The sequence below is a fragment of the Pseudomonas sp. E6002 genome, assembly GCF_013385565.1.
Classification (GTDB): Bacteria; Pseudomonadota; Gammaproteobacteria; order Pseudomonadales; family Pseudomonadaceae; genus Aquipseudomonas.
On record NZ_JACAPT010000009.1, the window covers coordinates 407924 to 464053 of the forward strand.

At 61.8% G+C, this 56130-nt stretch carries 56 protein-coding genes (1 of these 56 running past the window's edge); 23 read left to right on the forward strand and 33 right to left on the reverse strand.

What is annotated here, in order from left to right:
* Window positions 1-32: 32 nt before the first annotated feature.
* The 3 genes from HX815_RS08190 to HX815_RS08200 all read right to left on the reverse strand — a co-directional run bounded on the left by HX815_RS08190 (window position 33) and on the right by HX815_RS08200 (window position 3342).
* On the reverse strand, window positions 33-665 hold the full coding sequence (locus tag HX815_RS08190) for a LysE family transporter (RefSeq protein ID WP_003208844.1): 633 nt from the start codon (window positions 663-665) through the stop codon (window positions 33-35).
* Window positions 666-868: 203 nt separating this feature from the next.
* A complete protein-coding gene (locus tag HX815_RS08195) occupies window positions 869-1432 on the reverse strand; it encodes a mechanosensitive ion channel family protein (RefSeq protein WP_008439307.1) in 564 nt (187 codons plus the stop codon).
* Window positions 1432-3342 (reverse strand): ATP-binding cassette domain-containing protein, encoded by a 1911-nt coding sequence (locus HX815_RS08200; protein ID WP_003208841.1) that lies wholly within the window; start codon window positions 3340-3342, stop codon window positions 1432-1434. The genes HX815_RS08195 and HX815_RS08200 overlap by 1 nt, the downstream gene beginning before the upstream one ends.
* A 50-nt stretch (window positions 3343-3392) precedes the next feature.
* On the opposite strand from HX815_RS08200, the gene HX815_RS08205 reads away from it, so the two are divergent.
* On the forward strand, window positions 3393-3854 hold the full coding sequence (locus tag HX815_RS08205; RefSeq protein WP_177028049.1) for a TIGR02444 family protein: 462 nt from the start codon (window positions 3393-3395) through the stop codon (window positions 3852-3854).
* On the opposite strand, the gene HX815_RS08210 is transcribed toward HX815_RS08205, so the two are convergent.
* A complete protein-coding gene (locus HX815_RS08210; protein ID WP_177028050.1) occupies window positions 3851-5026 on the reverse strand; it encodes an AlgP family protein in 1176 nt (391 codons plus the stop codon). The two genes, HX815_RS08205 and HX815_RS08210, sit on opposite strands and share 4 nt — an antisense overlap.
* A gap of 192 nt (window positions 5027-5218) precedes the next feature.
* Here HX815_RS08210 and HX815_RS08215 point away from each other — a divergent pair, with 192 nt between their 5' ends.
* Window positions 5219-5884, forward strand: coding sequence for an FKBP-type peptidyl-prolyl cis-trans isomerase (locus HX815_RS08215; RefSeq protein ID WP_003208833.1), 666 nt, complete (start codon window positions 5219-5221; stop codon window positions 5882-5884).
* 53 nt (window positions 5885-5937) lie between these two features.
* On the opposite strand, the gene HX815_RS08220 is transcribed toward HX815_RS08215, so the two are convergent.
* The 7 genes from HX815_RS08220 to HX815_RS08245 form a co-directional block, all read right to left on the reverse strand.
* Window positions 5938-6396: an Rsd/AlgQ family anti-sigma factor gene (locus HX815_RS08220; RefSeq protein ID WP_003208832.1), complete on the reverse strand. Its 459-nt coding sequence runs from the start codon at window positions 6394-6396 to the stop codon at window positions 5938-5940.
* 206 nt (window positions 6397-6602) lie between these two features.
* Window positions 6603-7124: a disulfide bond formation protein B gene (locus tag HX815_RS08225; RefSeq protein ID WP_102604071.1), complete on the reverse strand. Its 522-nt coding sequence runs from the start codon at window positions 7122-7124 to the stop codon at window positions 6603-6605.
* A 236-nt stretch (window positions 7125-7360) separates the two neighbouring features.
* Complete coding sequence (locus tag HX815_RS08230; protein ID WP_177028051.1) at window positions 7361-8602, reverse strand: heme biosynthesis protein HemY; 1242 nt, start codon at window positions 8600-8602, stop codon at window positions 7361-7363.
* 5 nt (window positions 8603-8607) lie between these two features.
* A complete protein-coding gene (locus tag HX815_RS31565; protein WP_371135985.1) occupies window positions 8608-9726 on the reverse strand; it encodes a uroporphyrinogen-III C-methyltransferase in 1119 nt (372 codons plus the stop codon).
* An 18-nt stretch (window positions 9727-9744) separates the two neighbouring features.
* A complete protein-coding gene (locus HX815_RS31570) occupies window positions 9745-10512 on the reverse strand; it encodes a uroporphyrinogen-III synthase (RefSeq protein WP_371135986.1) in 768 nt (255 codons plus the stop codon).
* A complete protein-coding gene (gene hemC, locus HX815_RS08240; protein WP_008439333.1) occupies window positions 10509-11450 on the reverse strand; it encodes a hydroxymethylbilane synthase in 942 nt (313 codons plus the stop codon). Before hemC ends, HX815_RS31570 begins: the two co-directional genes overlap by 4 nt.
* Before the next feature lie 138 nt (window positions 11451-11588).
* On the reverse strand, window positions 11589-12335 hold the full coding sequence (locus HX815_RS08245; protein WP_003208820.1) for a LytTR family DNA-binding domain-containing protein: 747 nt from the start codon (window positions 12333-12335) through the stop codon (window positions 11589-11591).
* A 562-nt stretch (window positions 12336-12897) separates the two neighbouring features.
* On the opposite strand from HX815_RS08245, the gene argH reads away from it, so the two are divergent.
* The gene (gene argH, locus HX815_RS08250; RefSeq protein WP_008439335.1) at window positions 12898-14292 is read left to right on the forward strand and encodes an argininosuccinate lyase; all 1395 of its coding nucleotides are present in this window, start codon (window positions 12898-12900) and stop codon (window positions 14290-14292) included.
* Between the two features lie 144 nt (window positions 14293-14436).
* Here argH and HX815_RS08255 read toward each other — a convergent pair whose 3' ends face one another.
* Window positions 14437-15096: a glutathione S-transferase family protein gene (locus tag HX815_RS08255; RefSeq protein ID WP_177028052.1), complete on the reverse strand. Its 660-nt coding sequence runs from the start codon at window positions 15094-15096 to the stop codon at window positions 14437-14439.
* A 125-nt stretch (window positions 15097-15221) separates the two neighbouring features.
* Here HX815_RS08255 and HX815_RS08260 point away from each other — a divergent pair, with 125 nt between their 5' ends.
* The 3 genes from HX815_RS08260 to HX815_RS08270 all read left to right on the forward strand — a co-directional run bounded on the left by HX815_RS08260 (window position 15222) and on the right by HX815_RS08270 (window position 18909).
* Window positions 15222-15506: a hypothetical protein gene (locus tag HX815_RS08260; RefSeq protein ID WP_003208814.1), complete on the forward strand. Its 285-nt coding sequence runs from the start codon at window positions 15222-15224 to the stop codon at window positions 15504-15506.
* A 148-nt stretch (window positions 15507-15654) separates the two neighbouring features.
* Window positions 15655-15903, forward strand: coding sequence for a TIGR02647 family protein (locus tag HX815_RS08265; RefSeq protein WP_003208812.1), 249 nt, complete (start codon window positions 15655-15657; stop codon window positions 15901-15903).
* A gap of 168 nt (window positions 15904-16071) precedes the next feature.
* Window positions 16072-18909, forward strand: coding sequence for a class I adenylate cyclase (locus HX815_RS08270; RefSeq protein ID WP_102370150.1), 2838 nt, complete (start codon window positions 16072-16074; stop codon window positions 18907-18909).
* Here the strand turns inward: HX815_RS08270 and rnk are convergent.
* From rnk to cyaY, 3 genes are all read right to left on the reverse strand, one after another.
* A complete protein-coding gene (rnk, locus tag HX815_RS08275; protein ID WP_003208808.1) occupies window positions 18906-19316 on the reverse strand; it encodes a nucleoside diphosphate kinase regulator in 411 nt (136 codons plus the stop codon). The two genes, HX815_RS08270 and rnk, sit on opposite strands and share 4 nt — an antisense overlap.
* Before the next feature lie 131 nt (window positions 19317-19447).
* The gene (locus HX815_RS08280; protein ID WP_177028053.1) at window positions 19448-19660 is read right to left on the reverse strand and encodes a DUF1289 domain-containing protein; all 213 of its coding nucleotides are present in this window, start codon (window positions 19658-19660) and stop codon (window positions 19448-19450) included.
* Window positions 19661-19662: 2 nt separating this feature from the next.
* On the reverse strand, window positions 19663-19995 hold the full coding sequence (gene cyaY, locus HX815_RS08285; protein ID WP_003208803.1) for an iron donor protein CyaY: 333 nt from the start codon (window positions 19993-19995) through the stop codon (window positions 19663-19665).
* 239 nt (window positions 19996-20234) lie between these two features.
* Between cyaY and HX815_RS08290 the strand changes: the two genes are divergently transcribed.
* Genes HX815_RS08290 through HX815_RS08315 form a run of 6 tightly spaced genes read left to right on the forward strand, consistent with a single transcriptional unit; the run spans window position 20235 to window position 24815 of the window.
* Window positions 20235-20396, forward strand: a complete 162-nt coding sequence (locus tag HX815_RS08290; protein ID WP_003208801.1) for a lipoprotein — start codon at window positions 20235-20237, stop codon at window positions 20394-20396.
* A gap of 9 nt (window positions 20397-20405) precedes the next feature.
* The gene (gene lysA, locus HX815_RS08295; RefSeq protein ID WP_008439346.1) at window positions 20406-21653 is read left to right on the forward strand and encodes a diaminopimelate decarboxylase; all 1248 of its coding nucleotides are present in this window, start codon (window positions 20406-20408) and stop codon (window positions 21651-21653) included.
* Window positions 21654-21657: 4 nt separating this feature from the next.
* The gene (gene dapF / locus HX815_RS08300) at window positions 21658-22488 is read left to right on the forward strand and encodes a diaminopimelate epimerase (RefSeq protein ID WP_008439347.1); all 831 of its coding nucleotides are present in this window, start codon (window positions 21658-21660) and stop codon (window positions 22486-22488) included.
* 13 nt (window positions 22489-22501) lie between these two features.
* Complete coding sequence (locus HX815_RS08305; protein WP_003208796.1) at window positions 22502-23218, forward strand: DUF484 family protein; 717 nt, start codon at window positions 22502-22504, stop codon at window positions 23216-23218.
* Window positions 23219-23220: 2 nt separating this feature from the next.
* Window positions 23221-24120, forward strand: coding sequence for a tyrosine recombinase XerC (gene xerC, locus HX815_RS08310; RefSeq protein WP_008439350.1), 900 nt, complete (start codon window positions 23221-23223; stop codon window positions 24118-24120).
* Complete coding sequence (locus tag HX815_RS08315) at window positions 24117-24815, forward strand: HAD family hydrolase (RefSeq protein WP_008439351.1); 699 nt, start codon at window positions 24117-24119, stop codon at window positions 24813-24815. The genes xerC and HX815_RS08315 overlap by 4 nt, the downstream gene beginning before the upstream one ends.
* A gap of 255 nt (window positions 24816-25070) precedes the next feature.
* Here the strand turns inward: HX815_RS08315 and sutA are convergent, their stop codons facing one another.
* From sutA to glnK, 4 genes are all read right to left on the reverse strand, one after another.
* Entirely contained in the window at window positions 25071-25397 is a 327-nt protein-coding gene (sutA, locus tag HX815_RS08320) for a transcriptional regulator SutA (RefSeq protein WP_003208791.1), read from the reverse strand.
* Between the two features lie 103 nt (window positions 25398-25500).
* On the reverse strand, window positions 25501-25926 hold the full coding sequence (locus HX815_RS08325) for a secondary thiamine-phosphate synthase enzyme YjbQ (RefSeq protein ID WP_003208787.1): 426 nt from the start codon (window positions 25924-25926) through the stop codon (window positions 25501-25503).
* A 209-nt stretch (window positions 25927-26135) separates the two neighbouring features.
* A complete protein-coding gene (locus tag HX815_RS08330) occupies window positions 26136-27476 on the reverse strand; it encodes an ammonium transporter (protein ID WP_008439352.1) in 1341 nt (446 codons plus the stop codon).
* A 34-nt stretch (window positions 27477-27510) separates the two neighbouring features.
* Complete coding sequence (gene glnK, locus HX815_RS08335; RefSeq protein WP_002555808.1) at window positions 27511-27849, reverse strand: P-II family nitrogen regulator; 339 nt, start codon at window positions 27847-27849, stop codon at window positions 27511-27513.
* Window positions 27850-28322: 473 nt separating this feature from the next.
* Here glnK and HX815_RS08340 point away from each other — a divergent pair, with 473 nt between their 5' ends.
* Complete coding sequence (locus HX815_RS08340; RefSeq protein ID WP_371103568.1) at window positions 28323-28532, forward strand: accessory factor UbiK family protein; 210 nt, start codon at window positions 28323-28325, stop codon at window positions 28530-28532.
* 52 nt (window positions 28533-28584) lie between these two features.
* Here HX815_RS08340 and cfa read toward each other — a convergent pair whose 3' ends face one another.
* Window positions 28585-29667, reverse strand: coding sequence for a cyclopropane fatty acyl phospholipid synthase (gene cfa / locus HX815_RS08345; RefSeq protein WP_003208781.1), 1083 nt, complete (start codon window positions 29665-29667; stop codon window positions 28585-28587).
* A 263-nt stretch (window positions 29668-29930) separates the two neighbouring features.
* Between cfa and HX815_RS08350 the strand changes: the two genes are divergently transcribed.
* Together HX815_RS08350 and HX815_RS08355 are read left to right on the forward strand one after the other, a co-directional pair.
* The gene (locus tag HX815_RS08350; RefSeq protein ID WP_003208779.1) at window positions 29931-30839 is read left to right on the forward strand and encodes a LysR family transcriptional regulator; all 909 of its coding nucleotides are present in this window, start codon (window positions 29931-29933) and stop codon (window positions 30837-30839) included.
* Between the two features lie 97 nt (window positions 30840-30936).
* Window positions 30937-32433 (forward strand): YifB family Mg chelatase-like AAA ATPase, encoded by a 1497-nt coding sequence (locus HX815_RS08355; protein ID WP_003208777.1) that lies wholly within the window; start codon window positions 30937-30939, stop codon window positions 32431-32433.
* On the opposite strand, the gene HX815_RS08360 is transcribed toward HX815_RS08355, so the two are convergent.
* The gene (locus tag HX815_RS08360; protein ID WP_177028054.1) at window positions 32420-33004 is read right to left on the reverse strand and encodes a TetR/AcrR family transcriptional regulator; all 585 of its coding nucleotides are present in this window, start codon (window positions 33002-33004) and stop codon (window positions 32420-32422) included. The genes HX815_RS08355 and HX815_RS08360 overlap by 14 nt on opposite strands.
* Before the next feature lie 114 nt (window positions 33005-33118).
* Here HX815_RS08360 and HX815_RS08365 point away from each other — a divergent pair, with 114 nt between their 5' ends.
* Entirely contained in the window at window positions 33119-34042 is a 924-nt protein-coding gene (locus HX815_RS08365; RefSeq protein ID WP_177028055.1) for an ABC transporter six-transmembrane domain-containing protein, read from the forward strand.
* A gap of 117 nt (window positions 34043-34159) precedes the next feature.
* Here the strand turns inward: HX815_RS08365 and HX815_RS08370 are convergent, their stop codons facing one another.
* A complete protein-coding gene (locus HX815_RS08370; RefSeq protein ID WP_008439409.1) occupies window positions 34160-36136 on the reverse strand; it encodes a methyl-accepting chemotaxis protein in 1977 nt (658 codons plus the stop codon).
* Between the two features lie 178 nt (window positions 36137-36314).
* The gene (locus HX815_RS08375) at window positions 36315-37235 is read right to left on the reverse strand and encodes a LysR substrate-binding domain-containing protein (protein ID WP_003208769.1); all 921 of its coding nucleotides are present in this window, start codon (window positions 37233-37235) and stop codon (window positions 36315-36317) included.
* A 152-nt stretch (window positions 37236-37387) separates the two neighbouring features.
* Between HX815_RS08375 and HX815_RS08380 the strand changes: the two genes are divergently transcribed.
* Window positions 37388-38791, forward strand: coding sequence for a NorM family multidrug efflux MATE transporter (locus HX815_RS08380; protein ID WP_008439410.1), 1404 nt, complete (start codon window positions 37388-37390; stop codon window positions 38789-38791).
* A gap of 128 nt (window positions 38792-38919) precedes the next feature.
* On the opposite strand, the gene HX815_RS08385 is transcribed toward HX815_RS08380, so the two are convergent.
* Window positions 38920-40590: a bifunctional diguanylate cyclase/phosphodiesterase gene (locus tag HX815_RS08385; RefSeq protein WP_008439412.1), complete on the reverse strand. Its 1671-nt coding sequence runs from the start codon at window positions 40588-40590 to the stop codon at window positions 38920-38922.
* Window positions 40591-40857: 267 nt separating this feature from the next.
* On the opposite strand from HX815_RS08385, the gene rep reads away from it, so the two are divergent.
* Both rep and HX815_RS08395 read left to right on the forward strand, forming a co-directional pair.
* Window positions 40858-42867, forward strand: coding sequence for a DNA helicase Rep (rep, locus tag HX815_RS08390; RefSeq protein WP_008439414.1), 2010 nt, complete (start codon window positions 40858-40860; stop codon window positions 42865-42867).
* A gap of 57 nt (window positions 42868-42924) precedes the next feature.
* A complete protein-coding gene (locus tag HX815_RS08395; RefSeq protein WP_008439415.1) occupies window positions 42925-43497 on the forward strand; it encodes a xanthine phosphoribosyltransferase in 573 nt (190 codons plus the stop codon).
* Window positions 43498-43627: 130 nt separating this feature from the next.
* Here HX815_RS08395 and HX815_RS08400 read toward each other — a convergent pair whose 3' ends face one another.
* The 6 genes from HX815_RS08400 to dadA all read right to left on the reverse strand — a co-directional run bounded on the left by HX815_RS08400 (window position 43628) and on the right by dadA (window position 49733).
* Entirely contained in the window at window positions 43628-45550 is a 1923-nt protein-coding gene (locus tag HX815_RS08400; protein WP_177028056.1) for an acetyl-CoA hydrolase/transferase family protein, read from the reverse strand.
* A 135-nt stretch (window positions 45551-45685) separates the two neighbouring features.
* Complete coding sequence (locus tag HX815_RS08405) at window positions 45686-46102, reverse strand: cytochrome c5 family protein (RefSeq protein ID WP_008439417.1); 417 nt, start codon at window positions 46100-46102, stop codon at window positions 45686-45688.
* Between the two features lie 182 nt (window positions 46103-46284).
* The gene (locus HX815_RS08410) at window positions 46285-46833 is read right to left on the reverse strand and encodes a cupin domain-containing protein (RefSeq protein ID WP_003208755.1); all 549 of its coding nucleotides are present in this window, start codon (window positions 46831-46833) and stop codon (window positions 46285-46287) included.
* 116 nt (window positions 46834-46949) lie between these two features.
* Window positions 46950-48026, reverse strand: coding sequence for an alanine racemase (gene alr, locus HX815_RS08415; RefSeq protein ID WP_003208753.1), 1077 nt, complete (start codon window positions 48024-48026; stop codon window positions 46950-46952).
* 80 nt (window positions 48027-48106) lie between these two features.
* The gene (locus tag HX815_RS08420) at window positions 48107-48460 is read right to left on the reverse strand and encodes a RidA family protein (RefSeq protein WP_003208752.1); all 354 of its coding nucleotides are present in this window, start codon (window positions 48458-48460) and stop codon (window positions 48107-48109) included.
* Window positions 48432-49733, reverse strand: coding sequence for a D-amino acid dehydrogenase (gene dadA / locus HX815_RS08425; RefSeq protein WP_003208750.1), 1302 nt, complete (start codon window positions 49731-49733; stop codon window positions 48432-48434). Before dadA ends, HX815_RS08420 begins: the two co-directional genes overlap by 29 nt.
* A 156-nt stretch (window positions 49734-49889) precedes the next feature.
* Here dadA and HX815_RS08430 point away from each other — a divergent pair, with 156 nt between their 5' ends.
* A complete protein-coding gene (locus tag HX815_RS08430; protein WP_003206849.1) occupies window positions 49890-50378 on the forward strand; it encodes an Lrp/AsnC ligand binding domain-containing protein in 489 nt (162 codons plus the stop codon).
* 46 nt (window positions 50379-50424) lie between these two features.
* On the opposite strand, the gene HX815_RS08435 is transcribed toward HX815_RS08430, so the two are convergent.
* Window positions 50425-50778 carry a YkgJ family cysteine cluster protein gene (locus tag HX815_RS08435; RefSeq protein ID WP_177028057.1) on the reverse strand — a complete coding sequence of 118 codons (354 nt, stop codon included), beginning with the start codon at window positions 50776-50778 and terminating at the stop codon, window positions 50425-50427.
* A 115-nt stretch (window positions 50779-50893) separates the two neighbouring features.
* Between HX815_RS08435 and HX815_RS08440 the strand changes: the two genes are divergently transcribed.
* Complete coding sequence (locus HX815_RS08440) at window positions 50894-52186, forward strand: FAD-binding oxidoreductase (RefSeq protein WP_177028058.1); 1293 nt, start codon at window positions 50894-50896, stop codon at window positions 52184-52186.
* A 1-nt stretch (window position 52187) separates the two neighbouring features.
* Here HX815_RS08440 and HX815_RS08445 read toward each other — a convergent pair whose 3' ends face one another.
* On the reverse strand, window positions 52188-52424 hold the full coding sequence (locus HX815_RS08445; RefSeq protein ID WP_023659297.1) for a DUF1127 domain-containing protein: 237 nt from the start codon (window positions 52422-52424) through the stop codon (window positions 52188-52190).
* Between the two features lie 165 nt (window positions 52425-52589).
* Between HX815_RS08445 and HX815_RS08450 the strand changes: the two genes are divergently transcribed.
* Together HX815_RS08450 and HX815_RS08455 are read left to right on the forward strand one after the other, a co-directional pair.
* Window positions 52590-54014, forward strand: coding sequence for a PLP-dependent aminotransferase family protein (locus HX815_RS08450; RefSeq protein ID WP_008439421.1), 1425 nt, complete (start codon window positions 52590-52592; stop codon window positions 54012-54014).
* Window positions 54015-54076: 62 nt separating this feature from the next.
* A complete protein-coding gene (locus tag HX815_RS08455; RefSeq protein WP_003208738.1) occupies window positions 54077-55639 on the forward strand; it encodes a phospholipase D family protein in 1563 nt (520 codons plus the stop codon).
* A 124-nt stretch (window positions 55640-55763) separates the two neighbouring features.
* Here HX815_RS08455 and HX815_RS08460 read toward each other — a convergent pair whose 3' ends face one another.
* On the reverse strand, window positions 55764-56130 hold the 3' end of the coding sequence (locus HX815_RS08460) for an MFS transporter (protein ID WP_177028059.1). 776 nt of this gene lie beyond the right edge of the window; only the last 367 of its 1143 coding nucleotides appear in the window; the start codon falls outside the window, past its right edge — the gene reads right to left on this strand; its stop codon occupies window positions 55764-55766.

A 56130-nucleotide genomic window follows, 5' to 3' on the forward strand; every position in this document is an offset into this window, starting at 1 on the left:
CCGCTCCCACATTTTTGATCCGGTTTCGTCAGTTAAGCCGTTGCGCGATGCAAGCTGGCCAGGAACCCCGCCGCCCCAACGAACAAGCCAGCAAACGTACGGTTCATGCGTTTCTGCTGCTTTGGTGTGCGCAACAGGCGCAACACTTTCGACGCCAGCCCGGTGTAGCCGGCCATCACGATCATGTCCACGCAGATCATTGTCGCACCCAGGATCAGGTATTGGTTCAGCAGCGGCGCCTGCGGGTTCACGAACTGCGGCAGCACCGCCAGCATGAACACCAGGGCCTTGGGGTTGCTGGCGTTGACCAGGAACCCGCGGAACATCATCGCCATCGGCTTGCCGATCGGGCGAATCGCCGCGTCATCGCTCAGGTCGGTTGGCAGCGCGCGCCATTGCTTGATGGCCAGGTACACCAGGTACGCTACGCCAAACCATTTGATCGCATAAAACGCGGTGGAGGATGCGGCAAGAATCGCCCCCAGGCCACCGGCGACCACGGCAATCTGCATCGCCAGGCCCAATTGCAGGCCCAGGGCGTTCCAGTAACCGCGCAGGAAACCGTATTGCAGGCCGCTGGACATCGACGCAATGGCACCGGCGCCAGGGGAAAGACTGATGATCCAACTGGCCAGGAAAAAGGCCAGCCATGTGTCGAGCGCCATTACACACCTCAGAGCTTAGTTTGCTGAATGTTTCTAAACTAACGCTGCCGGCTGAGAAATGGCTAGAAAAATTTTGGGGTGCGCCTTTGTGGCGAGGGGGCTTGCTGTGGCGAGGGAGCTTGCTCCCGCTGGAGTGCGTAGCGCTCCCGGCTTTTTTTGGGGCTGCTACGCAGCACAGCGGGAGCAAGCTCCCTCGCCACAGGTTAAGGCAGCACGTCGCTGCCGCGCCAACGGCGCACCGAGCGCTGGAAGAACAGGCTGTTGGGCACTTGCACCATGACACTGCCGGTTCCGGCCTCTTCCACTTCGATCAGCGTGGTGTAGAGCAGGTTGATCGCCACCACCCGGCCTTTGACGCCGGGCTTGTCGACGGTGTCCACCAACTCGACCACATCGCCCAGGCGGAACGGCCCGACGGTGAAGATCAGGATGGCGCACAGCAGGTTGGACAACACCGACCACATGGCGAAGAACGCGACCGCAGCCACCGCCACAAAACCCGACAACGCCGTCCACAACACCGTGGCAGAGACGCCCAGGCGCTCCAGCACGAAGATCAGCGCGCTGCCCATGATCAGCCAGCGCAGGCCGCCGCGCAGCGGCATCAGCAACTGCGGCGGGAACGGATAACGTTCCCCCAGGCGGTTCAGGCATTTGGCGACGAAACGCTGGGCGAGATAGCCGGCCAGCAGGATCAGCAGAATCTGTACGGCCACCCAGATCGGCGCGATCCATTGGGCCGGCAGCGGCAGTTGCAGCGCTTCCATCAGGACAGCGCCTCCAGCTCCGCTTGCAAGGATTCCAGCAGTTCGAGGGCTTCCATCCAGGTCTCTTCCAACTGCGCTTCACGTACCTTGAGCTTGGCCTGTTCGGCCAGCAGGTCGCGCAATTCATCCTTGCGGGCCGGCTCGTAGACGGCGCTGTCACCCAGGCTGGTTTCGATCTTCGCCAGCTTCTCGTGGATCTTGCCCAATTCGGCTTCCAGCTTGTCCGCTTCACGCTTGTGCGGGGCCAGTTGCTGACGCAATGCAGCCGCGGCCTGGCGCTGGGCCTTCTTGTCGGTCTTGTCCGGGTTGACCGGCGTGTTGCTGACCGGCGCGTTGCGCAGGCGGTAGTCCGACAGCCAACGGGCATAGTCTTCCAGGTCGCCGTCGAATTCCTCGACCTTGCCGTCAGCCACCAGCAGGAAGTTATCCGTGGTGCTCTTGAGCAGGTGGCGATCGTGAGACACCACCAGTACCGCGCCGCTGAATTCCTGCAGGGCCATGGTCAACGCCAGGCGCATTTCCAGGTCGAGGTGGTTGGTCGGTTCGTCGAGCAGCAACAGGTTTGGCCGGTCCCAGGCGATCAGGGCCAGGGCCAGGCGGGCCTTTTCGCCACCGGAGAAATTCAGCACCGGCTCGTCGATGCGCGCACCACGGAAGTCGAAACCACCGAGGAAGTCCCGCAGGGTCTGTTCGCGTTCGGTCGGCGCCAGGCGCTGCAGGTGCAGCAGCGGGCTGGCCTTGGCGTCGAGGGAGTCCAGTTGGTGCTGGGCGAAGTAGCCCACCACCAGGTTCTCACCGCGCACCAGGCGGCCGGCCAAAGGCTGCAATTCGCCCGAGAGGTTTTTGATCAAGGTCGACTTGCCCGCGCCATTGGGGCCGAGCAGGCCGATCCGCGCGCCAGGGGTGAGCTGCAACTTGACCTTCTCGAGGATGGTCTTGTCGCCATAGCCCAGGCGGGCATCGGAAAGGTCCAGCAGCGGGCTGGAGATTTTCACCGATTCGCGGAACACAAAGTCGAACGGTGAATCGACGTGGGCCGCCGACAGTTCTTCCATGCGCTCCAGGGCCTTGATCCGGCTCTGGGCCTGACGGGCCTTGGTGGCCTGGGCCTTGAACCGGGCAATATAGCTTTCCATGTGCGCGCGCTGCGCCTGCTGCTTCTCGTAGGCCTGCTGTTGCTGGGCCAGGCGTTCGGCACGGGCGCGTTCGAAGGCGCTGTAGCCGCCGCGGTACAGGGTGATTTTCTTCTGGTCGACGTGGGCAATGTTGTCCACCACGGCGTCGAGGAAATCCCGGTCGTGGGAAATCAGCAGCAAGGTGCCCGGGTAGCTTTTCAGGAAGTCTTCCAGCCACAGGATCGCATCGAGGTCCAGGTGGTTGGTCGGTTCATCGAGCAGCAACAGGTCCGAGGGGCACATCAGCGCCTGGGCCAGGTTCAGGCGCATGCGCCAGCCACCGGAGAAGTCGGCGACCGGGCGGTCCATCTGTTCGTTGGTAAAGCCAAGGCCGGCAAGCATCTTGCGCGCACGCGCGTCGGCGGTGTAGCCGTCGGCGCTGTCCAGTTCCGAGTGCAGGCGGGCCTGTGCGGCGCCGTCCTGGGCTTTCTCGGCCTCGGCGAGGTCGTGTTGCACCTGGCGCAGGCGCAGGTCGCCATCGAGCACGTAGTCGATCGCAATGCGGTCGAGGGTGTCGATCTCCTGGCGCATATGGGCGATGCGCCAGTCGGCCGGCAGCAGACAATCCCCGGAGTCGGGAGTCAGCTCACCCAGCAGCAAGGCGAACAACGTGGATTTGCCGGCGCCGTTGGCACCGATCAGGCCGGCTTTGTGACCGGCGTGCAGGGTCAGCTCGGCGTCTTCGAGAAGACGTTGCGGGCCACGCTGTAATGTTAGGCTTTGAAGTCGGATCATAATGGCGGCGGAGTCTACCAGCTTCGTTGGCCGCTGGCTTGGGTGTGAATATGTGCGCTGACCTGTGGAGCTTTGCCCTCTCGACCTACGCCCGCCCGGGCGTCGAGGACGCGTGCCTGCGCTTGCAGGCGCAAGGGGCTGATGTGTGCCTGGTGTTGTGCGGGTTGTGGCTGGAGCAGCGGGGTGTGGCGCCGGAAACGTCGCGCTTGCAGGCACTGCGGCAGATCGCCGGGCCGTGGCAGGCGGAGGTGGTTGAACCGCTGCGGCAAGTACGCACGCGATGGCGGGCCATGGCGCAGCAGGATGCTGAGCTGGGAGCGTTACGGGAGCGGGTCAAGGCTTTGGAATTGGATGCAGAAAGGCTGCTGCTATCACGCCTGGAAGGTGTGGCGCAGCGTTGGCCGATGGCCGAGGTGAATCATCAAGCATGGGTTGAAGGACTGGCGGCCGAAGCCGCCAACCTTGACCACGACACGCTGCATCAGCTGCGCGCCGCGGTTACCGGCACTTAGGAAGCGCTGGTTGGGGTGACGCTTGGCGCTGCCGGTGCAGGCGTGCTGCTGGCCGGAGCGGTTGGCGCTGTGGTGCTGGCAGCAGGTGCAGCCGGGGTCGCAGGCTTTGCAGCTGGAGTAGCTGGTTTGGCTGGTGCTGGCTTGGCAGCAGCAGGTTTGGCGGCCGGCTTGGCAGCTGGTTTCGCAGCAGCAGGTTTGGCGGCCGGCTTGGCAGCTGGTTTCGCAGTAGCAGGTTTAGCGGCCGGCTTCGCGGCTGGTTTTGCAGCAGCAGGTTTAGCGGCTGGCTTGGCAGCTGGTTTTGCAGCAGCAGGTTTAGCGGCTGGCTTCGCGGCAGCGGGTTTAGCGGCTGGCTTCGCAGCTGGTTTCGCAGCAGCGGTTTTAGCAGCTGGCTTCGCGGCTGGCTTCGCGGCTGGTTTCGCAGCAGCAGTTTTAGCAGCAGTTTTAGCAGCTGGCTTGGCAGCTGGTTTCGCAGCAGCAGTTTTAGCGGCTGGCTTGGCAGCTGGTTTCGCAGCAGCAGTTTTAGCAGCTGGCTTGGCAGCTGGTTTTGCAGCAGCGGTTTTAGCGGCTGGTTTGGCAGCTGGTTTTGCAGCAGCGGTTTTAGCAGCTGGTTTTGCAGCTGGTTTTGCAGCAGCAGTTTTAGCCGCTGGTTTGGCAGCCGATTTAGCCGGTGCTTTTGCCGCAGGCTTGGCCGCAGCTTTCGCAGGTGCCTTGGCGGCGACTGCTTTGCTGGCTGGCTTCTTCGCTGCGCTGGCTGCAACGGCCTTAGCCGGAGCACGGGTGCTCAGCACTTTGCCTACAGCTTCCTTCACACGACCAACACCCTGGGCCAATTTCAGGCTCTCGGAAGCATCACGCTTGAGTTGGGAAATGTAGGTGCGGGTTTCGGATTGACGATCCTTGAGGGCGTCGAGCAAGTCCTCAAGTTCTTTGACGGCGTCCTTGGCCTTGGCTTGTGCCTTGGCTTTGCCAGCGGTCGCTGCGCCTTGCAGTTTGGTGCGGGATTTGTGCAGTTTTTCCTGAGCTTTGCCGCGTTGTTTTTCAAGCTTGGCGAGCAACTTCTCAGCATCAGCCAAGGCTTGTGAACAGGCGCTTTCCAAATGTTCGAGCAGGCTGCCCGAAAGTTGTTGGAGCAAATGCAACGGGGTATTTACAGGCTTCTGTTTGGCCGACATGGTTTACCTCCTGGCTGACGTGGGTGCGGCTCATACTAGCCCTCTGCTCTTACCGCCGCTAGGGCATGTTGACAGTATCGATTGGCTTGCGTTGCACCGCACGAAAATTCTTATTGATATAACGAAAATCCACGCCACTTTTTAAGCATTCACACTGGCATAATCCATCGCACTTTCGGCTGGAGAACGCCCATGTCGCGTTACCTTTTTTTAGTGTTGAGCGTGGTGCTTTGCGTGGCCAACGCAAGCGAGAAATCCCCCTCCAAAGATGACCACGACCTGGCCTACAGCCTGGGCGCGAGCCTGGGTGAGCGCCTGCGCCAGGAGATGCCTGGGTTGCAGGTAGAGGCGCTGATCGACGGACTCAAACAGGCCTATCAAGGTAAGCCACTGGCCCTGGACGACACACGCATCGAACAGATCCTTGCCCAGCACGAAGCACAAAACGCGCCGGACAATCGAGCACCACAAAGTGAAAAGGCACTCGCTGCCGAGCAACAATTTTTAGCCAGTGAAAAATCCAAAAGTGGTGTGCGTGAATTGGCAGACGGCATCCTGCTGACCGAACTGACCCCTGGCAGCGGGAAGAAACCGGCGGCCGATGATCGCGTGCAAGTGAATTATGTTGGGCGGTTACCCGACGGGACCGTCTTCGACAAGAGCACACAACCTCAGTGGTTTCGCCTGGACAGTGTGATCAATGGCTGGCGCAGTGCGTTGCAACAGATGCCGGTGGGCGCGAAGTGGCGCCTGGTGATTCCATCCGACCAAGCCTATGGCGCTGATGGCGCAGGCGAACTGATCCCGCCTTATACGCCGCTGGTATTCGAGATCGAATTGCTCAAGGCGGGCGCCTGAGCCCAAACGAAAAACGGTGCGCAATGCGCACCGTTTTCTTGTGTCGGGGGGAGTCAGGCCTTAGCCGTCAACTCTTCCTTGTGAGCGTTGTGCAGCACTTCGATCAGGCAATCTTCCAGCTCGAAACGCTCGTGAAGCAAACCACCCAGCTCTTTGAATTTTTCTGCAACGCACTGGCCGGCATCACACAGGTCGTTGAACGCCAGCAGCTTCTCGGTGATGACATCGATGCGCGGGTAAATCGTCTCCGCCAAATCGAGGCCACGTTGATCGTCGAAAGCCTCGGCCTCTCTGGTCAACTGCTCGTAGATACCGAAGTGCCCCGCCGATACGTAGTCCACCAATACGCCGCAGAATTCCTGCAACGGCTTGCGGTTCTCGCTGAGCGCTTCGGGCTTGGCACCGAGAGCATCAAAGGCCCGAACCAGTTCGTGACGCGCTTTCAACCAACCATCGATCAGTTTGTGCACCCCACCCCAGCGTTCCTGAGCATTCTGACAACGTTCCAGCATGATGATCTCTCTTCCCTATAGGGGCGCCGCACGCTGCCCGCGCAACACTTCAAGGTTAAAGCGGCAACCGGGCAAAGGTGCATCGAACAGTCTGTTTCAATAACGCGTGCGGGCCAGATTATGCCCGCACGACTATGTCATCAAGGTACGCAGGAGAGAAAGTTCATACAAGTGTTTAATCCCTTCCTACAACCTGCGGTTACCTGTCAGTGCCGTGCAAGGCCAAAACGCTGGCTCAGCAGCAACCGCGAGAACTGCGCGATGCCAAGGATCAGCATCGCCACGAAGAACAGCAGGCTCCACTCGGGAATACTCAAGTCGAACAGCGTCCAGTTGATTTCCACGCAGTCAACGGTGCCCTTGAAGATCAAGGCCAACGTCTCTCTCAGCGACAGGTTCTCGATCATGGACTGAAGGCCGGGCCAACAGGCAGGCAACTGTTCCGGCGGCGTATTTTGCAGCAGCACCTGGCGTACGGCGGTAATGGCGCCCAGCACTGCACACCCCATGCTCGCCGCCCAATACAGGTAGATCCCGGACCGCTTCGGCCCATGAATCGCCGCCACGAGATTGATCAGCGTGAAGGCAGCCACAAGAATTCGTTGCACCTGGCACAGGAAACAAGGCCGCAAAAACGCGGCGTATTCCAGGTAAAAGGACGCGCCCAGCGTCAGCGCACCAGCCAGGAACGCCAGGAGGAACAGGGAGCGTGAGGGGGCCAAAGACATTGTTTATCCGCAACGCAAGAGATAGGTAGTTACGGTAGAGGAAAGACCTTACCCCTTTCAATACGCGCCAGAGCAGACGATTCCGCGAGAGCGTAGGGATATCCCGTCAGAAGGCGAGCGATTAAACGCGCGTCTACGTAGGAGTTTACTACAAGCCGTATTGACTACAGCTATTGGCGTTATTGAAGGGTTGGCCACCAGACAATTCTGAGGCAACCCTTACTCTGTTTCCTACTTCAAACCCGTGCCGGTACCGGCAGCGGTGACGCCAGCAAACGCTTGTCCAGCAAGCCCAGGCCTTCCTGGAACAACTGGTTGCTGCGCTCGGTGTCGCCCAACTGTGCCAGCAGGCGTGCCAGCTCGGCGCAGGCCTCAGGGTTGCGCTGCACCTGAAGGCTGCTTTCAAGGTAATCCCGCGCCTTGCCCCACAAGCTGTTTTGCAGGCACAGGCGCCCCAGGGTCAGCAGCAGGCTGGCATCGCCTGGATGGTCCTTGAGCCAGCCTTCGGCGAACTTCAACTGCTTCGCCGGATCGCTGCCACGCAGCAGCCCGTAGAGCCGGATCAGATGACTGTCGTACTCGCGCTTGAGGGCACCGCGCAGCACTTCTTCGGCCTTGGCGTCCGCGCCCAACTGGCGCAGTTGTTCGGCGTACGCCAGCACCAGTTGCGGCTCCTGGCGCTGGGCCGAAGTCAGTTGTTGCCAGGCCAGCTCCAGGGATTGCTGCCCGGCCTCGCCCTGCTCTTCGCGCTGGGCAGCCAGGGTCAGGTTCTCGCCCCAGGCGCGTCGCTCCAGGTCGGCCAACTCGGCAGGCGGCAACACCTTGTCCTTGCGCAACTCCGGCAACAGCCGGATTACCGAAGACCAATCGCCACGCTGTTGATACAGCCGCTGCAGTTGGCGCAATACCTGGACGTTATGCGGATGACGCTCATGCATGGCCTGCAGGGTGACCAGGGCGCCATCGGTGTCACCGCGGTCCATCTGCAACTGCGCATGACTCAAGGCTACCGCGAGTTCGGCCTGGGGCTGGCGCTCAAGCGCGCGTTCCAGCAGGCCATCCGCTTCCTCATAACGGCCCTGTTCGTTGGCCGCACGGGCCGCGCCGAGGTAGTAGAGCAATGGCTGGCGTTCGGCTTCGGCCGCACGGTGCAAGTGGCGCTCGGCACTGGCCCAGCGCCCTTCGGCGAGGTCCATCTGGCCCTGCTCGATGGCAACCTGGACCCGACGGCTGCGGTTGCGCCGCGACCACGGATTGACCACGCCACCCGAGGTCAGCACCAGGCCCAGCAGCACCCTGGCCAAATAGATCACCAGGCCGATGGCAAACAACGCCACCAGCGTCGACCACAGCCCGGACTCGTAATGCAGCACATGGGGATAGGTAATCAGCACGTAGCCGGTATGTTTCGAAATGCCCACGGCCAGTGCCAGGCCGATCGCAATCGCCAGCACCAGGATCACATAGAAGCGCTTCATCGGCTTTACTCCTGGGTCGCCGGCTTGCCAGCGGAAGCCTTGGCTTCCTCGGCAGACAGGTGGCGACGGTCAAGGTAAGCCTGCACGGCAGCCAGGCTAGCGGCCAGGTCCGGCGTGACCACTGAGACGGCCTTGGGCTCAAGCTCGGCAATACGGGCCAGCATGGCTTTGCTTTGCGGGTTGTCTTGATTGAAGTTGTCCTGCAACACGCTGCGAGCCTCGCCCAGGGATCGGCTGTACACCGCCGGCTCGCCGTTGAGCGCCGCCCATTGCGCCTGCTCAAGTGCAAGGCTCAGGGCCAGGCGCACCTGGTTCAGGCCTTGCCCTGCCAAGAGCGGACGAATGTTGTCATCAGGATTGAAGTCGATGCGGAAATACCGCGAGATCTGCGCCCACCACTGACTCCAACGGCTGTCCGTGTCGGTGGTCGGACGCCCATCATTGGCCGCTTCAGGGAGTTGGTATTCCGGCGCGATGGCCGCCAACTGCACGACCTGATCGCGCAATGCCGCCAGTTGCAGGTACAGCCCGGTACGGTCCGGCTGTTCGATATTGCGCAACGCGGCGAGACTCTTGGCCAACTGCTCACGGGCGGCGTAGGAGCCAGGGTCACTTTGTTCGCGGAGGATTTCGTCAGCGCCCTGGACCAGTGCCTGGGCACTGTTGATGTCCTGCAAGGCGGAAAGACGCAGGCTGGCCAGGCGGATCAAGTGCTCGGCCTCGGCCAGGCGCCAGTCCTGGCGGCTGGCCCCCAGCACGGTTTCCAGGCGCTGGCTCAGGCGTTGTTGATCACCCTGCAATTGCGCCACCAGCCGGCGACGCTCTTCCAGCTCATCGGCGCCGGGCAGTTGCCCCAGACGGGCCGACAGCTGCTGCTGGCTCTGCTTGAGGCTCTGGGATTGGTCGTCCAGGGTTTGCACTTGGCCCAGCTGTTGCTGGCTGCTCGCCTGCAGTGCGCGGACCTGCCAGATCCCCCAGCCACCGGCGGCAACGCCGGCGGCGCCGAGCAACAAGGCCACGATGGCCAGGCCGTTGCCACGGCGCGGGGCGCTGGTGACCGGTGTCTCAACCGGCGCATCAAGCGCGGGCTGAGCTTCATCTTTAGGCAAGGCTGTTTCGCTCACGTATCCATCCTTTGCGTATTAGAGAGTGGGAACGGAAACACTCCGTAACGCCACTAACAAAGCCGCGGCACTGGCGCCACGACAATCCACAACTTCTTGCGCGCCAGCGGCACGCGCCATCTCGGCGACTCGCGGGCTGGGCACGAACAACGGCAGCTGTGCCACCTGGGGCCAATCTGTACCGGCCAGCGCCTGCAGGTGTAAAAAACCCTGCCCACTGCTGACCACCACGCCGTTCAAGCGTTCCACGTTTATGCGCTGGGTCAGCGTTGCACGGTCGTAGTCCGGCAGGAAACGGCGATACAACTCCAGATAGTCGACACTAGCACCTTGCTCGCGTAAACGCTCAGCCAGCAGCTCCCGCCCGCCCTCGCCCCGCAGGATCAGCACCCGGGCGCCGGGCTTCGAGATAGCCTCGCGCAAGGCGACCAGTTCAAGCAAGGCTTCACTGTCGTCGCCGTCGTGGGGATAACTGACATCAAGGCCATGCTCGGCCAACACCTGCGCCGTAGCAGCGCCGACACTGAACCACGGTAACGCCGGCGGTTGCGGCCAGTGTTGAGCCAACAACTGCAAGCCCAGGCGCGCGGCCGGCTTGCTCACCACGATCACCGCGCAATAGCGGTCCAGCTCGCGAAAAACAGTCTGTTGTTCAGGCGTGACAGGCAGCGCTTCAATCTCCAGCAACGGCAGGCTGCTGCTGAAAACACCTTCTTCGGATAACGTCGCCGCCAGGGCCGCCGACTCCTCGGCAGGCCGCGTCAGCAGCACACGCCATTGCATCACTGCGGCCCGGCCTCGCCGTACACCGCTTGCAGAATGGCACCGGCGCCTTTTTCCAGCAGCTCCTCGGCGACCTTGATACCCAGGCTGGTGGCCTCGCTTTGCGGCCCGCGAATCTCTGCGGTGAGCAACAACCCACCACTCGGGTCGCCCACCAGGCCACGCAGCCAGAGGTTTTCGCCCTCAAGCACGGCGTAACAGGCGATCGGCACCTGGCAGCCACCGTTGAGGTGCTTGTTCAGGGCACGTTCGGCGGTGACGCGAATTTCGGTGTCCTGGTGATCCAGCGGCTTGAGCAGCGCATGAATTTCGCTGTCGGCGGTGCGGCATTCAATGCCCACAGCGCCCTGCCCGCCGGCCGGCAAGCTGTCTTCGACGCTGATGGCCGAGGTGATGCGGTCTTCAAAGCCCAAGCGGATCAAGCCGGCTGCCGCGAGAATGATCGCGTCATATTCACCGGCGTCGAGCTTGGCCAGGCGAGTATTGACGTTGCCCCGCAGGAAGCGGATTTGCAAGTCCGGGCGGCGGGTCAGCAACTGCGCCTGGCGACGCAGGCTGGAGGTGCCGACGACGCTGCCCAGCGGCAGCTCATCCAGGGAGGCATAGGTATTGGAAACGAAGGCATCGCGGGGGTCTTCGCGCTCGCAGATGCAAAAAAGGCCCAGGCCTTCGGGGAAGTCCATGGGCACATCTTTCATAGAATGCACGGCGATGTCGGCTTCGTTCTCCAGCAGCGCGGTTTCCAGCTCCTTGACGAACAGGCCCTTGCCGCCGATTTTCGACAATGGCGAATCAAGCAGCTTGTCGCCGCGACTGACCATGGGCACCAGGGACACCTTCAGGCCAGGATGAGCCTGCTCAAGGCGTGCTTTGACGTATTCGGCCTGCCATAAGGCCAGGGCGCTTTTACGGGTGGCGATGCGGATTTCGCGAGAGGACATGGATCAATCCGTACTGAATAGATACGGCAGATAATAACAGCTCAGGCAAATGCGCTTTGATTTGAATCAGCAAGTGCGGGGCCTCCCTGGCCGCGTCGCACCGGGATATGGGCGGTGAAGCTCGCGTCAGCCCTCGGGCTAAAGCTGCTGCATCATCTTGCGCACACCGGCGACATGGCGCCGGCTGACGATCAGGGCGTCACCGTTGAGGCCCTTCAGGAACAGCTGAAAGTGCCCAAGCGGCGTGCGCTGCAGGCGCTCGATGCGCTCCCGTGCCACCAGCGCATTGCGGTGGATGCGCACAAAGCGGTCGCCAAATTCATCTTCCAACGCCTTGAGTGGCTCATCGAGCAGCACTTCACCGGCCTCGTGACGCAAGGTCACGTACTTGTGATCGGCGATGAAGTAGACCACCTGGTCCAGGGGAATCAACTCGATGCCCTTGCGGGTACGGGCGCTGATATGGCTGCGTGGCCCATTGCCGCCCTGGGCTGCGGGCTGGGTCAAGGCTGCCAGTTGGACACGATTGGGACGCTCGGCCTTTTTCAAGGCGCGAAGCAACGCATCGGCATTGATCGGCTTGACCAGGAAACTGGCGCCGCTGGCATCCAGGGCCTCGGAAGAGAACTCATCCTGGGAGGCGCACAGCACCACCGAAGGCGGCGATTCTCGCTCGCTCAGGCGGGCAGCCACCTGCAAGCCATCAAGGCCCGGCATGCGGATGTCGAGCAACACGACGTCCGGCTTGAGGCTGTCAATAAGGGCCAAGGCTTCCTCGCCACTGGTGGCGCTCGGCTCAAGGACATTGTAACCCTCGAGTTCACTGACCAAACGGCTCAGTCGCTCGCGGGCTTGGGGTTCGTCATCAACGATCAGGACATTCATATTGCGCTGGATTCCTGCGTGAGTCTCGCACAAGGATAGCGTAGACAGGTGCGGTGACTTCCGTCACGGCGATCCACGCTAAGACTAGCGCGAGCGGCAAAAAGTGCCCCGAGAGTGGCACCAATATTTACCCGGACCTGTTCAATCGCGCCCAAAGCCTGCTGCCTTCGGGCATCGTCGTAGGGTTTGCTGATACACAATACGAACACCCCCTCTCTAATGGATAGCCTGGAGTTCGACCTCATCGCCCGGCATTGGTGCAGTGCACCTTCTGTCAGCGCGAAGCTCTATCAGTGCAACTGTAGACGCTGGCGAAGACGATATTGCTCAATCGTCAAATATCGTTTCAATAAACACGCTTTGTTTGACCAAGGACCGCAAGTTTCCCCCCCGATCGGTCCTGGCTCCAGTCTCGTCCTGCGCGAGTCCGGGGGCAAGGCACTTAGCCATCTTGGAAACAAATAAAAATGCCCCGCCCCGGCATCGTCGCCTCCGGGGGCAACCCTGTTATTATCGGCGCCACACTTTCATGCCCTCTTTCCAGCAGATCACGAGCGAATCCATGAGCACCGACAAGACCAACCAGTCCTGGGGCGGCCGCTTCAGTGAACCCGTCGACGCCTTCGTCGCGCGCTTCACCGCCTCCGTCACTTTCGACCAGCGCCTCTACCGCCACGACATCATGGGCTCGATCGCCCACGCCACGATGCTGGCCAAGGTCGGCGTGCTGACCGACGCCGAGCGCGACAGCATCATCGACGGCCTGACCACCATCCGTGGCGAGATCGAAGCCGGCACCTTCGACTGGCGCGTCGACCTGGAAGACGTGCACATGAACATCGAGGCCCGCCTCACCGACCGCATCGGTGTGACCGGCAAGAAACTGCACACCGGTCGCAGCCGTAACGACCAGGTGGCTACCGATATCCGCCTGTGGCTGCGGGACGAGATCGACCTGATCCTGGCAGAAATCACCCGCCTGCAAAAAGGCCTGCTGGAGCAGGCAGAGCGTGAATCCGGCACCATCATGCCCGGCTTCACCCACCTGCAGACCGCACAGCCTGTGACCTTCGGCCACCACCTGCTGGCCTGGTTCGAAATGCTCAGCCGAGACTACGAGCGCCTGGTGGACTGCCGCAAGCGCGCCAACCGCATGCCTCTGGGCAGCGCTGCACTGGCTGGCACCACCTACCCGATCGACCGCGAATACACCGCGCAGCTGCTGGGTTTCGACGCTGTGGGCGGCAACTCCCTGGACGGCGTGTCGGACCGTGACTTCGCCATCGAATTCTGCGCCGCGGCCAGCATTGCGATGATGCACTTGTCGCGCTTCTCCGAAGAGCTGGTGCTGTGGACCAGCGCGCAATTCCAGTTCATTGACCTGCCGGACCGCTTCTGCACCGGCAGCTCGATCATGCCGCAAAAGAAAAACCCCGACGTGCCGGAGCTGGTACGCGGCAAGAGCGGCCGTGTATTCGGTGCGCTGATGGGCCTGTTGACCCTGATGAAAGGCCAACCGCTGGCCTACAACAAGGACAACCAGGAAGACAAGGAACCGCTATTCGACGCCGCCGATACCCTGCGCGACTCGCTGCGAGCCTTTGCCGACATGATCCCGGCGATCAAGCCCAAGCACGCCATCATGCGTGAAGCGGCCCTGCGCGGTTTCTCCACCGCCACAGACCTGGCGGACTACCTGGTACGCCGTGGCCTGCCGTTCCGCGACTGCCACGAGATCGTCGGGCATGCCGTGAAGTACGGCGTGGACACCGGCAAGGACCTGGCGGAAATGAGCCTGGAAGAACTGCGCCAGTTCAGCGACCAGATCGAGCAGGACGTGTTTGCGGTGCTGACCCTGGAAGGCTCGGTGAATGCCCGTAACCATGTCGGCGGGACTGCGCCGGCGCAGGTGAAGGCTGCCGTGGTTCGCGGCCAGGCATTGCTCGCCAGCCGCTAACCCAAAGGTAAGTACCCCTGCAAACAAGGGCAAACACTGAACCTGTGGCGAGGGAGCTTGCTCCCGTTGGACTGCGCAGCAGTCCCATTTTGGGGCCGCTCCGCTGCCCATCGGGAGCAAGCTCCCTCGCCACAAAAGCAGTCTTTATTTCTTCGCAGCAACCATCGCCATAAACGCCGGCATCGCCGCTTCCTTGTCCGCCGCCACCCGCTGGGCATTAGGCAGCGCCTGCAAGCGCTCCAGCAACGCCTTGGCCTTCGGCAACTCAGCCAACAGATCCAGCCCGAACAGCTTCCCGGCCACGGCACAGGCCAGGTCCACGCTGTACACAACATACAAATCCGCAATCGTGAAGCTGTCTCCTGCCACATACGGCGCAAACTTCCCGTGCCGCCCCAGCGATGCGATCCCCAGCAATAACTCCGCCCTGGACTTTTCCTTGATCGCCTCCGGCACCGGCATTCCGAAAAACGCCTCGGCAAAACACGCCCGGGCCGGCAACTCGATGTACAGCTCGATTTCCCTGCACAACGCCAGCACCTGGGCGCGCTGGAACGGCTCGCTCGGCAGCAGCGATCGTCCGCCCTGGGTCTGTTCGAGGTATTCGAGGATCACGCTGGTTTCGTTGATAAACCCTTGCTCGACACCCAGCACCGGCACCTTGCCCCGGGGGCTCACGGCCAAGGCTTCAGGGGTCTGGCCTGCGTAGAACGGCACCTCTTCGAAGGGCAGCCCTTTCTCCAGCAGCGCCAGTTTGACCATGTTGTAGTAGTTGCTGACCGAAAATCCATAAAGCTTGAGCATCACAAAGCCTCCAGGCCGTGTACGGGGTTGGCAGCAGTGGTTATAGATCGGGAGGCCGCGCCTGGCCAGCAGCATCAGCCGAGTGAATGGGGGTAGACTGGCGCCCTTTCCTCCAGGAGCCTGCCATGAGCGAGCCAACCGATATCGACAACGACGAAGAAGAGTTCGCCGAGACCACCTTGATTGAAGCGATCGAAAACCAGATCGAAAGCGACAACCCGCCCGCCGCCAAGGCCACGTTCAACAAGCTGACCCTGGTGGGCTACGAGCGCGAAGACATCCTGCAAATGATGGCCCACGTCCTCGCCATCGAAATTGACGCGCTGCTCGAAGAAGATCGCGCCTTCAATACCGAATGGTATGAAACTGCGTTGCGTGCGCTGCCGGAGCTGCCGCCCGAGAAGCAATAAGCCTCACACCGCGCTGGCCAGCAAACTCTTGCTGGCCACAATCCTGCCCCACATCAACACCGCATGAGTTCCGACTGGACAGCTCGCCCAAGTGCGTTCACCTTATGGCTGCTAACGTCTAAAAATTCCTAGAAAGTCTGGAGTCCTTATGTCGTATACCCCTGAGTTGGTTGCCGAACTGGAAATCCTTGCACTCTTCAACCTGGGCAGCTCCCAGGAAGGTCTGAAAGTTCATCAGACTGCCGCTCCCACTGCCATTGCCGCCGCCCGGCGCCTGTTTGATAAAGACCTGATCGACCAGCCAGACGGTGGTTACCTCACCAGCCTCGGCCGGGACGCTGCCGAACACGCACAAAGCCTGCTGACTATTCTGACGACCGCCAAAGAAGCCGCCTGACACCTCGTATCGCCCACGGGATCCTCTCTTCACGGATTCCGCGGGCATTCCCGCGCCCGGGATAAAATTCCGGCGTCAAAAACAAATTCCCTCTAAACCTCCTACGCTACTGGCTGTAAACTCCCACACGGCCGCCCACGTCGGGCCCTGCGAGCCACCGAGTTCGACATGACCCGCACCCACGAAATCCGCCCCGACCTGGACGAAGGCATCGACCGCAAGGTGCTGGCCCAGTTACGCGCGCGGTTTCTGGCCCTGAACGAAGGCCGCATGGCCCGGGCCGTCGAAGGACTGACGCCACGCCAGCAAAGCGTGTTGACCCTGCTGCCGCTGTTTTTCCACGTGAATCACCCGCTGTTGCCGGGCTATGTGTCGGGCAGCACGCCGGCCGGCCTGTCGAATTTTGAACCCGACGCGCAAGCCTTGGCCGAGGCCCAGCGCCTGACCCGCACGTTTTCCTACAAGCCCCGCCACGGCAACCCACCGCGGCCGATTCACGGCCTGTTCCTGATGGGCAGCCTGGGAACCCTGGCCCAGGCCGATCAAAGTGATATGGACGTGTGGGTCTGCCATGCGGCCGATCTCAGCGAGAACGAGCTGGCCGAGTTGCGCAAGAAATGCCAACTGCTCGAAACCTGGGCCCTGAGCATGGGCGCCGAGGCGCACTTCTTCCTGATCGAGCCGACGCGGTTTATCCAGGGCGAGCGCGACAGCCAACTGAGTTCAGAAGACTGCGGCACCAGCCAGCATTACCTGCTGCTGGACGAGTTCTACCGCACCGCCATCTGGCTGGCCGGGCGCACGCCGATCTGGTGGCTGGTGCCGGTGTACGAAGAAACCCGCTACGCCGACTTCACCCACGCGCTGATTTCCAAACGCTTTATTCGCGCCGATGAAACCCTCGACCTGGGCCACCTGGCGCACATCCCGCCGGGTGAATTTATCGGTGCCGGCTTGTGGCAGTTGTTCAAGGGCATCGAATCGCCCTACAAATCAGTACTGAAACTCCTGCTGACCGAGGTCTACGCCAGCGAGCACCCGAAGGTGCAGTGCCTGAGCCTGCGCTTCAAGCGCGCTGTGTTTGCCAATCAGCTGGACCTGGACGAACTGGACCCGTACATCGTCGTCTACCGCCGGATCGAGGAGTACCTCAAGGCCCGTAATGAGCCGGAACGCCTGGAACTGGTGCGGCGCAGCCTGTACCTGAAGGTCAACCGCAAGCTCAGCGCGGGCCAGCGCACCGGGTGGCAGCGTTTGCTGCTGGAGCGCCTGGCCAGCGAATGGGGTTGGGACCAGCGCCAACTGGCCCTGCTGGACAGCCGCAGCCAATGGAAAGTCCGCCAGGTGGCCTCCGAACGCCGGGCGCTGGTCAACGAGCTGAACTACAGCTATCGCTTCCTGACCCAGTTTGCCCGCACCGAACAGACCGTCAGCCTGATCAACAAGCGCGACCTCAATGTGCTGGGCCGGCGCCTGTACGCTGCCTTCGAGCGCAAGGCCGGCAAGGTCGAATTCATCAACCCCGGCATTGCGCCCGACCTTGCCGAAGACACCCTGACCCTGGTGCAGTCGCCCAACCGCAAAGAGCCCGGCCAGCATCATTGGGGCTTGTACAACGGCAGCCTGACCGCCCTGGAATGGGAGCACTTCGCGCCGATCAAGCGCAGCCGCGATTTGCTGGAAATGCTCACCTGGTGCCACCGCAACGGCGTGATCGACAGCAGTACCCGCCTGGCGCTGCATCCTGGCAGCAGTGACATGACCGAATTCGAGCTGTTCAACCTGCTGGGCAGCCTGCAACAAACTGTCGTCCTGCCCCTGGCCAGCGTCGATGAAGACCGCCTGCTGCGCTCGGCAGTGCCCGAGGAAGTGCTGCTGCTGATCAACGTCGGCGTCGACCCGCTCAAGCATCACCGGGACTTGAACATCCTGATGACCACCGAGCGCACTGACTCCCTGAGTTACGCGGGCGTACGGGAAAACCTGGTGCTGACCCTGGACCAGGTCACGCTCAACAGTTGGAACGAGGTGATGGTCAGCCGCTATGACGGCCCCCACGCGCTGCTCGACTGCCTGCGCGACTACCTCAATCAGCTACCGCCCAATCACTTGCCGCGCTTGCGGGTGCGCTGTTTCTGCCACAACCGCGCGCAGTTCATTGCCCAGCGCGTGGAGGAAATCTTCGACACCGCGCAAAACCTGCTGCTGGGCCAGGAAAACCACCGCTACCTGGTGCAGGTGCAGCAGCACTACCACGTGATGGAACTGACACCCGGCCAGGCCAACCATGTGTCACTGGCGACCCAGGACGCGCTGATCGCCTACCTCAGTGAGGAACTGGCCAGCTACAGCCCGCTGCACCTGGACACCATGGCCCTGGAAGACCACGACCTGGCGCTGCTGCTGCCCATGGGCCTGCCCGACTGTGTGCAGGTGTTCTACCGGATCAACGACGGAGTTGCCGAGCTGTACGTGCTGGATGAGTTCAACGCGCTCTGGCAGCAACACCTGCCGTTCCACGACGAGCAAAGCCTGTTGGTGCCGTTGCAGCGCTTCCTGCAGTCGATCATTTATCGCCGCGACGCGCTGCTGCCGCTGGATCCGCAACAGCCCTTCGGCGCGGTGCAAATCCTGTATTACCAGCTGTTGCCGTCAGGCAGCGGCCGTGCACGGCGGGCCGAACCGCGCCCAGCGCCGCAAACCCCGGCCAACAAGCCGTTCTACGACGTGCAGGCGATTATCGGCAAGGCAGCACCGGGCCAGGTGGGGATCACCTTGTACTGCAATCAACGGGAGTTTTCCGAGCTGGAATTTGGCGACCAACTGTTTGCGGTGGTCGCCCAGCAAATCGTCGGGCAACGCCGGGAAGCCGAGCGTTACCGCTGCTACATCACCGATCTGGACCTGTCCGGCCTGCTCGGTGATGTTCAAAGCCCGAGCAATCTGTACCTGCGCTACAAGGCTGATCTGGAACTGGCGCTCAATGAAGCGCTGAACCAGGTTTAGAGAGGAAAGGCGCCACCGTCTTTCGGCTGGCCTTCGACGCCGAGCAATTCAAGCTTGAGGGTCTTGCCACCCGGTGCTGGCCAGTCGATGTGCTGGCCGACTTGCAGGCCCAGCAATGCACTGCCCACCGGCGCCAGGATCGAGATTTTGCCTTCGTCGGCGTTCGCGTCCTTGGGGTAGACCAGGGTCAGGTGATAGTCCTTGCCACTGCCTTGTTCACGGCAATGCACGCTGGAGTTCATGGTCACGACAGATGCAGGCACTTCATCGTGGCCAACCACTTCTTCGGCGCGGTCGAGTTCGTGTTGCAGGGCTTCAACGCCCGGCGACGCCTCGCCGACACGGTCGATCAGTTGCTCAAGACGCTGCACGTCAAGACGGGTGAGGATGATGGAAGGTGCGGTCATGATTCAGGCAGACTCCTTTTTTCTGCACAAAAAAGCAAAACCCCGCCAGGAAAAGGCGGGGTTCTCACGGACCTCGATGAGTTGAGGTGTATCCGGACACTACCACAGCACAATAAATAAACAAGACGGCCTCAGGCGCAGGTCCTGCGCTGCTCGGCCTGGGCGACGATCACGCGGCGTCGCGCATCGTCGGCGGAGCGCCATTCGCGGATGTCTTCCACATGGCGGAAGCAACCGAGGCAGACTTTGTGCTCATCCAGCCGACATAAACTGATACAAGGTGACGGCACCGCCGGGCTGACATTGCTGAACAGCGGCTTGGGCGGGCGTACGGGCTGCGTCACGATCAGATCTCGTCGAAGTCCAGCTCGACGCCGGCTTGTTCCTGGGTGAGGCGCGCGAGCATTTCGCTCAGCAGCTCATCGGTGGTGTCGTGGGTCCAGCGTTTTTCTTCTTCATCGTAATCGAAGTGAAAACCACCGGAACGCGCCGCCAGCCATAGCTGACGCAGGGGCTCCTGGCGGCTGAAAATCAATTGGGTGCCATTTTCAAACTTGACGGTGAGCACACCGGCCGAGTTCTCCAGGTCCACATCCAGACCGCTGTCGTCGAAAATATCCTCCAGCGCTTGCTGGGTCGCATCCACCAGGTCGTGAAAACGGGCTTCGGTCAAACTCATTGTGGGAACCTCGAAAAGTGTCTGGTCTCGCTCAAGCGCCGCACAATACGGACGCGCCATCATGATTGCAAAGGATACCGATTTCATTACCCACAGCCGTGTGAATTATCCTCGATTGGTGTAAGCACAATCGCGACGAACTCGGCAAAGCCCCGCCGGACGGGTATTTCGGCGCATAGGCAATCCGGCGGGTGGTCGGTATACTCGGGCGCAATTAATGCATATTCAAGGATTTCGCCATGAAGCGCCTGATCTCTTCCCTTGCTGCGCTCGTCGCGGTCGCTTGCCTCGTTAGTGCCTGTGGTCAAAAAGGCCCGCTGTATCTGCCCGATGACAGCAAAGACCCGAATGAACAGGCGCAATCGTCGCAAACCAAAGCGCACAAGCACGACACCTACTAAGGGAACATCATGGACGCTTTTAACTACCGGGACGGCGAGCTGTTCGCGGAAGGTGTCGCGCTGTCCGCCATCGCCGAGCGCTTTGGTACCCCGACCTACGTGTACTCCCGTGCCCACATCGAAGCGCAATACCGCTCCTTTGCCGATGCGCTGGAAGGCACGCCGAGCCTGGTGTGCTTCGCCGTAAAAGCCAACTCCAACCTGGGTGTACTCAATGTCCTGGCGCGCCTGGGCGCCGGTTTCGACATCGTGTCCCGGGGCGAGCTTGAGCGTGTACTGGCCGCCGGCGGCAAGGCTGACAAAATTGTGTTCTCCGGTGTCGGCAAGAGCCGCGAAGACATGCGCCGCGCCCTGGAAGTTGGCGTGCACTGCTTCAACGTCGAATCCACCGACGAGCTGGAGCGCCTGCAAGTGGTGGCCGCCGAGATGGGCGTTCGCGCGCCGATCTCCCTGCGGGTCAACCCGGACGTCGACGCCGGCACTCACCCGTACATTTCCACCGGTCTCAAAGAGAACAAGTTCGGCATCGCCATTGCCGACGCCGAGGACGTGTACATCCGCGCCGCGCAGTTGCCGAACCTGGAAGTCTTGGGTGTCGACTGCCATATCGGCTCGCAACTGACCAGCCTGCCACCGTTCCTCGACGCCCTCGACCGCCTGCTGGCGCTGGTCGACCGCCTCGGCGAGTGCGGCATCTACCTGCACCACATCGACCTCGGTGGCGGCGTGGGTGTGCGTTATCGCGATGAAGAGCCGCCGCTGGTGTCCGACTACATCAAGGCCGTGCGCGAGCGCCTCGAAGGCCGCGACCTGACGCTGATGTTCGAGCCGGGCCGCTACATCGTCGCCAACGCCGGCCTGCTGCTGACCCAGGTCGAGTACCTCAAGCACACCGAGCACAAGGATTTCGCCATCGTCGACGCGGCGATGAACGACCTGATCCGTCCGGCGCTGTACCAGGCCTGGATGAATGTGACGGCCGTCAAGCCACGCGCAGGCGAAGGCCGCAGCTACGATATCGTCGGCCCGATCTGCGAGACCGGCGACTTCCTGGCCAAGGAACGTCAGCTGGCCCTGGAAGAAGGCGACCTGCTGGCCGTGCATTCGGCCGGTGCCTATGGGTTTGTCATGAGCTCCAACTACAACACCCGCGGGCGTACCGCCGAGGTGCTGGTGGACGGTGATCAAGCGTTTGAAGTGCGTCGCCGCGAGACGGTAGCCGAGTTGTTTGCTGGCGAAAGCCTGCTGCCGGAGTAAGGTCATGTTGCTGCGTTTTACCAAGATGCACGGGCTGGGCAATGACTTCATGGTCCTCGACCTGGTCAGCCAGCACGCGCACATCCTGCCCAAGCACGCCAAGCTGTGGGGCGACCGGCACACCGGTGTCGGCTTCGACCAATTGTTGCTGGTGGAAGCGCCGAGTAACCCGGAAGTGGATTTCCGTTACCGGATCTTCAACTCCGATGGCTCCGAAGTGGAACAGTGCGGCAACGGTGCCCGCTGTTTCGCCCGTTTTGTCCTGGACAAGCGCCTGACCGCCAAGCGGCAGATTCGCGTCGAGACCAAAAGCGGCATCATCGAGCTGGATATTCGCAGCGACGGCCAGATCGGCGTCAACATGGGCGCGCCACGGCTGGTGCCGGCGGACATTCCGTTCCAGGCCACCGAGCAAGCCCTGAGCTACCCGGTGGACGTGGACGGCAAGACCGTCAACCTGGCTGCCGTGTCCATGGGCAACCCCCATGCCGTGCTGCGGGTGGATGACATCAACAACGCGCCGGTGCATGAACTGGGGCCGAAGATCGAAAACCACCCGCGCTTTCCCGCGCGGGTCAATGTGGGCTTCCTGCAGGTCATCGACCGTTCCCGTGCGCAGTTGCGCGTCTGGGAACGCGGGGCCGGCGAAACCCAGGCTTGCGGTACCGGCGCCTGCGCCGCTGCCGTGGCCGCGATCAGCCAGGGGTGGATGGATTCGCCACTGCTGATCGACCTGCCCGGCGGACGCCTGTCCATCGAATGGGCAGGCCCCGGCCAACCGGTGAAAATGACCGGCCCGGCCACCCGCGTCTACGAAGGACAGGTCCGTCTATGAGTGAGCAAATCTAATGACTGATAAGCCTCAAGTACCCGCGCAAGCATCCCCAAGCGAAAGTCTGGAGGCCGCAGCCGTTGCGGCGTATCTGGAGGCTAACCCGGACTTCTTCGTCGAACACGAAGAACTGCTGCCGGCCCTGCGTATTCCCCACCAGCGCGGCGATACCGTGTCGCTGGTGGAGCGGCAGATGAAGATCCTGCGCGAGCGCAATATCGAAATGCGCCATCGGCTCTCGCAGCTGATGGATGTGGCCCGCGACAACGACCGCCTGTTCGACAAGACTCGCCGCCTGGTCCTGACCCTGATGGACGCCGCCAGCCTGGAAGAAGCGGTGATCGCCGTCGAAGACAGCCTGCGCCAGGACTTCCAGGTGCCCTTTGTCAGCCTGATCCTGTTCAGCGACAACCCGATGCCGGTGGGTCGCTGGGTCAGCGGCAGCGATGCCCAGACCGCGATTGGCGGCCTGCTGTCCGAAGGCAAGACCATCAGCGGCACCTTGCGCGAGCATGAGCTGGACTTCCTGTTTGGCGCCGAGCAGCGCCAGCAGATCGGCTCCACCGCCGTGGTTGCCCTCAGTCATCAAGGTTTGCATGGCGTGCTGGCCATCGCCAGCCGTGATCCGCAGCATTACAAAAGCTCGGTGGGCACGCTGTTCCTGAGCTACATCGCCGAAGTGCTGGGCCGCGTCCTGCCACGCTTCACCAGCGCATTGCGCGCGGTGCGCTAGCCATGGAACGACAACTGGACGCCTACTGCGCTCACCTGCGCAGCGAGCGCCAGGTGTCGCCGCATACCCTGGAAGCCTACCGGCGGGACTTGAACAAGGTCCTGGCGTTCTGCGAGAAACAACACATCGGCAGCTGGAAGGCCCTGGACATCCAGGGTCTGCGCAGCCTGATCGCCCGCCTGCACCAGCAAGGCCAATCCTCCCGCAGCCTGGCGCGCCTGCTGTCGGCGGTACGCGGCCTCTATCACTACCTGAACCGCGAAGGCCTGTGCGACCACGACCCGGCCAACGGCCTGGCGCCGCCCAAGGGCGAACGCCGCCTGCCCAAGACCCTCGACACGGATCGCGCCCTGCAATTGCTCGATGGCGCCGTGGAGGACGACTTCCTGGCCCATCGCGACCAGGCAATCCTCGAACTCTTCTACTCCTCGGGCCTGCGCCTGTCGGAGCTGACCGGGCTTAACCTCGATCAACTGGACCTGGCGGATGGCCTGGTGCAGGTGCTCGGCAAAGGCAGCAAGACCCGCGTATTACCGGTGGGCAAGAAGGCCCGCGAAGCCTTGCTGCTGTGGCTGCCCCTGCGCGCCCTGGCCAACCCGGCGGACGACGCGGTGTTTATCAGCCAGCAAGGCCGGCGCCTCGGGCCCCGGGCCATACAAGTGCGGGTCAAGGCCGCCGGCGAGCGCGAGCTGGGGCAGAACCTGCACCCGCACATGCTCCGGCACTCCTTTGCCAGCCACTTGCTGGAGTCCTCCCAGGACCTGCGTGCGGTGCAGGAACTGCTGGGCCACTCCGACATCAAGACCACCCAGATCTACACCCACCTGGACTTCCAGCACCTGGCAACGGTGTACGACAGCGCCCATCCACGGGCCAAACGCATTAAGGGCAGTGACTCATGAGCATCAAGCTGATCACCTTCGACCTGGACGATACGCTCTGGGATAACGTGCCGGTCATCATCAGCGCCGAGGCATCGATGCGCGAGTGGCTGGCGACCCACGCCACCAAGGTGGGCGACTTGCCCCTGGAGAAGTTTGCCAGCCTGCGCCAGCAGGTGCTGGAGCGTCATCCCGAGCTGAAATATCGCATCAGCGTGTTGCGTCACAAGGTGCTGCAATACGCCTTCGAGGAAGCCGGGTACCCGCTGCCGGAAGCGGCGCAGATGGCGGATGTGTGCTTTGAAGCGTTCATCCATGCCCGGCATCAACTCACCGTATTCCCCGAAGCGGAACCGATGCTGCAAGCACTGCGCCGCGACTATCTGCTGGGGGTGATTACCAACGGTAATGCCGATGTGCAACGTGTGGGGTTGGCGGACTACTTCCACTTTGCACTCCGGGCTGAAGACATTGGTATTGCCAAGCCGGATGCGCGGTTGTTTCAGGAAGCCTTGCAGCGCGGTGGCGTAGCGCCGGGCGCGGCAGTGCATGTGGGTGACCATCCAGGGGATGACATTGCCGGTGCGCAGCAGGCGGGGCTGCGGGCGGTGTGGTTCAACCCGGCAGGCAAGGCCTGGGAGGCCGAGAAATTGCCGGATGCCGAGATTCGCAGCCTGACCGAGCTACCCGACGTGCTAGCCCGCTGGAATGCATAACCTGATGATGAAGGGCTTTTGTGGCGAGGGAGCTTGCTCCCGCTGGGCTGCGAAGCGGCCCCTGAACCAGCCACGACGGCCTTTCTGAAAGACCGCGTCGACCCAACCAGGGGCCGCTTCGCGCCCCAACGGGAGCAAGCTCCCTCGCCACACACGCTCTTCATCCTTGGATGGGTGTTGGCCCTGACCATTTTGTAGCGCCCATGAAAAAGCCCGCAGCGACGGCGGGCTTTTTCAGCAAGCAAACAGCAGGCCTTAGATAGGCCGGCTGCCGTACTTGTTATCCGGCTTCTTCGGTGGATCTGCCACCACGTTAGCCTCGACTTCCTGCACTTTGCCGCCTTTGGCGAGGAATTCTTCCATCGCCCGGGCCAGCGCATCGCGCTCTTTGTTCTTGGCTTCTACGCTCGGCAACTCGTCAACCGACACTGCAGCCTTGGCCTTGCCCTTGGCTGCCGGGACCGGTGCATCGTCGCCACCGTCGTCGTCAGCCACGTCTTCGGCAGCCGCCTCAAGACCTTCCTCGGTTTCGTCGTCGTCGCCTACTTCGAGGTCGTCGTTTTCCAGATCATCGTCGCTCATGTTCTACCTCATGACTTGCGAAAAGCAGATTAGTTATAGCCCAGCTTCGCCGCCTGTCGACGGCCGCCGGAAAAAAATCAACATCCACCGGTTAACCAGTGGCTTATGCCCCATCACCGTGCAAGGTGGCGAGGACTTTACGAGCACCGCCATGATCACGGTGCTCGCCCAGATAAACACCTTGCCAGGTCCCCATCGCCAAGCGGCCGGCCCTTACCGGCAAACTCAGCTGACAGCCCAGCAGACTGGCCTTGAAGTGCGCCGGCAGATCATCCGGACCCTCGTCGTTGTGTTCATATCCCGCCGTGCCTTGCGGCACCAGCGCATTGAAAAAACGCTCGAAGTCACGGCGAACCGCCGGGTCGGCATTCTCGTTGACCGTCAACGAGGCCGAGGTGTGCTGCAGCCACAAATGCAACAGTCCCACCCGACAGGCCTTCAATTCAGGCAGGCCGGCGAGCAACTCGTCCGTCACCAGATGAAAGCCCCGGGGCTTGGCCCGCAGGGTTATCAGGGTCTGTTGCCACATACAGTTCTCCGCCTATCGGCGCGCATTCTAGCGCGCTCAGGGAAAAAACAAAGTGCCGAATACGCCTACATGCCTGTAAGACATTCGCACACTGAAAAGTGCAGTGCGGATCCCATCACAAAGTCGCAAAAAAACCCATACACCTTTAGCCACAGACAAACCCAAGGCAAAAAAATGCCCGGCAAGCCGGGCATCTTTTTTTCGCGTACTTACAAGTTGTAGCCGCGCTCGTTGTGTTGCGCCAGATCGAGGCCAACCGCCTCTTCTTCTTCGGTCACCCGCAGGCCCATCACCACGTCCAGCACCTTGAGGATGATGTACGTCACGATAGCGGTGTAGATGACGGTGAAGCCGACGCCTTTGGCCTGAACCCAGACCTGTGCGGCAATGTCGGTAGTAGCGGCGTTGAAGCCACCCATCGACGGTGCGGCGAACACGCCGGTCAGGATCGCGCCGAGGATACCGCCGATACCGTGCACGCCGAAGGCGTCCAGGGAGTCGTCGTAGCCCAGTTTGCGTTTCAGGGTAGTGGCGCAGAAGAAGCACACCACACCGGCAGCCAGGCCGATTACCAGGGCGCCCATCGGGCCCACGGTGCCAGCGGCTGGGGTGATTGCCACCAGGCCCGCAACCACACCCGAGGCGATGCCCAGTGCGCTCGGCTTGCCGTGGGTGACCCACTCGGCGAACATCCAGCCCAGGGCCGCAGCAGCGGTAGCGATCTGGGTCACCAGCATCGCCATGCCGGCAGTGCCGTTGGCCGCAGCAGCGGAGCCGGCGTTGAAGCCGAACCAGCCGACCCACAGCATGGCCGCGCCCACCAGGGTGTAACCGAGGTTGTGCGGGGCCATTGGGGTGGTTGGGAAGCCTTTACGCTTGCCGAGTACCAGGCACGCTACCAGGCCGGCCACACCGGCGTTGATGTGCACCACAGTGCCGCCTGCGAAGTCCAGCACGCCCCAGTCGCCCAGCAACGAACCCGGACCGCCCCATACCATGTGGGCGATCGGTGCGTAGACCAGGGTGAACCAGACGCCCATGAAGATCAGCATCGCGGAGAACTTCATCCGCTCGGCGAATGCACCGACGATCAGCGCCGGGGTGATGATCGCGAAGGTCATCTGGAAGGTCACGAACACGGCCTCAGGGAACAACGCCGCCGGGCCGGTGATGCTGGCCGGGGTCACACCCGAGAGGAACAGTTTGGACAAGCCACCCACAAACGAGTTGAGGTTGACGACGCCTGCTTCCATACCGGTGGTGTCGAACGCCATGCTGTAGCCGTACACGAACCACAGGATGGTGATCAGGCCGGTGATGGCAAAGCACTGCATCATCACGGAAAGAATGTTTTTGGAGCGAACCATGCCGCCGTAGAACAGCGCGAGGCCTGGAATGGTCATGAACAGCACCAGCGCGGTGGACGTGAGCATCCACGCGGTGTCGCCGGAATTGAGGACTGGAGCAGGTACTGGGTCCGCCGCCATGGCCAGGGCCGGCATTACGAGGGACAACAGGGCTCCTAGCCCTGCGAATTTACGCAGAGTCATATTGTTTTCTCCTGGGGCGTTGGGGTTTGGCGGCTTAGATTGCGTCGGTATCGGTTTCGCCGGTACGGATGCGAATAGCCTGTTCCAGATTGACCACGAAGATCTTGCCGTCACCGATCTTGCCGGTGTTGGCGGCCTTGGTTATCGCCTCGATAACCCGGTCAAGATCCTTGTCGTCAATGGCGACATCAATCTTCACCTTTGGCAGGAAATCGACCACGTATTCCGCGCCGCGATACAGCTCGGTGTGACCCTTCTGCCGACCGAAGCCTTTGACCTCAGTAACGGTAATGCCCTGCACGCCGATCTCGGACAGTGACTCGCGTACATCGTCCAACTTGAACGGCTTGATGATGGCAGTGACTAGCTTCATGAAAACTCTCTCCCGAATTGGTGGACTTGCCCCAGGAAAACAAACCCGTCTCAAGTCTAAGCGCAGTGCCTGGCTTTGTAACGCTTCGTCGCCCTGGCATTTGCCATTGCGACGCTCGCTAACCACTGGTGACGAAACATGTACCGCTGGTCCGTCGGCGCACTGCATCGTCACAGCGACTGCATCAGTGCATGGGTCATGATCGTCTAAGCAGAAAGCTTGCCAGCTCCGTAAAAATCACTGAAATCAGTCCTTTGTTCGCCTGTGCCCACCTACCGGGCGCCACGACAGCGAAGATACGCACGAAAACGGTGCGCGACCGCCCGTCCTCATGCGCGAAAAGCGTGCGCCGCAGGGGCTGGAAAAGACTATAGACGCTGCGTGATACACTGCCGGCCAACAGATTTTCCGGACGATTTCCCATGCTCGCGCCCAAAGACCTCCTCGACGCCCTGAGCGGCCACGCCTCCCGCCTGTTCAGCAGCGACACGCCGCTGCCACGCAATGAAATTGAAAGCCAGTTCAAGGCACTGCTGCAAAGCGGTTTCAGCAAGCTGGACCTGGTAAGCCGGGAAGAGTTTGATAGCCAGATGGTGGTGCTGGCGCGCACTCGGGCGCGGTTGGAAAGCCTTGAGGCCAAGGTGGCGGAGCTGGAAGCGCGATTGACGCCTGCCGCCGAATAAGCCGGCCCAACCGGGGCAGGTTTCACCTGTCCCCGTTAAACCGTTGCAACCCTCAGCTCACCCGCTGATACCCGCCGACAACCCCCTTCTTCGACAATACCCACTGCCACAGCTGGATATCCCGCGCGCGAAACGCCCCTGCACACGACAGCAGGTAATAGCGCCACATCCGGTAGAAACGCTGGCCAAAGGTGTCTGCGAAATCCGGCCACGCCAGTTCGAAGTTTTCGCACCAGGCCATCAGCGTCTTGTCGTAGTCGGCGCCAAAGTTGTGCAAATCCTCGGCAACAAATAACCCGTCCATGGCGTCGCCGATCTGCCCGATCGAGGGCAAATCACCGTTGGGAAAGATGTATTTGTCGATCCACGGATCCGGCGTGCTGTTGCGTTGGTTCTTGCCGATAGTGTGTAGCAGGAACAACCCATCGTCTTTCAGGCAGCGGTTGGCGACCTCCATATACGCCCGATGGTTCTTGCGCCCCACATGCTCGAACATGCCGACACTGGCGATATGGTCGAACTGCTCGTCGATATCCCGATAGTCCTGCAGACGAAACTCGATCGGCAGATGTGAATACTTGGCCCGCCCCCACTCCGCCTGCTCCTTGGAGATGGTCACGCCGACACACTCGACCCCATAGTGCTCGGCCGCATGGCTCATGAAACTGCCCCAGCCACAGCCGATATCCAGCACGCGCATGCCCGGCTTGAGCCCCAGTTTTTTACAGATCAGGTCCAGCTTGGCGAACTGCGCCTGCTCCAGGGTGGTGGCATCTTTCCAGTAGCCACAGGTGTAGGTCATGCGCGAGTCGAGCATGCGTGCGTAGAAGTCATTGCCGAGGTCGTAATGTGCTTCGCCGACTTGCCAGGCGCGTTTCTTGTTTTGCAGGTTCAGCCAGCGGGAGCTGAACGCGTGAAACAACAAGGTGGCCGGGTTGGCCTGGTCGATCACGCCGGAGCGCATGAGGCGGAAAAAAAACTCATCCAGCGCCTCGGCGTCCCAGCCGCCATCCATGTAGTCTTCGCCAAGGCCCAGATTGCCCTTGGCCAGGGCGAGATCAAATGTGGCACTGTGGTGCAGTTGCATATCGGCAGCCGATGGCCCGTTGACCTCGATCTGCGCCTGCGCCAGCAACTCCTTAACGAAGCGCGCTCCCTGAGACATCTCATCAGAACCGGAAAAAGAATGACGCGTTTTGTTAAGCACAGTTGCTCTCCAGAAATAGCGTTGCCTTTGATTCATACACTGCGAGAAATCTGGCCATGGAAGCGTCTGGCAAGGCCCTTAAGGCGTCATGGAAGCGCTGGCTGGGAACAGATGTAACAAATCTTATCCAGCCATTTTTTAAAGATATAATGAATTAATATTATGAAAACCATGCAAAATTGGAATGCAAGATGGACATCCGGGCGCTCCGTTATTTCGTAGAAGTCGTCGACCAGCAGAGCTTTACCAAAGCCGCTGTGAAGCTGCACCTGACCCAGCCAACAGTCAGCAAGATGGTGCAGCAATTGGAGTCGAGCCTGGGCCTGAAGCTGCTCGACCGCATGGGAAAACGCTTCACCCTGACGGACGCCGGGGAAATTGTGCTCAAGCGCGCCAAGGAAATGATCGCGCTGCACGATGAAATGACGGTAGAGCTGCAAGACTTGCAGCATGTCGGGCGCGGCGCCCTGCGCATGGGGCTTTCGCCCTCCACCCACCTCGCACTGGCGCCGATTTTTGCGGAGTATCACGCCCGTTACCCGAAGATCGAACTGAAACTGTTCGAAAGCGGCGGCAATATCACCATCCAGGATCTGCGCCAGGGCACGCTGGAGTTCGGCACCATCCTGGACTCGCCGCGCGTGGCGGACATCTGGTCCGAATTCGAATCCATGCCCCTGTTCGAATCGCCACTGTGCCTGCTCGCGCCCCATGACTCGCCCTGGCAAGGCCGCAGCTCGGTGGAGTTGAGCGAACTGCAAGCCTGCGAATTCATCTTTTACGATGACACCTTCACCCTGAACCAATTCGTACTTGATGCCTGTGCACAAGCCGGTTTTGAGCCGCGGATCAGTGGCCGCAGCAGCCAATGGGACTTTATCGCCTCCCTGGTACGACTGGGCGTGGGCATCACCCTGCTGCCCCGGGCATTCTGCGAAACCCTTGATGCGAGCCAGTTCAGCATCGCGGAAATACAGTCGCCGGCCCTGAACTGGAGGCTGATGCTGGCGTGGCGTCGGCAGTGCAAGTTGTCGTTTGCGGCGCAGGCGTGGTTGACGCTGGCGAAAGAGTTTCTGTGTGTGCCGCCGTCGGACCGCTAGCGCGATACGTTCTGTAAAACCTCGCCGCCGCGCGTCGCCATCACTCAACTACCCTTGAAAAACCGCAGGAAGCGGCCACTCATTTCAAGGAACCAGCATGTCACTCGCCATCGTCCACAGCCGCGCCCAGATAGGCGTCGAAGCGCCCGCCGTCACTGTCGAGGTGCACATGGCCAACGGCTTGCCGTCGCTGACGCTGGTGGGCCTGCCGGAAACCGCCGTCAAGGAAAGCAAAGACCGCGTGCGCAGCGCCATTCTCAATTCTGCGCTGCAATACCCGTCCCGCCGCATCACCCTCAATCTCGCACCCGCCGACCTCCCCAAGGACGGCGGGCGTTTTGATTTGGCGATTGCCCTGGGGATTCTCGCCGCCAGCGTGCAGGTACCGGCGCTGACCCTCGATAACGTGGAATGCCTGGGCGAGCTGGCGCTGTCCGGTGAGGTGCGGCCGGTGAAAGGTGTGTTGCCGGCAGCCCTGGCGGCGCGCAAGGTCGGGCGCACCTTGATCGTGCCACGGGCCAATGCCGAGGAAGCCTGCCTGGCTTCGGGGTTGAAGGTGATTGCCGTGGATCACCTGCTGCAAGTGGTGGCGCACCTGAACGGTCACGTGCCGATAGAGCCCTTCGTTTCCAGTGGCCTGATGTACTTGAACAAACCCTACCCGGACCTGAGTGAAGTGCAGGGCCAACTGGCGGCCAAGCGTGCGCTGTTGATCGCTGCGGCGGGCGCCCACAACCTGTTGCTCAGCGGGCCACCGGGCACCGGCAAGACCTTGCTCGCCAGCCGTCTACCAGGGTTGTTGCCGCCCTTGAGTGAACAGGAAGCGCTGGAGGTGGCGGCGATTCAATCGGTGGTCAGCCTGGCGCCGCTGAGCCATTGGCCACACCGGCCATTTCGCCAGCCGCATCATTCGGCATCCGGCCCGGCGCTGGTGGGCGGTGGCTCGAAACCGCAGCCGGGGGAAATCACCCTGGCCCATCACGGTGTGTTGTTTCTCGACGAGTTACCGGAGTTTGATCGCAAGGTCCTGGAGGTGCTGCGTGAGCCGCTGGAGTCCGGGCATATCGTGATTTCCCGCGCCCGCGACCGGGTGCGTTTCCCGGCGCGCTTTCAGTTGGTGGCGGCAATGAACCCCTGCCCTTGCGGCTATGTGGGCGAGCCCAGTGGGCGCTGTCGCTGCACGCCGGAGCAGATTCAGCGCTATCGCAACAAACTCTCGGGGCCGCTGCTGGACCGGATCGACCTGCACGTGACCGTCGCCCGGGAAAGCACCGCGCTGAACCCGGGCATACAGTCCGGTGATGATACCGCCAGCGCCTCCGTCCTCGTCGCCGATGCCCGGGACCGCCAACAACGGCGCCAGGGCTGCGCCAATGCGTTTCTCGACCTGCCGGGGCTACGCCAGCACTGCAAACTGGAAAAGGCTGATGAAGGCTGGCTGGAAAGCGCCTGCGAACGGCTGACGCTGTCGTTGCGGGCGGCCCATCGCCTGCTCAAGGTCGCCCGCACCCTGGCCGACCTGGAACAAGTGGAAGCCATCGCCCGCCATCATCTGGCGGAGGCCTTGCAGTACCGCCCTGCTAGCGCGTCCTAGGCAACGCCAGAAGCAGCCCCGCCACTTCCATCACCTCATCCATCACCGCTTCAGCGGATTCAACGGAGGGTTTGAGCAACAAGTCATCGGCATAGCCCATCGCTACGGCAAAGAGTTGTCGCGCAGCGCGCTTGGGCGACTCACAGCGAAACACCTTGGCTGCCACACCGTGCTCGATGATCTCGGCGAGCATGGCTTGCCACTGGGCGTTGATCACCAGGTAAGCCTGGGCCAATGGCTCGTCATGCATGGCTTCGTCCCAGGCATCCAGCCATAGCGCCCAACCGGCGTCTGCCGTGGAGGGCAGGCAGTCACGCAGGAACCCTTCGAGGGCTTCCAATGGCGGCAGATCCACCAGCGGCGCCCTCACCTCGTCCAGTTGCTCGTTGGCGAACCGCACGAACGCTTCGCGGCGCAGCTCTTTCCAGTCGCTGAAGTAGTGATAGACGTGGCTGCGGGACAGCCCGGCATGCTCCGCCAGGTCGCGGGTGGAAACATCGGCAAACCCTTTGCTGCGAAACAGCTCCAGGGCGGCGGCGATGATCTGGTCTTTACGGTCGATACGCGACATGAGGCTTTTCCTTCAGGCACCGGCAGATCGACGGCGCTTGCTTTTTGAGCGGTCGCTCAAGGATACTTGAGCAGTCGCTCAATAATAGCGTTTATCTCACTCTCGGTGCACCCCATGTCATCCGTAACACCCCAGATCCTGATCGAAGAAAGCAAAAAGATCGGGCAACAATCCGCCAGCCAAACCCTCAAGGCGATCGCCAAGGCCTATCCCGGCAAGTTGTTCTGCACCTTGTCGCTGGTGGCCCTGGAGAACGCATTGCTGCTGGCCTACCCACTGTTTGCGGGGTTCGCGGTGGACTCGATCATCCGCGGCGATGCCGGCAGCGCGCTGTTCTACGCCGCCGTGGTGCTGGCGTTCTGGGTGGTCGGGGCGGCGCGACGGGCGCTGGATACGCGCACCTTCACCCGTATCTACGCGGACCTTGCGGTGCCGGTGATTCTCAACCAGCGCCTGCAAAACCACAGCACCTCAAGGGCAGCGGCGCGGGTAGTGCTGGCGCGGGACTTTGTGGATTTCTTCGAAAAACACGTGCCGATCATCGCGACGGCGCTGGTTTCCATCGTCGGTGCGGCAGTGATGCTGTTGGTGATCGAGCCGTGGATCGGCCTGGCGTGCCTGACGGCGCTGGTGCTGTGCACAACCTTGTTGCCACGTTTCGCCCGGCGCAATCAGGAACTGCATGAGCGCTTGAATGACCGCCTGGAAAAGGAAATCGGCCTGGTGGAAACGGTCGGCGCACAGACCTTGCAGCGCCACTACCAGGTGCTGTCACGCCTGCGCATCTGGCTGTCGGACCGCGAGGCCGCAGCGTTCCTGTTTATCGGCACGCTGGCGGCGCTGTTGTTTGTGGTCGCCATCAGCCAGTTGGCGCTGTCGCCGGCGGTCAAGGCCGGCCATGTGTATGCGGTGATGACTTACCTGTGGACCTTTGTCAGCAGCCTGGATGAAGCGCCAGGGATGGTTGATCAACTGGCGCGACTCAAGGACATTGGCAAGCGTGTGGACCCGGGGCTGGGCGACCGATCCGACGTTTGACGCGTCGAATCGGCCGTCATCGCGGGCAAGCCCGGCTCCCACAGTGGACCGCGTACTCCAGAACAACACGGTCAACTGTGGGAGCGGGCTTGCCCGCGATGAGGCCCGAACAGTCAATCAACGAAACCGGTCAACCTCATGCCGCAAGCCCGCCGCCAGGGTCTCCAGTTCCTTGGCGGTGATCGCCAGGTTGGACACCACTTCACGCTGCTCGCTGTTGGCCAGGGCGATGCTCTGCAAGTTGCTGCTCAGCAGGGTCGCCGTGCTGCTCTGCTCCTGGGTCGCCGTGGTAATGGCCGCAAACTGCTGGCCCGCCGAGCGGCTTTGCTCGTCGATCCGCGCCAGCGCAGAGGCGACGTCAGCGTTGCGAGCCAGGCCTTCCTGCATCAGCACGTTGCCTTGCTCCATGGTGCTGATGGCGTTGCCGGTTTCCTGCTGGATACTCTGGATCATCCCGGAAATCTCATCCGTGGCCTGACGAGTGCGCGATGCGAGGTTGCGCACTTCATCGGCCACCACCGCAAACCCGCGCCCCTGCTCACCGGCCCGCGCCGCTTCGATGGCGGCGTTGAGCGCCAGCAGGTTGGTCTGTTCGGCAATCGCGGTAATCACCCCGACGATCCCGCCGATTTCCTGGGAGCGCTGGCCCAAAGTGTTGATCACCGTGGCCGTGCTGTTCAGCGCGGTGGCGATGTGTTCCAGGGACGACGACGCTTCCTGCATCGAGGTGCGGCCGATCCTGGTTTGCTGGGCGTTGTCCTGCGCCAGGCGTTCGGTGTTGCCCATGTTGTCGGCAATATTCAGCGAGGTGGCGCTGAACTCTTCCACCGCGCCGGCCATGCTGGTGATCTCGCCGGACTGTTGCTCCATGCCTTCGTACGCACCGCCGGACAACCCCGACAGTGCCTGGGCGCGGCTGTTCACGTCTTCAGCCGCCTTGCGGATATGCGACACCATGGTCGACAGCGCTTCGCCCATCTGGTTGAAACTGCGGGCTAGTTGGCCGATTTCATCATGGCTGGAAACGTTCAGCCGTGCGCTCAAATCACCGGCGCCCAGGGCTTCGGCCTGACGCACCAGGTCGCCCAATGGCTGCAACTTGCTGCGCAGCAACCAGACCGCCGCGCCCACCGCCAGCAGCATCGCGAGCAAGCTGCCGATCGCCAGGCGAATCCCCACCGACCAGGTCACCGCGCGAATTTCGGCTTTCGGCATGCTCGCCACCACCGACCACGGGCCGCCTTCAAACGGCACGGCAACGCTGTAGAAGTCTTCGTTCTTGTCGCTCCAGAAACGGCCTTTTCCAGGTTTGGCGGCCAGGTCGAGCATCACCGGAATCGACTGATCCAGCGCCTGCACGCCAGCGGGCGGTACCAGCCAGTGCTTCTGTTCGTCCAGCAGCGCCAGGGAACCGGTCTGGCCGATGCGGAAGCGCTTGAGGTTGTCGAACTGGGCGTTCTGCGCATCGGTGTAGTCGAAGCCGACAAACAGCACCGCAATCACTTTGCCGCTGGCGTCCCGCACCGGGCTGTACTGGGTCATGTAGGAGCGATCGAACAATACCGCACGGCCAACGTAGCCCTGCCCGCCCAGCAAGCGTTGATAGGCCGGATGCTGGTGATCCAGCGCCGTACCGATGGCGCGGCTGCCGTCCTGCTTGGTCAGGGAGGTGCTGACGCGGATAAAGTCCTCGCCGCTGCGTACGAACAAGGTCGCCACGCCGCCGGACATCTGCTTGAACTCATCGACTTCAGCGAAGTTGTTGTTGAGCACTTCCTCGCCCAGGTACAGGCCCGGCGTCTGCACGCCCGCCACCGTCACCGGTTGCTCAGGGCGCGTACTCAAGCCGGCGCTGAAGCGCTTTTCAAACAGCCCGCTCAAACGCTGGGTACTTTCGCGCAAGGTGCTGTGGAAGGTATTGAGTTGGTCGGCCAGCAAGCGGGCCTCGCTGGCCAGGTGCTCCTCGCGGGTGTCGAGGTTGGCGGAATCCAGCGAACGCAACGCGAATACCGTGCTGCCGCTGATGACGACAGCCAGTATCACGGCGAGGGCAAGCCCCAGTTGAGAGGCAATCCGGGCGCGAGGTTGAGACATGAAGGCTCCTGGCCGAGGCCAGGATCATCCTGATCTCATAGCGCTGCTCGGCAAAATTCTAATAGGGGAAACGTTGCAGAACGGTAGTTCCAACAACCCTACTTCGGCGGGCAGGCTCAATACTTGAGCGAATCACAGGGGTATCGCGCAAACGATTGCTGGCCGGTGCGCAATCCACTCAGTCGAGGCGCTCGACCTGGGGCAATTCCATGGCCTGCACTTCGCCCTGGAGAAAGTCACCCAGCCGTCGCAAACGCTCGCCACCCGGCCGGGTCTTCGGCCACACCAGATAGTAATTTTCCCCACTGGCCACAGCGGTGGGCCATGGCAGGCTCAGGCGGCCTTGGGCCACGTCTTCGGCCACCATCAGCAAGTCGCCCATGGACACGCCGTACCCTCGGGCGGCGGCGATCATGCCCAACTCCAAGGTGTCGAACACCTGCCCGCCCTTGAGCGAAACCTGGGATGACAGCCCCATGCGCTCCAGCCAGTTACGCCAGTCACGCCGGTCCGGCGTCGGGTGCAGCAGCTCGGCAGAGGCCAGGCGTGCAACGTCCCAGGGTCCGTCGCTCAACAGGTTCGGCGCGCCCACCGGAATCAGCAACTCCGGAAACAGGTAGCTGGCTTCCCAGTCCGGCGGGAAATGCCCGTTGCTCAGCAACACCGCGCAATCGAATGGTTCCTGGTTGAAATCCACCTCATCGACGCTCATCCAGGCGCTGGTCAGTTGCACTTCATTGCCCGGCTGCAGGTGCCGGAAGCGACTGAGCCGCGCCAGCAGCCAGCGCATGGTCAGGGTGGACGGCGCCTTCATGCGCAAGATGTCGTCCTCGGCATTCAAGGTATGGCAGGCGCGCTCCAGGGCCGCAAAGCCTTCACGCACGCCCGGCAGCAACAGGCGCGCCGCCTCTGTGAGTTGCAAGGTGCGGCCGCTGCGCTGGAACAGGCGGCAGGCGAAATGCTCTTCCAGGGTACGAATGTGCCGGCTCACCGCACTTTGGGTGATCGACAACTCTTCCGCCGCCCGGGTGAACGAGTTGTAGCGGGACGCAGCTTCAAACGCGCGCAAGGCGTAAAGAGGAGGAAGACGACGAGACATGGCGAAAACTCCGACGGCGCAATATCGAAACCCTACCAGAATCATTCAGGCATGAGTTTTAATCATGCGAACCATCGGATTTATCCCTTTGTGCAATGCGCTGTGAGCACCGAGAATCAACCCTTCCACCCTTCCCTGACTTTTTGAGCGTGATGATCATGCAGCATCCGGCACGTACCGAACTCTGGGCCATTCTGCGGCTGTCAGGGCCGCTGATTGCCTCACAGTTGGCCCACATGCTGATGGTGCTGACCGACACCCTGATGATGGCCCGCCTGAGCCCCGAGGCCCTGGCCGGCGGCGGCCTGGGGGCGGCGAGCTATTCGTTCGTGTCGATTTTCTGCATCGGCGTGATCGCTGCCGTGGGCACGCTGGTCGCGATCCGCCAGGGCGCCGGCGACATCGAAGGCGCCACCCGCCTGACCCAGGCCGGGCTGTGGCTGGCCTGGTTGATGGCGCTGGTGGCTGGTTTGCTGCTGTGGAACCTCAAGCCAGTGCTGCTGATGTTCGGCCAGACCGAAACCAACGTCGCGTCCGCCGGCCAGTTCCTGACCATCCTGCCGTTCGCCCTGCCCGGCTACCTGACGTTCATGGCGCTACGCGGCTTCACCAGCGCTATCGGCAAGGCCACGCCGGTGATGGTGATCAGCCTGGGCGGCACGGTGATCAACTACCTGCTCAACCACGCGTTGATCGAAGGCATGTTCGGCCTGCCGAAACTCGGGCTGGTGGGCATTGGCCTGGTCACCGCCATCGTTGCCAACTGCATGGCCCTGGCGCTGATCTGGTACATCAAATACAACCGTGCCTACGACGCGTATCCGCTGCGCAAGGGTCTGCTGCGGCCCAACCTGCATTACCTGCGGGAACTGTGGCGCCTGGGCCTGCCGATTGGTGGCACCTATGCGGTGGAAGTCGGGCTGTTTGCGTTCGCCGCGCTGTGCATGGGCACCATGGGCAGTACGCAATTGGCTGCGCACCAGATCGCCCTGCAGATCGTGTCGGTGGCGTTCATGGTGCCGGCGGGCATGTCGTACGCGATCACCATGCGTATCGGCCAGCATTATGGTGCTGGGCAGTTGCTGGAAGCGCGGCTGGCCGGGCGAGTTGGCATAGGCTTTGGCGCAGTGGTGATGCTGGGCTTTGCAGCGGTGCTGTGGTTGTTCTCGCACCAACTGATCAGCCTGTTCCTCGACCAGCATGACCCGGCGTTTCGCGACGTGATCAACCTCGCCGTCAGCCTGCTGGCGGTGGCCGCATGGTTTGAGCTGTTCGACGGCGTGCAGACCATCGCCATGGGCTGCATTCGCGGACTCAAGGATGCCAAGACCACCTTCCTGGTCGGGCTGGGCTGCTACTGGCTGATCGGCGCACCGGCCGCATGGTTGATGGCGTTCAATCTCGGCTGGGGGCCGACGGGCGTTTGGTGGGGCCTGGCCCTGGGCCTGGCGTGCGCGGCAGTCAGCCTGACCTGGGCGTTTGAACGGAAGATGAAGCGGATGATTCGCCAGGAGCCTGAAACCCACCAAGGATTTCAAGCCGCGCAGCCGGAGTAACGGCTGTACTCGGTCAAATGTGGGAGCGGGCTTGCTCGCGAATGCGGTGGGTCAGCCATGAATTGGTTGGCTGAAATACCGCATTCGCGAGCAAGCCCGCTCCCACATTTTTGATCGGGTTCACAACATCAGATCACGCCGCCCACCAGTTCCTGGCTGTCACCAAACGTCAGGTAGTCCACCAGTTCCGCCAACGGCAACGGCTTGCTGATCAGGTAACCCTGGGCCTGATCGCAGCCGAACAACCGCAGCAACGCCAGTTGCTCGGCGGTTTCCACGCCCTCGGCGACCACTTCCAGGTTCAGGTTATGAGCCAGGTTGATCATGGCGTGCACCAGCTTGCGATTCTCTTCGCGCTCTTCCATGCCGCCGACAAAGCTCTTGTCGATCTTCAGCAAGGCAATCGGCAGGCTGTTGAGGTGCACGAACGACGAAAAGCCGGTGCCAAAGTCATCCAGGGAAAAGCGCACACCCAGGCGGCCCAGCGCATCCATGGTCTGCTTGACCAGGTCGCTGCGGCGCATCACGGCGGTTTCCGTCAGCTCAAATTCCAGCCACTGGGCTTCCACGCCGCGCTCGGCAATCAGCCGGCTGAGGGTGCTGAGCAGTTGGCTGTCCTGAAACTGGCGGAACGACAGGTTGACCGCCATGTGCAACGGCGCAATCCCGCGTTCGCGCAGGTCCTGCATGTCGCGCAGGGCCCGGGAAATCACCCAGTAGCCCAGCGGCACGATCAAGCCGCTCTGCTCGGCCAGCGGCACGAACTCGCTCGGCGGCAACAGGCCGCGCTCACCGTGGCGCCAGCGCACCAGTGCTTCCAGGCCGACGATATGCCCATCGTCGAGGTCCAGGCGGGGCTGGTAATGCAGCTCCAGTTCGTCACGACGCAACGCCCGGCGCAGCTCGCTTTCAAGGTCGGCGAGGCTGCGGGCATTGCGGTTGATGCGTTCGTTGAAGATATGAAAGGTGCAGCCCTGGGTGCTTTTGGCTTGCTGCATGGCGATGTGGGCGTGCCACATCAACGGGTCGGCGCCGGCCTTGGCGCGGGCATGGGCCACGCCGAGGCTACAACCGATCAGCAGGCTTTCGCCATCGACCCAATAGGGTTCGGCCATGGCTTCGACGATGCGCTCGGCCATCCATTCGGCGCGCTGGGGCGCACGGCGGGTGTCGATCAGCAGGGCAAATTCGTCGCTGCCCAGGCGCGCCAGTTGATCGCCGGCCTCCAGCTGGCTCTTGAGCCGCGAGACCACTTGCAGGATCAGCCGGTCGCCGGCCTGGTGGCCGAGGGCGTCGTTGGCGTGACGGAAGTTGTCCAGGTCGAGGTGGCCGAGGGCAACGCCACGGCCTTCGTTTTCCGCCAGGCGGGCGGTCAGCAGGGTCTGGAAGCCCTGGCGGTTGGCGATACCGGTCAGCGGGTCCTGTTCGGCCAGGCGTTGCAGGGTGTTTTCCAGCACACCGCGCTCGCGCACATGCCGCAGGCAACGGCGCAATGTATCGACATCCAATGCATTCAGGATCAGCCAGTCGCTGACGCCGAGGGGCGAAACCAGGGGTTCCTCTTCCAACAGCAATACCGTTGGCAAGCTGCAGCGACCGGGGCCGGGCTGAAGGTTGGCCGTGGTCAACAGCACCGCGCTGTGATCGTCGTCGAACAGGTTGCTCACAGACTCCCAGTTTGGCGCGCTGATCAGCACAGCTCCGTCGCCCATCGGCGCCAGGCACTCGCGCAATAACGCTGCCCACGCTGGCTCATCGGCCAGTAGCAGCAAACGCAAGGGTTCGACAGGCGTAGACAAGCTAGCTCCCTAGACTCTGCAAAATTTCGTTGGCGGCGGGCATTATGACGCGCGCCCCGATAATGACCAATGATATGGGTTATCAAATGCGCACTGTGCAGCTCTAGACCGAACAATAGTCCTAAATACCCTGCACATCCTGCGGCAAAGTAACAAAACCGGCAAATTTAGATCGAGTGGTACGTCACACTGTCGTTCAGAGGCAGCAGAATCTTGCCAGCCTGTTAAAATGCCCGCCCTTTTGATCAATGACCTCCTGAATTTCGTATGTCCCGACTCAATCCCCGGCAGCAAGAAGCCGTGAACTACGTCGGCGGCCCTCTATTGGTGCTCGCCGGTGCCGGTTCCGGCAAGACCAGCGTGATCACCCGCAAGATCGCGCACCTGATCCAGAGCTGTGGCATCCGTGCCCAGTACATCGTCGCCATGACCTTTACCAACAAGGCGGCGCGGGAAATGAAAGAGCGCGTCGGCACCCTGCTCAAGGGTGGCGAAGGCCGTGGCCTCACCGTGTGTACCTTCCACAACCTGGGGCTGAACATCATCCGCAAGGAGCACGTGCGGCTGGGCTACAAGCCGGGCTTCTCGATCTTTGACGAGACAGACGTCAAGGCGCTGATGACCGACATCATGCAGAAGGAATACGCGGGCGACGACGGCGTCGACGAGATCAAGAACATGATCGGCTCGTGGAAAAACGACCTGATCCTGCCCGCCGAAGCCCTGGAAGCTGCGCGCAACCCCAAGGAGCAGACTGCCGCCATTGTCTACACCCACTACCAGCGCACGCTGAAGGCGTTCAACGCGGTGGACTTCGACGACCTGATCCTGCTGCCGGTGAAGCTGTTCCAGGAACATGCCGACATCCTCGAAAAGTGGCAGAACAAAGTCCGCTACCTGCTGGTGGACGAATACCAGGACACCAACGCCAGCCAATACCTGCTGGTGAAGCTGCTGATCGGCAAGCGCAACCAGTTCACCGTGGTGGGCGATGACGACCAGTCGATCTACGCCTGGCGCGGCGCCCGCCCGGAAAACCTGATGCTGCTCAAGGACGACTACCCGTCCCTGAAAGTGGTGATGCTGGAGCAGAACTACCGCTCCACCAGCCGCATCCTGCGTTGCGCCAACGTGCTGATCTCCAACAACCCCCACGAGTTTGAAAAGCAACTGTGGAGCGAGATGGGCCACGGCGACGAGATCCGCGTGATCCGCTGCCGCAACGAAGACGCCGAAGCCGAGCGCGTGGCCGTCGAACTGCTCACGCTGCACCTGCGTACCGACCGGCCCTACAGCGATTTCGCGATCCTGTACCGCGGCAACTACCAGGCCAAGCTGATCGAGCTGAAGCTGCAGCACCACCAGATTCCGTATCGCCTGTCGGGCGGCAACAGCTTTTTCGGACGCCAGGAAGTGAAAGACCTGATGGCCTACTTCCGGCTGATCGTGAACCCGGACGACGACAACGCCTTCCTGCGGGTGATCAACGTCCCACGCCGGGAAATCGGTTCGACTACCCTGGAAAAGCTCGGCAACTACGCCACCGAACGCAAGATCTCGATGTACGCCGCCACCGACGAAATCGGCCTGGGCGAGCACCTCGACACTCGTTTCACCGACCGCCTGGCGCGCTTCAAGCGCTTCATGGACAAGGTGCGCGAGCAGTGCGCCGGCGAAGACCCGATCAGCGCCCTGCGCAGCATGGTCATGGACATCGACTACGAGAACTGGCTGCGCACCAACAGCTCCAGCGACAAGGCTGCCGATTACCGCATGGGCAACGTGTGGTTCCTGATCGAGGCGTTGAAAAATACCCTGGAGAAGGACGAAGAAGGCGAGATGACCGTCGAGGACGCCATCGGCAAGCTGGTGCTGCGGGACATGCTTGAACGCCAGCAGGAAGAGGAAGACGGCGCCGAAGGCGTGCAGATGATGACCTTGCATGCGTCCAAGGGCCTGGAATTCCCCTACGTGTTCATCATGGGCATGGAAGAGGAAATCCTCCCGCACCGCTCCAGCATCGAAGCCGACACCATCGAGGAAGAACGGCGCCTGGCCTACGTGGGCATTACCCGCGCGCGTCAGACATTGGCCTTCACCTTTGCCGCCAAGCGCAAGCAGTACGGCGAGATCATCGATTGTGCCCCCAGCCGGTTCCTCGACGAACTGCCGCCGGACGACCTGGCCTGGGAAGGCAACGACGACACACCGACCGAAGTCAAAGCCGTTCGCGGCAACACCGCCCTGGCGGATATACGCGCGATGTTAAAGCGCTAGAATCGACTACTTTTTAATCTACTTTCGGCGCGTGTTGCGCCAACAGAGGAAGCTTTCGTGGAAGCACTGCACAAGAAAATTCGCGAAGAAGGCATCGTGCTTTCCGATCAGGTACTCAAGGTCGACGCCTTTCTGAACCACCAGATCGACCCGGCGCTGATGAAACTGATCGGTGACGAGTTCGCTGCGTTGTTCAAGGATTCGGGGATCACCAAGATCGTCACCATCGAAGCCTCGGGCATTGCACCGGCGATCATGACCGGCCTGAACCTCGGCGTGCCGGTGATTTTCGCCCGCAAGCAACAGTCCCTGACCCTGACCGAAAACCTGCTGTCGGCGACGGTGTATTCCTTCACCAAGAAAACCGAAAGCACCGTGGCGATTTCCCCGCGCCACCTGACCAGCAGCGACCGCGTGCTGATCATTGACGACTTCCTGGCCAACGGTAAGGCGTCCCAGGCGCTGATCTCGATCATCAAACAGGCCGGCGCGACCGTTGCAGGTTTGGGGATCGTGATCGAGAAGTCGTTCCAGGGTGGCCGTGCGGAGCTGGATGCCCAGGGTTATCGGGTTGAATCGCTGGCGCGGGTGCAGTCGTTGGCGGGTGGGGTTGTGACCTTTATCGAGTAATCGGTGCGGGCACGGTTAAACATGTGGGAGCGGGCTTGCTCGCGAAAGCGGTGTGTCAGTCACCGGATAGGTCGACTGATCCACCGCTTTCGCGAGCAAGCCCGCTCCCACATTTGATCTCCTGTGTTTTCTAGTGCGCGGTAGCTTGTAGGCCCGCTAGCAACAGGCGCTGATACAAGTCCTCCTTCAACCCCTCCGGCTTATCCAGTCGCATCCGTACCAAATGCTCGGGAAACGCTTCCGGCTCCGGTGCATCCAGCGCTGCCTTGCCCAGCTCCAGAATCTCCGTCAGCTTGAATTTGCTCTTGAGCCAGTTCAACGCCCGCAACAAATCCCGCTCTTCATCCGTGAAGTCACTGCCCAGCGGATACTCCGGGAACAGCCGTGGATGCCGCGCCTGAATCCCCTGCAGACGCTCCGGCGTGTTGTCGGCAAACCGCGGATCCAGCTGGAAATCCTTCGGCAACTTCCCGGCCTTCTGCGCCTGTTCGATCAAATCTTCCTGGAACCGTGAGTCGGTGATATTCAGCAGCGCCTCGATCACCCTGGCATCAGTCTGCCCGCGTAAATCCGCGATGCCGTATTCGGTGATGACGATGTCTCGCAGGTGCCGGGGAATCGTGCAGTGGCCGTATTCCCAGACGATATTGGAACTGACCTCGCCGCCCGATTCGCGCCAGCTGCGCAGGATCAGGATCGAGCGCGCGCCTTCCAGCGCATGGCCCTGGGCGACAAAGTTGTATTGCCCGCCAACACCGCTGAGCACGCGGCCGTCTTCCAACTGGTCGGCCACGCCCGCGCCCAACAGGGTCACGGTAAACGCGCTGTTGATGAAGCGCGCATCCAGGCGCTGCAAACGCTTGAGTTCTTCCTGGCCGTACAGCTCGTTGATGTAGCTGATGCGGGTCATGTTGAATTCCAGGCGCTTGCTCTGCGGCAAGTCCCGCAAACGCTCGTAAAAGCTACGAGGCCCGAGGAAGAAGCCGCCATGCACAGAGATGCCGTCGGTCTGTGCCGCTTCGTCCAGGGTGCCGGCGTTGGCCCGCTCCTGGGTCGCGACGTCCGGGTATACCTTGCGCCGCACAATCCCGGCATCGGCCAGCACCAGCAGGCCATTGACGAACATTTCGCTGCAACCGTACAGCCCACGGGCAAACGGCGCGACTCCGCCTTCGTGGCTGATCAGCGGTGCCCATTGGTACACATCCAGGTCGGTGAGCAACAGGCGATACGCCTCGTTATCGGCCTGGCGCGCCAGCAAGGCCGCAGTCAGTGCATCGCCCATGGAGCCGATGCCGATCTGCAAGGTACCGCCGTCGCGCACCAGGGTGCTGGCGTGCAAACCGATAAAGTGATCCTGGAAACCCACCGGCATGTTCGGGGTGGAGAACAGCGTGGTGCTGTCCTTCTCGTCGATCAGGAAGTCGAACTCATCCATGCCCAGCTCGGCGTCGCCGGGCATGTAGGGCAAATCACTGTGAACCTGGCCCACCACCAGGATGGTTTCACCGGCCTCGCGGCGCTTGGCGATCATCGGCAACAGGTCGAGGGTGATGTCGGGGTTGCAGCTCAGGCTCAGGCGATCCGGATGTTCGGCGCTGCTGGCCACCAGTTGCGCGACGAGGTTCAGGCCGGCGGCATTGATATCACGGGCAGCGTGGCTGTAGTTGCTGCTGACGTAATCCTGCTGCGCCGAAAGGCTGTGGAGCAAACTGCCGGGCTGCATGAAGAACTGCTGCACGTGAATGTTCGACGGCAGGCTGTCCTTGCGCAGTGCGGCGAGGAAGTCCAGCTCGGGATAGTCACCGAAGACCCGTTCGATAAAGGGCTCGAGAAAGCGCTTCTGCAAACCATCGCCCAAGGTAGGGCGACCCAGCGCCAGGGCTGTGTAGATGGTCAGCGTCCGGTCCGGCAACTTGGCGATACGCCGGTACAGCGCGTTGACGAACAGGTTGGGTTTGCCCAGGCCCAGGGGCATGCCCATGTGAATATGCGCCGGCAGCCGTGCCAGTACGTCGTCGACTGCTTGCTCGATTGAACACAACTGCACCATCCGACTTCTCCCGAACATTCCATGAATTGGGGTTGGACCGAGCTTGCCGGGTCTTTGCTGCAAAGAACAGCCTCAAAAAGCAAATCGCGGGCACAAAAAAGCCGCTGGTCAGCGGCTCTTTTGGCGAAGATCGGTTTATTTCAGCCCCGACATCTTCTCGATCGCGCCTTTAAGCTCGGCATCCGAGCAATCGGCGCAGGTGCCTTTTGGCGGCATGGCGTTCAGACCGGTAATGGCCTTGGCCAGCAGGCCATCGAGGCCACCCTGATGGTCCGCGCGGTCTTTCCAGGCGGCGGTGTCACCGATTTTCGGTGCGCCCAACAGGCCGGTACCGTGGCAAGCATTGCAGTGCTTGGCGATTACGTCATCCGGCGATTTCGCACCGCCGCCGCCGCCCGCAGCCACTGCCACTTCCATCCCCTTGCACTCTTGCCCCTGGACGCACACCTGGCCTACAGGCTCCAGGCGCTTGGCAATATCATCATTGGTCGCAGCTTGAGCGCTGACAGCCCATAGGGCCAGTACGGTTGCTGGTGCAGCCAGCATTTTCATAATTAGGTTCACGCGTTCACCCTCAATGGTGGCTATTCACGCCTGCGGCCACGGTTTCGCAGGCGGCGAAAGTATAACGGTTAGCCCGCCCCGCCGAAACAACCCTATTAACCAAGGGGAGATTCAGCAAGGCAGAATGCTGCTACGGGCGTCTCTGCGACATAGGCAGGACGCCTCTTTTCTTAAAAGTTCGCGGGTGTGGCTGCGCTGATTAGTCGCGCCGGCACTTCGAACGGATTGCGAAAACGGTGCGGCTTGGTGCTTTCAAAGTAGTAGCTATCGCCGGCTTCGAGCACAAAAGTTTCAAGGCCGACCACCAGTTCCAGGCGACCTTCTACCAGGATCCCGGTTTCCTCGCCCTCGTGGGTGAGCATCTCTTCGCCGGTATCAGCACCTGGCGGGTAGATCTCGTTGAGGAACGCAATCGCCCGGCTCGGGTGCGCGCGGCCCACCAGTTTCATGGTGACGGCGCCGTCGGAGATATCGATCAGCTCATTGGCTTTATAGACGATCTGGGTCGGTTTTTCCTGGAGGATCTCCTCGGAAAAGAACTCCACCATCGACATGGGAATGCCGCCCAGCACCTTGCGCAAGGAGCTGATGGAGGGGCTGACACTGTTTTTTTCGATCATCGAAATGGTGCTGTTGGTGACGCCCGCGCGCTTGGCTAGCTCACGCTGGGAAAGACCTTTCAGTTTACGGATGGATTGCAGTCGTTCGCCGACGTCCAATGCAGGAGCCTCCTAGGATTCAGGCGTTGTTGTAATTGAGCGTTATCATGGCGACAGCGTTCAGTATTTACAACACTTTGGCCTAAATCCCGGGATCTGCCATTCGTGGGTGCCGCTCAAGCGCCGGAATAGAGCCGTGGCACTCGGCGCAGGTTGCAGAAGATCTGGTACGGAATGGTGTCGGCGGCGGTGGCAACGTCACTGGCGAGGATGTTTTTGCCCCACAATTCGACGGTGGAACCGAGCCCGGCCTGGGGCACGTCGGTCAGGTCGACACACAGCATGTCCATCGACACACGGCCCAGCAACTGGCTGCGCTGGCCGGCCACCAGCACCGGGGTGCCGGTGGGTGCGTGGCGCGGGTAGCCGTCGGCGTAGCCCATGGCAACTACCCCGATGCGCATCGGTTTCGGGGTAATGAACCTGGCGCCGTAGCCCACAGGTTCGCCGGCCGGCAGTTCACGTACGCAGATGACTTTCGATTCGAGGGTCATCACCGGCTGCAAACGCGCGGCGATGGCCTGGCCTTCGCCAAACGGCGTGGCGCCGTAGAGCATGATGCCCGGGCGTACCCAGTCACTGGAAACGTTCGGCCAGCCCAGCACCGACGGCGAGTTGCGCAGGCTGACCTGGGCCGACAAGCCCTGGCGCGCCGCTTCAAACACCGCCACTTGCTCTTCGCTGCTGGTGCTGTCCAGCTCATCGGCGCGGGCGAAGTGGCTCATCAGCACGATCTTCGCGACTTTGCCGCTGGCCAGCAGGCGCTGGTAAGCGTCGTGATAATCCTTGGGGTGCAAGCCAACGCGGTGCATGCCCGAATCAAGCTTGAGCCAGACGGTCAGCGGCTTGCTGAGTTGCGCCTGTTCAATCGCGTCCAGCTGCCACAGCGAATGCACCACGCACCAGAAATCATGCTCGATGATCAGCGGCAGCTCGTCGGCTTCGAAAAAACCTTCGAGCAACAGCACCGGCCCGCGAATCCCGGCGGCCCGCAGCTCCAGCGCTTCCTCGATGCAGGCCACGGCAAACCCGTCCGCCTCGGCTTCCAGCGCCTGGGCAACACGCACGGCACCGTGGCCGTAGGCATCGGCCTTGATCACGGCGAGGGCCTTGGCCCCACCCGTGACTTCACGGGCCAGTTGATAATTGTGGCGCAGGGCTTGGAGGTCGATCAGGGCACGGGCAGGACGCATGGCGGCAGGCTTCTAGGCGGCGGTGGGAAGAAAAAACCGGTACCCGCTGACAACGCAGGCACCGGGAGAGGATTTTTTGCTTACGGCAGAGCGGCCACAACCGACAGCTCCACCAGGATTTCCGGTTCGCAGAGTTTCGCTTCAACCGTGGCACGGGCCGGCGCGACGCCTTTTGGCAGCCACTTGTCCCATACCGCGTTCATCCCGGCGAAATCGGCGTCAATGTCTTTCAGGTAGATGGTCACCGACAGCAGCTTGGTCTTGTCGGTACCGGCCAGGTCCAGCAAACGCTCGATGTTGACGAGGGTTTCGCGGGTCTGCTGTTCAATCCCGGCACTCATGTCGTCGCCGACCTGCCCTGCCAGATACACGGTACCGCTGTGAACAACGATCTGGCTCATGCGCTCATTGGTGAGCTGGCGCTGGATTGACATGTTTTGCGGACTCCTGGTGGTTGCCATAACGGGAAATATCGAGGCCTTCGGCACTGATCTGCGGGGTTTTCTTCGCCATCAAATCGGCCAGCAAACGACCAGAGCCACAGGCCATGGTCCAACCGAGGGTGCCGTGGCCGGTGTTCAGGAACAGGTTTTTGAACGGGGTAGCACCGACAATCGGCGTGCCGTCTGGCGTGGTCGGGCGCAGGCCGGTCCAGAAACTGGCCTGGCTCAAATCACCGCCCTGAGGATAAAGGTCGTTGACGATCATCTCCAGGGTTTCCCGCCGACGCGGGTTCAGCGACAGGTCAAAACCGGCTATCTCAGCCATGCCACCGACGCGAATACGGTTGTCGAAACGGGTGATCGCGACCTTGTAGGTCTCATCGAGAATGGTCGAGGTCGGGGCCATCGCCGGGTTGGTGATCGGCACGGTCATCGAGTAACCCTTGAGCGGGTACACCGGCGCCTTGATTCCCAGCGGCTTGAGCAATTTCGGCGAGTAGCTGCCGAGGGCCAGCACGTAGCGGTCGGCAGTTTCCAGCTTGCCGTCGATCCACACGCCGTTGATCCGGTCACCGGCGTAGTCCAGGCGCTGGATATCTTGCTCGAAGCGGAATTCGACACCCAGTTGCTTGCACATGTCGGCAAGGCGGGTGGTAAACATCTGACAGTCGCCGGTTTGGTCGTTCGGCAGGCGCAGGGCACCGGCGAGGATATCGGTGACGCTGGCCAGGGCTGGTTCAACCCGAGCAATGCCGGCGCGGTCCAGCAGCTCGTAAGGCACACCGGACTCTTTCAATACCGCGATGTCCTTGGCGGCACCGTCCAGTTGGGCCTGGGTGCGGAACAGCTGGGTAGTCCCCAGAGTGCGGCCTTCATAGGCAATGCCGGTCTCGGCGCGCAGTTCGTCGATGCAGTCGCGGCTGTACTCGGACAGGCGCACCATGCGCTCCTTGTTCACCGCATAACGGCTGGCGGTGCAGTTGCGCAGCATCTGCGCCATCCACAGGTACTGATCGATATCGGCGGTGGCCTTGATCGCCAGGGGTGCGTGGCGCTCCAGCAGCCATTTGATGGCCTTGAGCGGCACACCCGGCGCAGCCCATGGCGAGGCGTAGCCCGGCGAGATCTGCCCGGCGTTGGCGAAACTGGTCTCCATGGCCACAGCCGGCTGACGGTCGACCACGACCACTTCAAAACCAGCTCGTGCCAAATAGTAGGCACTGGCCACGCCAATGACACCGCTACCCAAGACCAGAACGCGCATTTTTATTCCCTCATCACGGCTCGACCGCTGACGTTTGTTGTTCAGCACAAAGATGTGGGCAGTATAAAAAGCAATCACCAGTGCATTTCACTATATAACTGCCTATATTTGGCGACAATTCTCGGCAAAAACCCTTTTCACGGAGGAGCATCCCCTATGCGGACCAACACTCAGACCAAGCGGGAGCTGGACAAGATCGACCGCAACATCCTGCGCATCCTGCAGGCCGACGGGCGAATTTCGTTTACTGAACTGGGGGAAAAGGTCGGGCTGTCGACCACGCCGTGCACCGAGCGGGTCCGGCGCCTGGAGCGCGAAGGGATCATCATGGGCTACAACGCCCGGCTCAACCCGCAGCATCTGAAGGGCAGCCTGCTGGTGTTTGTCGAGATCAGCCTCGACTACAAGTCCGGCGACACCTTTGAAGAATTCCGACGCGCCGTGCTGAAACTGCCCCACGTGCTGGAGTGCCACCTGGTGTCGGGGGATTTCGACTACCTGGTGAAGGCGCGCATTTCGGAGATGGCGTCGTACCGCAAGTTGCTCGGCGATATCCTGCTCAAGCTGCCCCACGTACGGGAGTCCAAGAGCTATATCGTGATGGAAGAGGTGAAAGAGAGCCTGAACCTGCCGATCCCGGATTAAGACAGCACCACAGCCCGCTCCCACACTAGTTGATCGGGGACATCCGCTAGACCAATACCTGACGCGTCGACGCCATGTACGCATGAATCTGCTTTTCCACCCGTGGGTGGATCAACTCCACCGGGCGGCGGTCGTTGGGGCATGGCAAGGTCGGCGTGGTGCCGAACAAGCGGCAAATCAGCGGGCGCTCGTCGTACACGGTGCAGCCATTGAGGCCAAGGTGCACGCAGTTGAGTTCGTCCATCGCCGCTTCCTGCTCGGCAGCGGTCTTGCGCGGCAGGCGCGACATTTCCTCGGGGGACGTGGTCACCGGCCCACAGCAGTCGTGGCAACCCGGGACACACTCGAACGAGGGAATCTGCCGGCGCAGCGCGTTGACTTTCTGACTGTTGCAACTCATCGACACAGGGACCGAACGGCGAATAGGCGTGGATTCTGCCCTAAAAGCCCCCGGTGAGACAGCTTCGCCCGACCGCTGTATCCTGCGTCAAATTTTCCAAACAGGGATGCTCCCCATGACCGCCAGCGCCCGGCACGCCAATTCCTACTACGCCGCCAGCAGTTTCCCGCAGCCTGATTATCCGGTGCTGACAGGTGAAATCGTGGCCGATGTGTGCGTGGTCGGCGGCGGCTTTTCGGGGCTCAACACCGCTCTGGAACTGGCTGAACGGGGTTTCAGCGTGGTCCTGCTGGAAGCCCGCAAGATTGCCTGGGGCGCCAGCGGGCGCAATGGCGGGCAACTGATTCGTGGCGTCGGTCATGGCCTGGATCAGTTCACCAACGTCATCGGCACCGAGGGCGTGCGCCAGATGAAATTGATGGGCCTGGAAGCCGTGGAAATCGTGCGCCAGCGGGTCGAACGTTCGCAGATCGCCTGCGACCTGACCTGGGGCTACTGCGACCTGGCCAACAAACCCCGCGACCTGGAACACCTGGCCGCCGACGCCGAAGAGCTGCGAAGCCTCGGTTATCGCCACGAAGTGCGCCTGCTGCAAGCGGGCGAAATGCGCAGCGTGATCGGTTCCAACCGCTATGTTGGCGGCATGATCGACATGGGCTCCGGCCACCTGCACCCGCTGAACCTGGCTCTCGGCGAGGCAGCCGCTGCACAGCAGTTGGGCGTCCAGTTGTTCGAGCATTCCGAGGCGGTGCGGATCGATTACGGTCCGGAGGTCAACGTACACACCGCCCAGGGCAATGTGCGCGCCAAGACCCTGGTGCTGGGCTGCAATGCTTATTTGAACGGCCTCAACCCGCATCTGAGCGGCAAGGTGCTGCCCGCCGGCAGCTACATCATCGCCACCGAGCCCTTGAGCGAAGCCCAGGCAGCCGAGTTGCTGCCGCAAAACATGGCGGTGTGTGACCAGCGGGTGACGGTGGATTACTTCCGGCTGTCAGCCGACCGACGCTTGCTGTTCGGCGGTGCCTGCCATTACTCCGGACGGGATCCGAAGGACATCGGTGCCTATATGCGTCCGAAAATGCTGCAGGTGTTCCCACAACTGGCCAACGTGAAAATCGACTACCAGTGGGGCGGGATGATCGGCATTGGCGCCAACCGCCTGCCGCAGATTGGCCGACTGGCCGACCAGCCCAATGTGTATTTCGCCCAGGCCTATGCCGGCCATGGCCTCAACGCCACCCACCTGGCAGGCAAACTGTTGGGCGAAGCCATCAGCGGCCAGCAAAGCGGGCGCTTTGATCTGTTTGCCAAGGTGCCGCACATCACTTTCCCGGGCGGCAAGCATTTGCGCTCGCCGCTGCTGGCGCTGGGAATGCTCTGGCACCGATTGAAAGAACTGGTCTGAATCAGCCGCGCCAGAAGGGCTTCAAGCCTTCCCGGCGCGCCTGCTCGGCACTCAGGCCCACGTCTCGCAGTTGCTCGGGGGTCAGCTCCAGCAAGGTTTTGCGCGTATGCATGCGGTGCCAGAACAACGCCCATGAACTGAGTGTGGGGGCCTTGGTACGCGCCGCCATGCGCCGCTCCTGCCCGGCTTCCAGTTCCTGACTGTGTAACGCCAACCGCACATCGCTCATACCGCTCATTTTCCTGCCCCTCATTAACGTGTTGCCATGAGTACGTAGGATGAGCCGGCGCGTAAAACCATGACAGATTCAACCACCCTGTATTAAATCCATACAGATACTGCCTATCGGCCGCTGAATCCTGTATTTTCGGCCTATCTGTACTGGTAACCGGGAAGCACCGCCATGACCCTATACGTCAACCTCGCCGAACTGTTGGGCACGCGCATCGAGCAGGGCTTCTATCGCCCGGGCGACAGATTGCCGTCAGTTCGGGCCTTGAGTGTGGAGCATGGGGTCAGCCTGAGCACCGTGCAGCAGGCCTACCGCGTACTGGAAGACAACGGCCTGGCGATGCCCAAACCCAAATCCGGCTACTTCGTACCGGTGGGCCGCGACTTGCCGGCATTGCCCGCCGTAGGCCGCCCGGCCCAGCGCCCGGTGGAAATTTCCCAGTGGGACCAAGTGCTGGAGCTGATCCGCGCGGTGCCACGCAAAGACGCCATACAGTTGGGCCGGGGCATGCCGGATGTATTGTCGCCGACCATGAAACCCCTGCTACGCAGCCTCGCCCGGATCAGTCGGCGCCAGGACATGCCGGGGCTGTATTACGACACTATCCACGGCAACCTGGACCTGCGTGAACAGATTGCCCGCCTGATGCTCGATTCAGGCTGCCAACTGACGCCCCAGGACCTGGTGATCACGACCGGCTGCCACGAGGCCCTGTCTGCCAGCATCCACGCCATTTGCGAGCCCGGCGACATCGTTGCCGTCGACTCGCCAAGCTTCCACGGCGCCATGCAAACCCTGAAGGGCCTGGGCATGAAAGCCCTGGAAATCCCCACCGACCCACTCACCGGTATCAGCCTGGAAGCGCTGGAACTGGCACTGGAACAATGGCCGATCAAAGTCATACAGTTGACCCCCAACTGCAACAACCCACTGGGCTACATCATGCCGGAGTCGCGCAAACGCGCACTGCTGACCCTGGCCCAGCGCTTTGACGTGGCGATCATCGAAGACGACGTGTATGGCGAACTGGCCTACAGCTACCCGCGCCCACGCACCATCAAGTCCTTCGACGAAGATGGCCGCGTCGTACTGTGCAGCTCTTTCTCGAAGACCCTCGCACCCGGCCTGCGGATTGGCTGGGTCGCACCCGGTCGCTATCTGGAGCGTGTGCTGCACATGAAATACATCAGCACCGGCTCCACCGCGACCCAGCCGCAGATCGCGATTGCCGAGTTTCTGAAAGGTGGACATTTCGAGCCACATTTGCGGCGGATGCGCACGCAATACCAGCGCAATCGCGACCTGATGCTCGATTGGGTCAGCCGCTATTTCCCGGCGGGCACCCGCGCCAGCCGCCCCCAGGGCAGTTTCATGCTGTGGGTGGAACTGCCGGAAGGCTTCGATACCCTGAAACTCAACCGGCTGCTGGTGGATGAAGGTGTACAGATTGCCGTGGGAAGTATCTTTTCCGCCTCCGGCAAGTACAGGAACTGCCTGCGCATGAACTACGCTGCCAAACCAACGCCGCAGATTGAAGAGGCTGTACGCAAGGTCGGCGCGACCGCCATCCGGTTGCTGGCCGAAGCGATGGACTGACCTTTTACGGGAAATAGCCGTCATATGCCGACAATCGCCCTGATTCGGAACCCATGTCATTGATGACCCACCGGCTATTACCGTTTTTCCTGCTGGGCATCCTGGCCCTGGGCGGCTGCGCCACCATCGACGCGCCACGCACACCCAGCGAGGCGCTGCCGGCCAGCGAATCTTCCTTCGGCCGCTCGATCCAGGCCCAGGCCGCACCCTACAAAGGCCGCTCCGGGTTCCGCCTGCTGCCCAACAGCAGCGAAGCCTTCATGGCCCGCGCCGAACTGATCCGCAACGCCCAGACCAGCCTCGACTTGCAGTACTACATCGTCCACGACGGCATCAGCACCCGCATGCTCGTGGATGAACTGCTCAAGGCCGCCGACCGTGGCGTGCGCGTGCGCATCCTGCTGGACGACACCACCAGCGACGGCCTGGACCAGATCATCGCCACCCTCGCCGCCCACCCGCAGATCCAGATTCGCCTGTTCAACCCGCTGCACCTGGGCCGCAGCACCGGCGTGACGCGGGCCATGGCGCGGCTGTTCGACCTGTCGCTGCAACACCGGCGCATGCACAACAAGCTGTGGCTGGCAGACAACAGCGTGGCCATCGTCGGCGGGCGCAACCTGGGGGATGAGTATTTCGACGCCGAGCCCAACCTCAACTTCACCGATATCGACATGCTCAGCGTGGGCCCGGTGGCCGAGCAACTCGGCCACAGTTTCGATCAGTACTGGAACAGTGCCCTGAGCAAACCCATTGGTGACTTCGTCAGCAGCGCTTCCAAAGGCGACCTGGCCAGTGCCCGCGTACGCCTGGAAGATTCCCTTGCCGAGTCTCGCCAACAAAACCATGCCCTGTACAACCGCCTGCGCACCTACAAGACCCAGCCGCGCATGGACATCTGGCGTCGCGAGCTGATCTGGGCCTGGAACCAGGCGCTGTGGGATGCGCCGAGCAAGGTGCTGGCCAAGGCCGATCCGGATCCACGGCTGCTGCTGACCACCCAACTGGCGCCCGAGCTGGAAGGTGTCAGCCATGAGCTGATGATGATTTCGGCTTACTTCGTTCCAGGCCAGCCTGGCCTGGTATACCTGACCGGTCGCGCGGACGCCGGTGTATCGGTAAGCCTGCTGACCAATTCCCTGGAAGCCACCGACGTACCGGCCGTGCACGGCGGTTATGCGCCCTATCGCAAGGCGCTGCTGGAACACGGGGTGAAGCTATACGAGTTGCGTCGCCAGCCGGGAGACGGTGGCGGCAGCGGACCTCATCTGTTCCGCAAAGGTACATTCCACGGTTCGGATTCCAGCCTGCACAGCAAGGCGATCATCTTTGATCGGGAGAAATCCTTCATCGGCTCATTCAACTTCGACCCGCGCTCGGTGCTGTGGAACACCGAAGTCGGGGTGCTGGTGGACAGTCCCGAACTGGCGGAACACGTGCGCAACCTGGCACTGGAGGGCATGGCGCCCCCGTTGAGCTATCAGGCGAAGCTGCAGGATGGCCAGGTGGTATGGGTGACCGAAGACAACGGCCAACTGCACACCCTGACCCGCGAACCCGGCAGTTGGTGGCGCCGGTTCAATGCCTGGTTTGCTACATCCGTCGGGCTGGAACGCATGCTTTAAGAACAGCGACGGGACCTGTGGGAGCTGGCTTGCCTGCGATGGCGGAGTGTCAGTTTACGTATCCGGTGCTGACACTCCGCCATCGCGGGCAAGCCCGGCTCCCACAGGTGATCGCATTTCAAGTTCAGGCGGGTTGTGCGGCGCCGAACGCACCTTGGCGCAGCAACAGGATCACCAACCCCAACGCCCCCGCCGCCATCAACAACGGCAACGCATGCCCGCTGACCCACTGGCTGCCGGCACCGGCCACCAGCGGGCCGATCAGGCAGCCAATGCCCCACAGCTGCGCGATATGCGCATTGGCGCGCACCAGTGCGTCGTCGCGGTAGCGCTCGCCAATCAGGATCAGCGACAGGGTGAATAACCCGCCGGCGCTGGCCCCGAACAGCACCCACACCGGCCAGATCATCAGCGTATCGAGCAACAGCGGAATCGCCAGGCTCGTCACCAGCAGCATCAGCGCGCAGCCGAGAAACAGCGTGCGCCGAGGC

Coding starts and splice junctions, on each gene's coding strand:
- HX815_RS08190 (WP_003208844.1), bottom strand. CDS start 665: ATGGCGCTCGACACATGGCTGGCCTTTTTCCTGGCCAGTTGGATCATC.
- HX815_RS08195 (WP_008439307.1), bottom strand. CDS start 1,432: ATGGAAGCGCTGCAACTGCCGCTGCCGGCCCAATGGATCGCGCCGATC.
- HX815_RS08200 (WP_003208841.1), bottom strand. CDS start 3,342: ATGATCCGACTTCAAAGCCTAACATTACAGCGTGGCCCGCAACGTCTT.
- HX815_RS08205 (WP_177028049.1), top strand. CDS start 3,393: ATGTGCGCTGACCTGTGGAGCTTTGCCCTCTCGACCTACGCCCGCCCG.
- HX815_RS08210 (WP_177028050.1), bottom strand. CDS start 5,026: ATGTCGGCCAAACAGAAGCCTGTAAATACCCCGTTGCATTTGCTCCAA.
- HX815_RS08215 (WP_003208833.1), top strand. CDS start 5,219: ATGTCGCGTTACCTTTTTTTAGTGTTGAGCGTGGTGCTTTGCGTGGCC.
- HX815_RS08220 (WP_003208832.1), bottom strand. CDS start 6,396: ATGCTGGAACGTTGTCAGAATGCTCAGGAACGCTGGGGTGGGGTGCAC.
- HX815_RS08225 (WP_102604071.1), bottom strand. CDS start 7,124: ATGTCTTTGGCCCCCTCACGCTCCCTGTTCCTCCTGGCGTTCCTGGCT.
- HX815_RS08230 (WP_177028051.1), bottom strand. CDS start 8,602: ATGAAGCGCTTCTATGTGATCCTGGTGCTGGCGATTGCGATCGGCCTG.
- hemC (WP_008439333.1), bottom strand. CDS start 11,450: ATGTCCTCTCGCGAAATCCGCATCGCCACCCGTAAAAGCGCCCTGGCC.
- HX815_RS08245 (WP_003208820.1), bottom strand. CDS start 12,335: ATGAATGTCCTGATCGTTGATGACGAACCCCAAGCCCGCGAGCGACTG.
- argH (WP_008439335.1), top strand. CDS start 12,898: ATGAGCACCGACAAGACCAACCAGTCCTGGGGCGGCCGCTTCAGTGAA.
- HX815_RS08255 (WP_177028052.1), bottom strand. CDS start 15,096: ATGCTCAAGCTTTATGGATTTTCGGTCAGCAACTACTACAACATGGTC.
- HX815_RS08260 (WP_003208814.1), top strand. CDS start 15,222: ATGAGCGAGCCAACCGATATCGACAACGACGAAGAAGAGTTCGCCGAG.
- HX815_RS08265 (WP_003208812.1), top strand. CDS start 15,655: ATGTCGTATACCCCTGAGTTGGTTGCCGAACTGGAAATCCTTGCACTC.
- HX815_RS08270 (WP_102370150.1), top strand. CDS start 16,072: ATGACCCGCACCCACGAAATCCGCCCCGACCTGGACGAAGGCATCGAC.
- rnk (WP_003208808.1), bottom strand. CDS start 19,316: ATGACCGCACCTTCCATCATCCTCACCCGTCTTGACGTGCAGCGTCTT.
- cyaY (WP_003208803.1), bottom strand. CDS start 19,995: ATGAGTTTGACCGAAGCCCGTTTTCACGACCTGGTGGATGCGACCCAG.
- HX815_RS08290 (WP_003208801.1), top strand. CDS start 20,235: ATGAAGCGCCTGATCTCTTCCCTTGCTGCGCTCGTCGCGGTCGCTTGC.
- lysA (WP_008439346.1), top strand. CDS start 20,406: ATGGACGCTTTTAACTACCGGGACGGCGAGCTGTTCGCGGAAGGTGTC.
- dapF (WP_008439347.1), top strand. CDS start 21,658: ATGTTGCTGCGTTTTACCAAGATGCACGGGCTGGGCAATGACTTCATG.
- HX815_RS08305 (WP_003208796.1), top strand. CDS start 22,502: ATGACTGATAAGCCTCAAGTACCCGCGCAAGCATCCCCAAGCGAAAGT.
- xerC (WP_008439350.1), top strand. CDS start 23,221: ATGGAACGACAACTGGACGCCTACTGCGCTCACCTGCGCAGCGAGCGC.
- HX815_RS08315 (WP_008439351.1), top strand. CDS start 24,117: ATGAGCATCAAGCTGATCACCTTCGACCTGGACGATACGCTCTGGGAT.
- sutA (WP_003208791.1), bottom strand. CDS start 25,397: ATGAGCGACGATGATCTGGAAAACGACGACCTCGAAGTAGGCGACGAC.
- HX815_RS08325 (WP_003208787.1), bottom strand. CDS start 25,926: ATGTGGCAACAGACCCTGATAACCCTGCGGGCCAAGCCCCGGGGCTTT.
- HX815_RS08330 (WP_008439352.1), bottom strand. CDS start 27,476: ATGACTCTGCGTAAATTCGCAGGGCTAGGAGCCCTGTTGTCCCTCGTA.
- glnK (WP_002555808.1), bottom strand. CDS start 27,849: ATGAAGCTAGTCACTGCCATCATCAAGCCGTTCAAGTTGGACGATGTA.
- HX815_RS08350 (WP_003208779.1), top strand. CDS start 29,931: ATGGACATCCGGGCGCTCCGTTATTTCGTAGAAGTCGTCGACCAGCAG.
- HX815_RS08355 (WP_003208777.1), top strand. CDS start 30,937: ATGTCACTCGCCATCGTCCACAGCCGCGCCCAGATAGGCGTCGAAGCG.
- HX815_RS08360 (WP_177028054.1), bottom strand. CDS start 33,004: ATGTCGCGTATCGACCGTAAAGACCAGATCATCGCCGCCGCCCTGGAG.
- HX815_RS08365 (WP_177028055.1), top strand. CDS start 33,119: ATGTCATCCGTAACACCCCAGATCCTGATCGAAGAAAGCAAAAAGATC.
- HX815_RS08370 (WP_008439409.1), bottom strand. CDS start 36,136: ATGTCTCAACCTCGCGCCCGGATTGCCTCTCAACTGGGGCTTGCCCTC.
- HX815_RS08375 (WP_003208769.1), bottom strand. CDS start 37,235: ATGTCTCGTCGTCTTCCTCCTCTTTACGCCTTGCGCGCGTTTGAAGCT.
- HX815_RS08380 (WP_008439410.1), top strand. CDS start 37,388: ATGATCATGCAGCATCCGGCACGTACCGAACTCTGGGCCATTCTGCGG.
- rep (WP_008439414.1), top strand. CDS start 40,858: ATGTCCCGACTCAATCCCCGGCAGCAAGAAGCCGTGAACTACGTCGGC.
- HX815_RS08400 (WP_177028056.1), bottom strand. CDS start 45,550: ATGGTGCAGTTGTGTTCAATCGAGCAAGCAGTCGACGACGTACTGGCA.
- HX815_RS08405 (WP_008439417.1), bottom strand. CDS start 46,102: ATGAAAATGCTGGCTGCACCAGCAACCGTACTGGCCCTATGGGCTGTC.
- alr (WP_003208753.1), bottom strand. CDS start 48,026: ATGCGTCCTGCCCGTGCCCTGATCGACCTCCAAGCCCTGCGCCACAAT.
- HX815_RS08420 (WP_003208752.1), bottom strand. CDS start 48,460: ATGTCAATCCAGCGCCAGCTCACCAATGAGCGCATGAGCCAGATCGTT.
- dadA (WP_003208750.1), bottom strand. CDS start 49,733: ATGCGCGTTCTGGTCTTGGGTAGCGGTGTCATTGGCGTGGCCAGTGCC.
- HX815_RS08430 (WP_003206849.1), top strand. CDS start 49,890: ATGCGGACCAACACTCAGACCAAGCGGGAGCTGGACAAGATCGACCGC.
- HX815_RS08435 (WP_177028057.1), bottom strand. CDS start 50,778: ATGAGTTGCAACAGTCAGAAAGTCAACGCGCTGCGCCGGCAGATTCCC.
- HX815_RS08440 (WP_177028058.1), top strand. CDS start 50,894: ATGACCGCCAGCGCCCGGCACGCCAATTCCTACTACGCCGCCAGCAGT.
- HX815_RS08445 (WP_023659297.1), bottom strand. CDS start 52,424: ATGAGCGGTATGAGCGATGTGCGGTTGGCGTTACACAGTCAGGAACTG.
- HX815_RS08450 (WP_008439421.1), top strand. CDS start 52,590: ATGACCCTATACGTCAACCTCGCCGAACTGTTGGGCACGCGCATCGAG.
- HX815_RS08455 (WP_003208738.1), top strand. CDS start 54,077: ATGACCCACCGGCTATTACCGTTTTTCCTGCTGGGCATCCTGGCCCTG.